Raw genomic sequence first — 57,671 nt, 5'->3', positions numbered from 1 at the left:
AAGGAGAGCCTGGACCAAACCTCGAAACAGATGATCAGGCCGGCGAGGAACAGCCAGGCGCGTCCCTCGGCGATGCGTGCGAGCCAGCTCCTGGCCGGGTCACCGTGATCCGCCTGAGGAGCGACATGCATTTCGGTTGGTGATGTTGAAGTCATGAATGGTTCCGATCCGCAGCGCGGTCTCCGTCAAACAGGGTCAAATGGACCCGGCGCAGGTCTCCTTCCGGCAGGCCGGAAGGAGACTGGCTGGACTTATTCGGAATAGAGGTACTTCGAGATGTTGGGGTCGGCGATGTTGGACTTGTCCATGATCGTAAAGCCGGTGCCGATCGCAACCGGAATCGACTGGCCGGTCAGATGGGCATAGGCCGACACGACACCGAAATAGCCGATTTCCGCGGGATGCTGGGCAATCGCTACGTCGACAAGGCCCGTGTTGATGTTGTCGACAATGCTGGTCGGCGCGTCGAACGCCACGACCTTGACGGTGCCGGTCTGCCCGGCCTGCTGGACGCCGTTAGCCGCGCCAAGCGCCGAGAAGAGGTTTGCGCCGAACACCCCAACGAGATCGGGATTGCGCGCGAACACAGCCTGCAGTTGCGAGGCGGCCTTGTTGGCGTCGTTGTCGTTGAACTGGGTCTCGAGAACGGTGATGCCGGGATGGTTGGCCGCCATCTCCTTCTTGAAGCCCTCTTCACGCTGGTCGGTGGTCGAAATGCCGGGCTTGACGTTCGAAACGTAAACCTTGCCCTTGTCGCCTATGGCCTTGGCCAATGCCCGCGCGGCGATCTCGCCGCCCAGAATGTTGTCCGAGGCAATATAGGACAGTGGGAAATCCGCCTCCCCGGCGCCGGTCTGGTAGACGCCGCTGCCGATGAAGGTGTCGACAGTGATCACCGGAATGCCGGCATCATTGGCCTTGCGCAGCGGTTCGACCAATTGAACCTTGTCGGTCGGCGCGATCAGGATGGCGTCCGGCTTCTTGGCGATGACCGCGTCAAGCACGGGGACTTGCGTTACCGGATTGAAATCCGGGGCACCCTGGAAAACCAGGGTCACACCAAGAGCATCGGCTGCCGCCTGGGCTCCCTTGCGCATGGTGATGTAAAAGCCGTCGGTGGTGAGACCCGGAATGAGCGCAACGGTGAACTTCTTGTCCTGCGCCAAAGCGGGCGTGATCAGCGCCGTTGCGCAGATGGCGAGAGCCGCCAGGGCGGCAACAATCTTCTTCATAACATCCTCCTCATGGTGTGGGCAGATTTGCCGTTGCGATCGACATTGAAATGGCTGTCAATTCGTTCCGGCTATGTGAAGTGCTGGCGGCGAGAGACGGGTTTCGCCTGCTTGCTGTTATGGGCAGCTTTCCTCCCGAGCGCCCCCCAGTCGTTAGATCAGCCAGTGGAAACCGACCGGCCTGATGCGCAGTCCCATTCCTAGCCTCCGCAAGATGCAGGGAACAGCGCCGCTCGACGCGCATGCGTGCCTAGCCGCAAGGTTGTAACACTTTGCTGAAAGAAATTGCAACTGGGTATTTCCGGGATCGAAACGCTTTCAAACCGGTCACCATCTGTCAGCCCCGCCGCCCCTCACGCAGACTATTGCCCCAACTCTTTGGCGACACAACTGATGATTTCGCGGCGGCGGGCTCGCGAGCCGCGTTGGTGTCAATCAGTTTGGATCGATCGGGGTGCCGAGGTCACGCATCGGCGTGCCCGCAACTATCGGGGCAAGAGGGCCTCGAGGATGGCCTGGGCCGTCTTCGTGTCCGTTACCAGAGCGTTGATCAGCCTGGCGCGGACGGCACCGATGACGGCCGTCGCCTTCTCCGGCGAGGCGGCAACGCCGATCACCAGAGGGACGGCTCGAAGCTGGGCAGGCGACATTGCGATCATCCGGCCCTCCCCCTCCCACGGGATGAGCGTGCCTTCGGCGTCGAAGTAATGGCGAATGACGTCTCCAGCCGCATGAAACAGGGCCTGTTCGCTCAGAGTGGCCGCGCTCGCCTCAGGCGGATTGATGGCATGGGGCAGGCCGATACCGACGATCGCAACATCGGTCCGGTCCCAAAGCGCGACGCTGTCGCGGATGGTCGCATCGCCGAGGAAGACCTCACGCAATTCGGAGGACGGCAGATAGGGCGCATGGATGAAATGCGGCGTCCCGCCGAATTCTTCGGCGGCGAGCCGCACAAACTCGTTGATCTGAAAATGCGGCGCCTGCTGCTGCATACCGCCGGTGGCAGCGACGGTCAGAACGCCGGGAATGCGCGGCAGGCCTGCCTGGATCACCTCGCGAATGGCTCGCCCCCAGCCAATGGCGACCACCGATCCGGCCGTCAGCTCCGCTTGCTTGATCAAGGCGCCGAGCGGCGCAGCGAGGGCCGTCAGCGCACCGGCTGCCGGCGTTTCGATGACCGCCGCGTCGCGAAGTCCGAGTCCCTCGATCAGTTGCGTGGTGATGCCTTCGGGGGTTGCAAGGTCGAGAACCTCGATCCTCACGATGCCCTCTGCTCTCGCCCGCTGCAGGAGGCGCGATACGGTCGCGGTTGAGACACCAAGCCGCCGCGCGATATCGACCTGCGACATCTCAGCCTCGTAGTGCAGTTTGGCGACCGTATGCAGCATCGTCCGCGATGTGGCTGCATCTTGTGCGGGAGGGACAGGCAGTTGCAATTCCTTTCAGCAATGTGTTACAGACCTGGCAACCGATGGGAGTTATCGCGCAAATTCGGCTGACTCGCAACGTGGGCTCGTTTCCACGACGAATAGCGGCTAAGGCCAATTTTTCTCGGTTCGATAGCGCACCAAAGCGGCAAACCTCCTGCCGACGGGCAGGTAAAGAACTAAGCCTTTCTTGTTCCACGGATCTGCGCCCTGCTGAACGGGCGCCAACATCGGACAAAAGACCATGACAAAGATGACGACCGCAGAGTTGCGCGGCTACCAGCAGATATGCGGCCAAGACCGGGCCATCATGGCCATCGCCTGTGACCAGCGCGGCGGCATGCGGACGTTGCTTGCGGCGGACCCTGCAGAACAGGCCAAGATCACCAACGACATGCTCGGCGACACCAAGTCGGACATCACGCGATACCTCGCCAGCCAGGCATCCTGCGTGCTGCTCGACCCGCTCTGCGCAGTGCCGCGAGTTGTCGATGAAGGGGTGCTGAGCCGCGATACGGCCCTGCTCATCGGCCTCGATGCCTCGGGCTTCGACGTGTCGCCCGCCGGCTACCGCCTGTCGCGTCTCGTTCCCGGCATCGGCGCGCGCCGCGTCCGAGAGCTCGGCGGCACCGGCGGCAAGATCATGGTCTATCTCAGGGCTGATAGGCCTGAGGCGAATGAGCACAATGTCGCCATTCTGCGCCAATGCATCGCCGACTTCGCGCAAGAGGACCTCCTGCTCGTCGTCGAGTTCCTGACCTATCAGGTCGAAGGGGAAAGCCTTGAAGATTATACAGCCAAGATCCCCTGGCTTGTCGAAGAGGGGACCCGGATTTCGCTGGAATGCGGGGCGAAGGTGCTCAAGCTTCCTTATCCCGGAACGCCGGAAGCCTGCGCCAGGATCAGCAGCATGGCTGGCGAGGTGCCATGGGCGGTCCTCTCTGCCGGCGTCAACCACGCAACCTTCCTGGGCCAGGTCGAAATCGCGATGAGGAACGGCGCGTCAGGCGTCATCGCCGGCCGGTCGCTGTGGAAGGACTGCATCTCGCTTGACCGTGACATTCAGCGGGAAAGGCTTAAGACCATTGCGGTGTCGAGATTGCGCGAGCTTCAGGCGGTGATCGGAAACTACAGGCAGAAAGCCGCTTAGCGCACGACCCCGAACCGAAGGTCAGCGAAAGCAAAAAACGTAATCGATTTTCGGAATGGATTATGCGCAAATCAAAATACTACAGCGTCCTTTGCGCACCAGGATGCGCCGCGCTGTAGCTATCCGACGTTCACACCAGGCACGCACGGGACGTCATGCCTCTAGCCATGATCCCGAAAAGTGGGGACCGGTTTTCGGAGAAGATCATGGTCAAACAGCAAGATAGAGCCCCATTTCGATCTAGTCGAAATGGAACAGGCTCTAGTTCGATGGCCATAGGAATCGATATCGGCGGCACCAATCTGCGCGCCGCCCGTATTTCCGGCACGGGCGAAATCCTCGACCGCATTTCCGAGAAGAGCGCGCCGGACCCGGAGCTCGTGCTCTCCCGGATTGGCGAAATGGTGCGCCGGCTCGATGCTCCCGAAGTTGCCGCCATCGGCATCGGCGTCCCCGGACGCGTCGATGCGCAGCTTGGCGCGGTCTTGTCCGGAGGCTATGTCAACCTCGCCTCGGTCTCCCTGGCGCAACGACTGGAAAGCCTGGCGGGCAAGCCCGTGGTGATCGACAATGACTGCAACATGGCACTGATCGCCGAAACGGCTCTCGGCGCCGCCAAAGGCCATGAAAGCATCGTCATGTTCACGATCGGGACCGGCATTGGCGGTGCCGTGGTCCAAGACCGGCGGATCGTCCGCGGCAAGGGGACGGCGGGGCAGCTCGGCCACATCACCGTCGACATGTCAGGCGAAGCGTGCGTCTGCGGCCGGCGCGGCTGCGTTGAAACCACCAGCTCAGGCACGGCGCTTGGCCGTCACATCGCGCGGGCAGGCCTCGGTCCGGATGTTTCGGTCGATCAGCTTTTTGCCCGCGATGCGGGCGGCGACACGCTGGCGCGCGGCATACTGGAAGCCTGGGCCGGGCCGCTGCGTGCGGCAATCGATACGACCGTCGCCATGTTCGATCCCGATCTGGTGCTGCTCGGCGGCGGACTTGGCCTGGCGGCTCACAGGGCGCTTGCCAGGGCTCCCGCCTTGGCTCCGTGGTACCAATGCCCGGTGGAACCGGCGCAACTGGGCGACGACGCAGGCGTCATCGGCGCCGGTCTGCAAGCGCTCGCGAAGAAGGCGGCAGTCGCGCCCGTGTCCTTGCCATCTGCCCGGCGCAACCCCGGCCGGCGTGCTGTGCCCGCCAGGCGCGCCGTGCCCAGCCGGCGCGCCGTGCTCGTCAACGGCATCCCCGCCAGCGGCAAAAGCACCGTCTCGCGCGGTATCGCCGAGCGCATGGGTTGGCCATTGCTCGCGCTCGATACGGTCAAGAACCCGTTCCTCGAAGTGCTCGGCGGCGGCGATCGCGAATTCAACCGCACGCTCGGCCGCGCCAGTTACCAAGCCATCTGGTCGGTCGTCGGCGAGGCTCCGGCGGGCACCATATTTGTCGTCGACGCCTGGTTCGGCTTCCAGTCGCGCCAGGTGCTCGAGGATCACCTGCGAAGGGCCGGCGTCGAGCAGACCGCCGAAATCTGGTGTCATGCTCCCGGCGAGGTTCTTGCCGAGCGCTATCGCGTACGGCTCGATCAACGTCCGGCCGGCCATCCCGGCGCTGCCTACATCCCCGAACTGATCGAACTGGCCAAGCGCGCCGAGCCGCTGCGGCGCGGACCGCTGTTTGACGTCGACACGACCAAACCGATCGCTTTCGATGCCATCACACAATGGTTGCAGGCGACGATAGCGGCTGACACATAGGCAGCGCGGCCGCCTACCTCCGGACCCACAATCCGAGTGCAGTCGTTGATTGGCTTTTTTTGCCATTATGTTACCCCGGTGCCTGCCCGCCGTGTCTCGACAATCGTTGCCGAAATACCTGTCAGGATGGCTTGCCGCCTTGAGCGGGCGCGCGTTTGTGTAAGCGGATTCGCGCACTGCCAGTGGAACAAGAATTACTCCACACCGTTCAAGCTAAGCAATCCGTCGCGGCAGCAATGAAGCGCCACAGCGGAGTTTGGTTGGAGGCTATTATGGGTAAGCAACTTTCCTCGGCGGCGGCAGGCATCCTTCTGCTCGGTGGCGTCAGCGCCGCCGCCGCTCAGGACGTCATCATTCAACCCGAGCAGGATACTGTGATACGGGAATACGTGAAAAAGAAACCGATGGCATCCGTCAGCCTTCTCGGCGTGGAGCTCAACATCGGCACAGCTCTGCCCGATACAGTCGAGCTTTACGAGGTGCCGGACGTTCAATACCGCTACGTAATCGTCGATGGCCGAACCGTCCTGGTCGATCCAGGTACGCGCAAGATTGTGAAGGTCTACGACTGACACGAACTCTTCGAACTAACGCCCGCCGTGCCGAAGTGCGCGGCGGCTTGTTGTTTGGAACGAAGCTAGCCCCCGACGCGCTAACCGCGCGTTTTGGCATTCGGGTCTAGCGCGCTTTCCGCCGGATTAGCGGCCCAGCGGCTTGGTTGCGTGGGGGGACTGGCAGCTAGAGGCCGCTGGGCCTGACCAGCGAGCACTGGGGAGTGGGCGCCTGGCTGGCGAATACATGCGCTCAAGCTAATGGAATCGAAACATGCAAACGAAGTACGTGGCGGTAATTCCGCTGTGTCGAAATGCCCTGCATGGGTCAGCCATTTTCCGACGATGCCGCCGTCGAGGCGTGGCGGCCCCTACCCCATCCGCCAGCAGGTTGTAGTGGTACCGTTGGCTGGGATCGAACCAGCGACCTCCGGATCCACAATCCGGCGCTCTAACCATCTGAGCTACAACGGCACGTTTGCCTGAGCGGGAGCGGGTGGAACGCTCATTCTCCGGGACCCGCTCTGTCGTTCGGCGATGCGTCAATACGGGCTATCGGAGTTTAATTCAAGGCTTTTGGCCGCGCATGGCCCCGAAAATCAGAATCGATTTTCGGAAAGGATCATGCGCAAATCCAAAATTCTGCAGCGTCCTTTGCGCGTCCAGGAGGACGCGCGGCGCCGTCGGCAAAGAGTGCTCCGGCATCGACATCATATTTCGCCAGGCAAAGAAAAAGGCCGGCGGGAGGAGGTGCCGGCCTTTTCCTGTTACGAGCCAGCGGGAGGAGGTGCTGGCTGGTCACCCCGGAGAGCAGAGGGAGGAGGTTCCACCCGCCGGGTATTCGCTTGACCACTATATCGCACATAATCCTGTTCGAAGAAATGCGACCTTTTGTTGCATCTTCGAAATATGCGCAAATATTAGGCGGCCTTGATTTCGCTCATCGCCTTCTCGAAGGCGGTCTTGATCGGCTTGGAGACGTCCTCGGCAGCCTTGGAGGCGACGGTCTGGAAATCCTTTGCCTGCTCGACGGTCATCTCGACGCGCTTACGCAGGAATGCGGTCTGCAGTTCGACGACCTCCGACAGCGACTTGGCGCCGATCAGCGCTTCGAAATGCGAAAGGCCGGCTTCGGTATTGGCGCGCAGAGCGGCGATGGTCTTGAGCGACAGGTCGTTGGAAACGGTCTTGGCGGTCTCAAAGGTCGACTCCAGAGCCTTCTGGGTCTCTTCGGCGCCGGTCTTCAGCTTGGCATAGGCCTCTTTCGACTGCTCGACGCCCTTTTCCGCGAAAGCGCGGATCTGGTCGGTGGCTTTGGAAGCGTCGAAGCTAGGGAATTCGACATTTTCAGCGGTCTTGGTCCTGGACATTTTCCATCCTTTGCAGCGGCAGCGGCTTCGACAGAAAGCCGTCTCGTTCATGTATGATGGCAATATAAAGGCAAATTTTGTGCATTGCAATATCTTTGTTGCGGCGCACCATAGAATTTCTCTCCCAACGTTAACCACGAGCCCAGAGATTCCGGCGGTTGCACGCTATGGCTTGTGGACCTTCGCGCCGTCGGCTTTTATTAACAAAGCGTTAACCGCAAACTGCCGCTCTGTGAGGGTTCCCAAAGCGCATGCCGTCCGAAAACTACTCCTTCCTCGACGTCGCCGTGCTCGACGCGGTCCGCCAGCGCTTTGCCGCCGGCGACGCGATCGCCCTTCTGTCGGCAGACCTCGAACAGGTGATCTGGGCCAACGGACCAGGGGCAACGGTATTCGGCTACCCCGACATCGAGGCCATCATCGGCGCCTCGACAGGCTTGCCGCTGATCGCCAGGCGCCAGATCATGGCGACAAGCGGCTTTCCACAGATCGGCCGCGACCGCGCCATCACGGTGCGGCTGGCAACCGGCCTGACCAGCCGCGCGGTTGGCTTTCTGGCCAGCGCGGTGACAATGCCTGACGGCGAAAAAGCTATCATGCTTGCGGTGCCGGCGGCACAGACCGGCTCGCGCAGTGCCGAGATCGCCGCTCAGGCCATCAGCGGATTTACCGAAGACGGTCATTTCATCGCCTTCCTCGATGCCAAGGGCAACATCGAGGCCGCTTCCGACGGTTTTTCGGCGCTCGGCATCTTGCCCGAAACGCTGGCAGCGCTTGTGACCGATGTGGCGAACGAGAACGATCGCATCGTCAAACGCCTCGTTCCAGGCGGCACCACTTCCTATCCGGCCGGCCTCGCCCGGCTGACGGACGAGCGGCACCTGCTGGTGGTGATCGACGAGAACCGGCTTGACTCCGAAGCAGGCTCTGCTGGCGAGCGCAGCGCGGGAGGAGAAACCGCTACCGGTGCGGCGGCGTCCGATGCCGCAGTCCCGCCAAAAGCAGAACAGGACAAAACGCCCGCAATAGTCGCGAAGTTGGATGTGGCAGCGCAGACCGTCCCGGCAGCCGGCGGAGACATGTCGGTGTCGGCGGAGCACGACGTTCCCGATTCGACCGGGCCAGATTCAACCAGACCTGATTCGACCAGACCTGATTCAACCGCGCCCGATTCGACCGAGCAAGGTCCGGAAGCGGCCGGCGGAATGCCTCCACAGCATGACCATTGGTATTTCAGCGCCAGCGAGGATGAGGCGCAAAAGCCGAGCCGACCGGATGCGTCCGGACATGTCGAGGCGGATGCTTCGGCCGAAAGTTCCGCACAGGATGCCATCGGGGCCGGCTACCCGACTGAGCGTGCCATCCCCTCGATCGACCGCGCGGCGGCGCCCCTGCGTTTCGTCTGGCGCACCGACGCCGAAGGCAGGTTCAGTGCGCTGTCGCCGGAATTCGCAGAACTCGTCGGCAAGCCTGCCGCCGATGTGATCGGCCGGCGTTTCAGGGACGTCGCGGCCACCTTCGACCTCGATGCGTCCGGCGAGATCGCCGGCCTGCTCGACCGACGCGACACCTGGTCCGGCCGCTCGGTGCTGTGGCCGGTTGCCGGCACCGATTTCAAGATTCCCGTCGACCTGGCGGCGCTGCCCGTCTACGGCCGAAGCCGTGCCTTCGAAGGTTTTCGCGGCTTCGGCGTTGCCCGCACCGGCGATACAGTAGTCGATCCGGAAGCGATCGGTATGGCGCTTGTCCCTAATGCCGGGGCTCCCGCAGCCTTCGAGCCGGAAGTCGCCGAAACGGCTGACGAAACCGACCCGTTCCAGGGCGAGGTGCCGGCGCTGACCATCGTGCCGAAGCCGGAGCGGCGCTTTGCCGACAAGGTGATCCGGTTGGCGGAGCACAGGCAGCCGGCCAACGACAAAGGCCTGTCGACGCTGGAACGCAGTGCATTCCGTGAAATCGGCGAGCGGCTCAAGAAGGACAATCCCCCAACCGACCAGCCCGATGCTGCAATGTCGGCAGAACCGGCTGCGGCGGAACCGTCCGAAACCGATGTCGAAGACGAGAAGGATGTCGCGAGGCTCGACGCCGAGCAGCGGGAAGCAACCGTGTCCGGCATCTCCGGCTCGCTGCTCGACTACGCCGACCGGGACTATGTCGCCGACAATAGCGACGGCGCCCCGGTTTCGGAGCCGGACAAGGCGACGCAAGAGGTAGTCGAACCCACCGACACGGGCAGTCGATCGACCGCCGCCGAAGACGACGACAGCATGACGGACGCCGATTTCCGTGATGCAGAAGACGGCGAGGATTGGGCGCCGTCCGGTGACGACGAAACCCGTTCGTCAACCGATCACATCGGCGATGTCGGCGACGTGGAGGCGGCGCCGATTGAGCGGCCGCGCCTGCAGGTGCCGCCGCTCAAGCTCGAAGGGTTCGTGCCATCGGCTTTTTCGACCGCAGATGGCAGCAAGGCTCCGGACACTTCGATCCTCGGCAAACTGCCGGTGCCGCTGCTCATCCATTCCGGCGACGATCTCCACTATGCGAATGAGGAATTCCTCAGCCTGACCGGCTATGACACGCTCGACGATCTGGAGGATGCCGGTGGCCTCGGCGCGCTGTTTGCCGATCCTTACGACGACAGCGCCTCCGACGGAACCGATCACGCGCTCCGGTTGAAGACGCATGACGGTCAGGAGTTCCCGATCGAGGCCATTCTGCGTTCGGTTCCGTGGCGTGGCGGCAAGGCGCTGATGCTGGTCGTGCGCCGTTCCGGCGACGACGAGGCAGCAGCCATTCTGCATAGTACCGCCGACGACCAGACGCAGCCGGACACTTCCGAGCTCAAGGCACGCATCGCCGAGATGCGCACCATCATCGACACCGCGACCGACGGCGTCGTGCTGATCAGCCGAGACGGAACGATCCGCTCGATCAGCCGCCCGGCCGAAGCGCTTTTCGGTTTCGACAGCGACGAGGTGAGCGGCAAGCCCTTCGTCTCGCTGTTCGCGATCGAAAGCCAGCGCGCCGCGCGAGACTATCTCGAAGGATTGTCCGAGCCCGGCGTGGCGAGCGTGCTCAACGACGGCCGCGAGGTGATTGGACGCGAGGCGCAGGGGCGCTTCATTCCGCTGTTCATGACCATCGGCAGTCTGCCCAACGATAGCGGCTTCTGCGCGGTGGTGCGCGACATCACCCAATGGAAGCGGGCCGAAGAGGATCTGACCCAGGCGCGCGCCGTGGCCGAGCGCGCCTCCTCGCAAAAGACCGACTTCCTCGCCCGCATCAGCCACGAGATCCGCACGCCGCTCAATGCCATCATCGGGTTTTCCGAGCTGATGGTCGACGAGAAATTCGGGCCGGTCGCCAATGACCGTTACCGCGACTATCTACGCGACATTAACCGGTCGGGTAATCATGTGCTCGACCTGGTCAACGATCTGCTCGACATTTCGAAAATCGAGGCCGGCCAGCAGGAGATGGCATATGAGGCGGTGTCGCTTAACGACACGCTGTCCGAGACGGTGGCGATGATGCAGCCGCAAGCCAACCGCGAACGTGTCATCATCCGCTCCAGCTTCGCCTCTCGGCTGCCGGAAGTGGTGGCCGATCTGCGCAGCGTGCGCCAGATCGCACTGAACATCCTGTCGAATGCCATTCGCTACACGCAGGCCGGCGGCCAGGTGATCGTATCGACAGCTTACGAGATCTCCGGCGACGTCGTCATGCGCGTGCGCGACACCGGTATCGGCATGAGCCAGTCCGAGATCGAGCAGGCGCTCAAGCCGTTCAAGCAGATCAACGCGCTGAAGCGCGGGCGCGGCGACGGTACCGGTCTCGGGCTGCCGCTGACCAAAGCCATGGTCGAGGCGAACCGGGCCCGGTTCACCATCAACTCGACCCCCGGCGAGGGCACCCTGGTCGAAGTCGCTTTCCCGTCGACCCGCGTGCTCGCGGATTAGAGCGGCGGACTTTCAGTCGTCCGTGTCGCCGCTCTATCTTTTTGTTTGAGCATCGGATTTTCCCAAAACCGGTCCCCACTTTTGGGTCCGATGCTCCAAAAGAAAAGGCGTCCACAGGACGCCTTAAATGATTGGATTGCTGTTACAACGGGGGCTTGAGCGAATTCAGATCCTCTGGTGACTTAGAGGAACGGGATTTCTCCCTCAAGTTACGCACGACTATCGATGCCGGCCCTTAACAAAACCTTACCGGCGCCGCGAAAAATTTACCAATGTGTACCACTCATGAATTCTAGGTAAATTCAAGCGAGATATTTCGTTAACCATGCTCGGCCGGGCCTATTAAGTCGCATGGCACCGCCGGCCTGTTTGCTCAGTCGGCCAGTTCCGGCAGGTCGCGGAACAGCTCGAGCGCTTCGGGATTGGCCAGCGCCTCCTTGTTCTTGACGGCGCGGCCATGCACCACGTCGCGCACCGCAAGCTCGGTGATCTTGCCCGATTTCGTGCGTGGAATGTCGGCAACCGCGACGATTTTAGCCGGCACGTGGCGGGGGCTCGCGCCGCTGCGGATTTTCGCGCGGATGCGTTTTTCCAGCTCCGCGTCGAGTTGCATCCCCTCAGCCAGCCGCACGAACAGCACAACCCGCACGTCGTTGTCGAAATCCTGGCCGATGCACAGTGCTTCCAAGATTTCCGGCATCTGCTCGACCTGGTTGTAGATCTCCGCCGTGCCGATCCGCACCCCGCCCGGGTTGAGCGTCGCGTCGGAGCGGCCATGGATGATCAGGCCGCCATGAGCGGTCCATTCGGCGAAGTCGCCGTGGCACCAGACATTGTCGAAGCGCTCGAAATAGGCTGCGTGGTATTTCTTGCCTTCGGGATCGTTCCAGAAGCCGATCGGCATCGCCGGAAACGCCTTGGTGCAGACGAGCTCACCCTTTTCCTGCCTGAGCGTGTGGCCGTCGTCGTCCCAGACATCGACGGCGAGGCCGAGGCCAGGCCCCTGTATCTCTCCGGTCCATACCGGTTCGGTCGGTACGCCGAGCACGAAGCAGGAGACGATATCGGTGCCGCCGGAAATCGAGGCGAGATGCACGTCCTTCTTGATGCCGTCATAGACGAAGCGGAAGTCCTCGGGCGACAGTGGCGAGCCGGTGGAGGAGATCGTGCGCACGCTCGAAAGATCATGCGTTTTGATCGGTCTGAGGCCGGCCTTGCGCACGGAATCGATGAATTTGGCCGAGGTGCCGAAATAGGTCATCTTCTCGGCGTCGGCGAAGTCGAACAGCACGTTGCCGTCGGGATAGAAGGGCGACCCGTCATAAAGCAGAAGGGTTGCGCCCGACGCCAGGCCGGACACCAGCCAGTTCCACATCATCCAGCCGCAAGTGGTGAAATAAAAGAAGCGGTCGCCGTCGAGCAGGCCGGCGTGGAGCCGTTCTTCCTTGACATGCTGGATCAGCGTTCCGCCGGCCGAATGGACGATGCATTTGGGAATGCCGGTCGTTCCGGAAGAAAACAGGATGTAGAGCGGATGCGCGAACGGTAACCGTTCGAAGGTGACGGGCTTGGTGGCAAAGGATGAGAGCGCCTCGTCCAGCGCAGTCGCCTTCTCGATGGTCGCCGCCACATCGGTCGACGTGCCGAGATAGTCGACGATCAGGATCTTGCGGACGGTGACGAGCTTTGCCGCAACGGCCGCGATCTTGTCGGCGACCTCGATCGCCTTGCCATTGTACCAGTAACCGTCGGGCACGATGAAGACGACAGGTTCGATCTGCCCGAACCGATCCAGCACGCCCTGTTCGCCGAAATCGGGAGAGCAGGACGACCAGACAGCGCCGATCGACGCTGTCGCCAGCATTGCCGCGACGGTCTCCGGCATGTTGGGCATCATGGCGGCTATACGGTCGCCCTTTTTCACCCCAAGCGACAGGAAAAGCTGCTGCAGCCGCGAGGTCAGCGCATGCAGCTCATTCCAGGAAAGCCGGCGCTCGACCTTGTCCTCGCCGCGAAAGACGATGGCGTCACCGAGCCCGGTTTTCTTCAACAGGTTCTCGGCGAAGTTCAGCTTCGCGTCGGGAAAAAACGCGGCGCCGGGCATTTTCTCGCCATCGACAAGCACGCGTTCGCCGCCACCGGCGCCCTTGTCGCCCACGATCCCGCAAAAGTCCCAGACCAGGCTCCAGAATGCCTCGCGATCGTCGATCGACCAACGGTGTAGTTCGGCATATGAGGAAAAAACCTTGCCGGTTGCGGCCGCGGCGGCCTGCATGAAGGCAGTCATCGGCGCGGCGTCGACCTGGTCTTTCGTCGGTGCCCAGAGCGGTGCGTCGCCAGCCATGATCGTTCCTCCTTAAAACACGTCACGTTTGAAGAGTTTACGCGACGCGCTTTAGACTTTTGTTTTTATGTATGTCGTTATCCCAAAAGGTTGCGCATTTTGGCGACAGGCATTGGGATCGCTTATGCATATCGCGTCGCAGCAGAGCAAGATTTTGTTCGGCCGCGCGACGCGGATGTGCGCAAATGCCATCGCCGGGCCATAAAGACTTGAAATGCGTCAGCCCTAGGTCGTAGTGACGACTCGGGTTACACCCGTCGGGCGATTTTTGGTCGGAACGGAAGCATACGGGCGACATGTCATCACCTTTGATCCGGCGCGGAATATGGGCGATCGGCGTTGCCGTGCTCGTCATCGCGCTGGCCGTTGCCGCCCTGCCGCTCGTCGCCTCGACCCGCATCGTGCGCGACCGCATCGCCTGGGAAATGAGTGCGTGGAGCGGTTTCAGGGTCACCATCGACGGCGCCCCGCGGATCGAGGTCTGGCCGAATTTCCGGGCCATCCTGACCGACGTGACGCTTTCGCAATGGACAGAAAACGACGCCCCGCCGGTGATCGAGGCCGAACGGGTCGAGGTCAATCTCTCCGCCATGGCGGCGTTGCGCGGCGATGTGGTGTTCTCGACGGCGCGGCTGATCCGGCCGACGATCAGGGTTCAACGCGCAGCACATGGGCTTTTCCTGCCCGCCCTGCCTTCAGGCGGGCGCATCACGCGTTCCATCGACATCGCCCGCGCCGTGGTCAGCGCCAATCCAGCCAAGCCGGACCTGAGCAAGCTGCCGGCTGATCCGTTCGGCACCGTAGAGTTCAGGAACGGCCGCGTGGTGACCTCCGTCGATGGTAAGGACGCTGAGATACTGAGCAGCCTGAGCGGACAGGCGAACTGGGCCGCCATGAACAGCAATGCGACGCTGTCGGCGACCGGGATCTGGCGTGGCGAAAGCGTCGCCGTGGATGCCGCATCGTCGAACCCGCTGGTGCTGTTTGGGGGCGGTGCGGCGCCGATGACGCTTTCCTTCAAGGCGCCCCCCGCCAGTTTTTCCTTCGAAGGCGTGGCCAGCATGTCCGAGAATGCCTATTTCGACGGCCAGGCGAAATTTGCCGCACCCTCGCTCAGGCGCGTGCTCGAATGGTCGCGGGCCGGCATCGCGCCGGGCGCGGCAATCGGCTCGGTTTCCGTTTCCAGCAAGGTCACGGCGACCTCCGGCCGCATTAAATTCGAAAACACCGAGATCGCTCTGGACGACAATCCGGGAATGGGTGCGCTGGACTTCTCCTTTGGCGAGGCGCGGCCGGTGATCGCCGGTACGCTCGCCTTCGAGACGCTCGACTTGCGGTCGTTTCTCTCCGCCTTCACCCCCCTGGCGCCTGCGGACGGCGCTGGCCCAGGCGAAATCGACATAAGCGTCGCCGACCGGATCGATCTCGATCTCAGATTGTCGGCAGCGCAGGCCACCGCAGGCGCCATCCAGCTTGCCGACGTCGCCGCCGCCGCCCAGGTCAAGAACGGTCTTGCCGTCTTCGATATTTCCGATGCATCGGCCTTTGGCGGCAACATCCAGAGCAGTCTTCGTTTCGACCGCAAGCCGGGAGGCACGCAGGTCGAGATCAGGCTGCTCGCCTCCGACATCGATGGTGGGGCTTTTGGCACCGCAGCCGGAATGACGCGACTGGTGCCAATCGGCACGGGAACCGTTTCGGTCATCCTCAAGGGGCCGGGCAGAACCTGGGATTCCATTTTCGAGAACGCCGACGGCTCGGTTTCGGCGAAATTCGGCCAGGGCGCGTTGAGCCGGTTCAATTTGCCGGCGTTTCTCAAACACAACGAACAGGGCGGGTTCTTCGCGCTCGACGATGTCTCCGACGGAACGCTGCCGATCGACGGGGCCGAACTCAAGGCGAGCATTTCGAACGGTGTGGCGAAGATCGACAAGGCCGAAGCGAATTCGGCGAAGTACAAGATCTGGCTTTCCGGCATCGCCTCCTATGCCGGGCGCGGGCTGGCGCTGTCCGGCGGCATCATTCAGGCGGACCAGCCAGCCACACAGAAAAATAACCAGGGTCCCAACCAGTCTTCGTTCTTCGTCGGCGGAACGTGGAGCACGCCGTTCATTTCGCCGATAAGCCGCGGGGTTTCCGGAGAGTAGGCAACGAGGGTATTGCCGCCCCCCTTTCGTCACCCACGCTGCGCGGCCTGCTCATCGCGCTGGCGCTGCACCTCGCGACGCTTGTTGGCGAGCGAAGCGATGATGACGCCGACCGCCACGACCGCGATCAGGATGGTGCAGGCGGCATTGATCTCCGGCGTCACACCGAGACGAACCTGGCTGTAGATCTTCATCGGCAGCGTGGTGGCGCCGGGCCCTGAGGTGAAGCTGGCGATGACCAGATCGTCGAGCGACAATGTGAACGCCAGCATCCAGCCAGACACGATCGCCGGCATGATGACCGGCAGCGTGATCTGGAAGAAGGTCTTCACCGGCGGCGCGCCAAGATCCATCGCGGCCTCTTCCAGCGAGCGGTCGAACGTGATCAGGCGCGACTGCACGACGACCGCGACGAAGCACATGGTCAGGGTGATGTGGGCAAGCGTGACGGTGAGAAAGCCGCGGTCGAGACCGACGGCGACGAAGAGCAGCAGCAGTGACAGGCCGGTGATGACTTCCGGCATGACCAACGGCGCAAAGACCATGCCGGAAAACAGCATCCGGCCCTTGAAGCGCGTGTAGCGCGTCAGGGTGAGAGCCGCCAGCGTGCCGAGCACGGTCGCCACCGTGGCCGAGATGACGGCGACGCGAGCCGTTACCCAGGTGGCGTCCATGAGGCCCTGGTTCTGGAACAGCGAGACGTACCATTTGGTCGAGAAGCCGCCCCAGACGGTGACCAATTTCGACTCGTTGAAGGAGAAGACGACGAGCAGGACAATCGGCAGGTAAAGAAAGGCAAAGCCCAGCACGATCGAAGTGATGTTGAAGCGGCTCCAGGTCGGGTTCATTTGTCCTGCTCCTGGGCGCGGGCCTGGGCCCGCTGGAAGAGCATGATCGGCACGATTAGCAGCAACAGCAGGATGACGGCGACGGCCGACGACACCGGCCAGTCGCGATTGGCGAAGAACTCGTTCCACAGCGTCTTGCCGATCATCAGGGTCTGCGATCCGCCGAGCAAGTCGGGGATGACGAACTCGCCAACGGCGGGAATAAACACCAGAAGGCAACCGGCGATGACGCCGGGCAGCGACAGCGGAAAGGTGATCTTCCAGAAGGCGCTGGTCGGCGGGCAACCGAGATCCTTGGCCGCCTCGATCAGTGAATAGTCCATTTTCTCGAGGGCGGAATAAAGCGGCAGCACCATGAACGGCAGATAGGAATAGACGATGCCGATGAAGATTGCCGTGTAGGTGTTGAGGATGATCAGCGGCTGGCTGATGACGCCGGTGGCGAGCAGCAGCTGGTTGAGCAGCCCCTCGGGCTTGAGGATGCCGATCCAGGCGTAGACGCGGATCAGGAACGAGGTCCAGAACGGCAGGATCACCAGCATCAGCAAAGTCGGGCGCAGCATCGCCGGCGCACGGGCCATGCCATAGGCGATCGGGTAGCCGACAAGCAATGTCAGCACCGTTGAAATGGCGGCGACGATGACGCTCGTCACATAGGCGTTGATGTAGAGCGCGTCCTGCGTCAGCCATGTGTAGTTATCGATGCTGAGCTGTTTCAGCTGAGCGAAAAAACCGGAAAGCCCATCGCCGAAGCCAAGTACCGGCGTGTAGGGCGGTATGGCGATCGCCGTTTGCGACAGCGAAATCTTGAAGACGATGACGAACGGAATCAGGAAGAAGAAGACCAGCCACAGATAAGGGATGATGATGACAAGGCGGCCAACGACGGCCTCTCCCAGTCTGACCAGGGCGGATTTGCCTGCATCGGCGGCCCGAGAGCTCGTTGCAGCGGTGACAGCGGCATTCGACATGACCGCCCCTATCGCGTCAGCACGACGCCGGCGTCCGGCCTGAACGACACCCAGGCACGGTCGTTCCAGCTCAGCGGATCCTCGGCGAGGCGGGCCGCGTTCATCGTGCTCGCCCGTACCACGTGGCCGTCGTCAAGCCTGACGTGATAGACGGTCATGTCGCCGAGGTAGGCGATATCGTAAACCTCGCCCTCGATGGCGTTAACGGCACCGGCCGGTCTCGTCGACGATATCTTGATCTTCTCCGGCCTGATCGCGAAGGCGACGGCCGCGCCGGTGGCCGCATCGCCGGCATTCTCCGTCCGAATGGTGATGCCGTTGCCCGCATCGATGCTTGCCGCGCCGGCCTCGCCATGCGCAATCTTGCCTTCGAACATGTTGACGTTGCCAACAAAGCCGGCGACGAAGCGGGAACCCGGCGCCTCGTAGACTTCGGCCGGCGTCGCCACCTGCATCACCTCGCCCTTGTCGATGATGGCGATACGGTCGGCCATGGTCATCGCCTCTTCCTGGTCATGGGTGACGACGACGAAGGTGAGGCCGAGTGACTGCTGCAGATCCATCAGCTCGAATTGCGTTTCCTCGCGCAGCTTCTTGTCCAGCGCGCCCAACGGCTCGTCGAGCAGCAGGACCTTCGGCCGCTTGGCGACCGAGCGGGCAAGCGCCACGCGCTGGCGCTGGCCGCCGGACAGTTGGTGCGGCTTGCGCTTGGCGAACTGCTCGAGCTTGACCAGCTTCAGCATCTCTCCAACGCGCGCCGCGATCTCGGGCTTCGGCATGCCGTCCTGCTTAAGGCCGAAAGCGATGTTGTTCTCGACCGTCATATGCGGGAACAGCGCATAGGACTGGAACATCATGTTGACCGGCCGCCGGTATGGCGGGATGCCGCGCAAATCCTGGCCATCGAGCAGGATGCGGCCGGCGGTCGGCTCCTCGAAGCCCGCGAGCATCCGCAAAAGCGTCGATTTTCCACATCCCGACGCCCCGAGCAGGGCAAAAAACTCGCGCTCGAATATGGTCAGCGACAGATTGTTGACGGCGGTGAAGTCACCGAATTTCTTGGTGACCTTGTCGAACTGGATGTATGGCTTGGCGTTCGGATCGTTCCACGGCGCGAAATCCCTGCGGATGCTGCCAAGCGATTTCATATCCCACTCCGTCCTGCGTTCTGTCCCCAGAAGACTTGACCCCGGCAGCACCTGCCGGGGTCGTTGATTGTCGCCTACTGCCCGGTGACGATCTTGGTCCAGGTGCGGGTGACGACGCGCTGGGTCTTGGAATCGTAGGGGGCGATGGTGAACAGCTTCGCCAGCGTCGCCTCGTCCGGATAGATCGCCGGATCCTCGAGTATCTCCTTGTCGATGAACTGCTGCGATGCCTTGTTGCCGTTGGCGTAGAAGACGTAGTTGCTCGACTTGGCGATCACTTCCGGCTTCATCATGTAATTCAGGAATTCATGCGCCTCGGCGACATGCGGCGCGTCGGCCGGGATCGCCATCTGGTCGAACCACATTTCGGCACCTTCCTTCGGCACGGAATAGCTGATCTCGACGCCACGGTTGGCCTCCGTCGCACGGTCGCGCGCCTGGAACACGTCGCCCGACCAGCCGACGGCCAGGCAGATGTCGCCATTGGCCAGTGCGTTGATATATTCCGACGAGTGGAACTTGCGGATGTAAGGCCTGATCTTCAGCATCAGTTCTTCCGCCTTGGCGAAATCGTCCGGCGACGTGGTCTCGGGATCGAGGCCCAGATATTTGAAGGCGTTCGGGAGGATGTCGCTCGGGGAATCGAGGACATAGACGCCGCAATCCTTCAGCTTGGCCAGCTTTTCCGGGTTGAAGAATACGTCCCAGCTATCGATCTTGTCGGTGCCGAGCGCTTCCTGCACTTTCTTGACGTTATAGCCGAGGCCGACCGTGCCCCACATGTAGTTGATCGAATATTCGTTGCCGGGATCGTACTTGGCTGTGCGCTCCGAAACGATGTCCCACATGTTGGAAATGTTGGGCAGCTTCGACTTGTCGAGCTTCTGGAACACACCTGCCTGGATCTGGCGTGCGAGGAAATTGGCGGTCGGCACGACGACATCGTAGCCGCTGCCGCCGGCAAGCAGTTTCGTCTCCAGGAGTTCGTTGGAATCGAAGGTGTCATAGGTGACCTTGATGCCCGTTTCCTTGGTGAAATCCTCGATGATCGAGCTGTCGATGTAATCCGACCAATTATAGACATTGACGACGCGGTCCTGGGCATGAGCGCCGAGGGTGAAAAGCGTCAGAAATGCCGAGGTCGCCGAAAGCCAGAATGCTTTGCGGGTCATGCGTCTCTCCTTTGATGAGTGTTCCATCGCCAACTCGTCGCGGGGCTGCGCGGCTGGGCGTTTGCTTCAGATTATTGGGCTTTCCGACAAGCGACAAGCGCGAACCGCCAACCCCCTCGTGGTTCGATGCGCAGCGGCCAAGCCCCCCGTTCCTATGTCGTGATCCAGGTGGCATTCCGGCGACGTCAAAGGCTCTCGCCACGGCGCGGGCAGGGATACGACGATGTTGTCCGGTCTCGGTCGGGCCGGAGGGGAGACTTGGCAAGATGAGCCTGTCTTGTTGTTGCCGTATTGGCAGCCTGCCCGCGCGGCTGCGCCATTGTCAATGGCTCATCTCGCTTTGGCGCGTGCGCTGCATCAATTAGGCGACGGCATGCCGGTGATACCCGGCCGCACGGGCCGCGCCTGACGCTTGAATTCGAGCCCGATATGGACGAGCAGCGCCGTGACCACGACCGTGCCGCCAAGGATGGTGCGTCCCGACGGCACCTCGGAATGGATGAGCCAGACCCAGATCGGGCCGAGGATCGGCTCGAAAGTGCCGAGCAGTGCTGCGACCGCCGCCGGAACAAGCCGGGCGCCGGTGGCGAAGAAGGCAAGGCCGAGACCTAGATTGACCACACCGAATGCAAAGAGGAAGCCCATGTCGCTGCTGGATACGCCGAATTGCGATGCCTGGGACGCCGCGAATGCGGCGGCAAGCATCGTGCCGAGGCAGGTCGCCGGCGTCATGCGCACATGGGCAAAGCGCCGCGTGATGACGGTGGCGATCGAAAACATCACAGCGATGAGCAGCGCCAAGCCGTCGCCGATGGGCGAAACAGCGCCATCGAGCGATTCCGATACCATGATGGCAACGCCGGCAATAACGGCTGCAATCGCCACCCAGGTTGCCAAGGCCACCCGTTCGCGAAACAGCACCCAGGCAAACAGCGCCGCCAAGAGCGGCACGCCGGCCTGCATCAAAAGGATGTTGGCGACAGTGGTATACGCAAGCGCCACTACGAAAGAGGTCGATGCGGTGGCGAAGCAGAACGCCACGGCAAGGCCGGGCAGGCCCATGCCGCGGAACAACCTCACCGTGCCGTGCCAGCCGTCGCGCCAGATCATGAAGCAGATCAGGAAGGCGGCGGCCCAGACCGAGCGCCAGAACACCACCGTCCAGCTGTCCCCGGCGTCGATGAAACGGGCGATGGCGCCGCCGAAACTCCACATCAACGCCGACAGGAATATCAACAGGAAGCCGATACGCTCCTCACGCGGCGAGACGGCAGGCGAAACGGCGATCGGTGATGATGCGGTGTCGGTCATGGCGCGACTGTCGACGATTTCGGGGCGGCACGATGCGCAACGGACGACAAAAACGTGCCTCATTGGCGTAACGCAAAGACGATTGCCAGGCGTGATCCAGCGGACGGCGACGGTTGTGGCAAGGACGGCAGGTCGCCTGCCACGGCCTCACTGAAAATCGAAGGCGCTTAGTCCGGTCACCATCTCGTCGAGACCGAGCGGGCGCGTCACCGGCGGCTCGGCGCGGGCCAGGCAGCCGATGCGTTCGCACAGCCGGCAGGCGGGGCCTATCGGCGTGGCCGGATTGGTGCCCTGTCCGGCTTTTCCGGTCGCTGCGGCAGCCGGCCCCGGCAGTGCCGCGCCATAGACGATCTCGTCACGAAAGCCGATGTCGCAGCCCAGCAGAAGTGCGGTACGGCGCGGGCGCTCCGAAAACGAGCCTTGCGGTCCTTCGAGCGTGCGGGCGACGCAGAGGAATTCGGCGCCGTCGGGCATTTCCACCGCCTCGACGAAGATCTGGCCGGGCTGGGTAAAGGCGGCATGCACGGGAAGCTTCGGACAGCCGCCGCCGAAACGGCTTTGCGGAAAACCCTGGCTGCCCGCCTTGCGGAAGCGGTTTCCGGCATTGTCGACCTCGAGCATGAAGAACGGCACGCCCGGCGTGCCCGGCCGCTGCAGCATGGTCAGGCGGTTCGCCGCCTGCTCGAAGGAGACGCCGAAACGCGAGCGCAGCACGTCGACGTCGTACCGTGCGCGGTGTGCTGCTGCGTGAAAGGATTGATAGGGCATCATCAGCGCATGGGCGGCGTAGCGGCCAAGCTCGAAGCGGGCGAGCCGGCGAGCTTCATCCGTGCTCAGCTTCAGCGCCTGGATCTCGCCTGCCACCGCGACCGTCATGCGGATCAGACAGGCCTCCATCGCCACCTCGCGCAACTGGTCGAATGGCGACAGGCGCTCGGACAGAAACAGACGCTGCGAGTGGCGGTCGTAGCGGCGGCGCCAGTTCGGCATGGTGGCGACCGGCAGCACCTTGACGACGATGCCGTATTCGCGCTTCAGCCAAGCCTTCAGCGCACTGAACAGATCGTCGCCGGGATCGAGCACCGACGTGAATGCCTCGGCTTCCGCTTCGAGCGCGGCAAAATGGTTCGGTCGGCGCTCAAAAATCTCGTGCACCTCGTCGATCGGCAAGCGGGCGCCGGAGAGTGCCGTCGCTTTGCCCTCGCGCGCGAGAAGCTCGTTGAGGTCGGAAAGGCGCTCGGCCTGCTCGCGATAGGCGCGGAACAGTTTTATCACCGCGGCGGAAGCGTTGGGCGCCGCCTCGGCAAGCTCGATCAGCTCCTGGTCACCTGGCAATTCGCCGACCAGCAGCGGATCTGAAAACACCTCCTTCAAGGCGGCGACCGACCCTCTCGCCTCGCCCTGTAATTCATGCGGGTCGACCTTGTAGACAGACGCAAGCCTCAGGATCAGCTGGACCGTCAGCGGCCTCTGGTTGCGCTCGATGAGATTGAGATAGGACGGCGAGATGCCGAGCCCTTCGGCCATCGCCGTCTGGGTCAGGCCCTTGGCGCTGCGGATACGGCGGATGCGCGGCCCGGCGAAGATCTTCTGGTCAGCCACGAATTCGGCCTCTCAAAGCCCGGCTCCGATTCGGCCAAACCAGTAGGCGGTAAGGCACACAGCAGCAGCCAATCCATAGATTATCCCGGCCATCGCCAATCTGGATCGCGATTTCCAGTACCCGAAGAGAGAAGCAACCAGCAAACCCATTGAAGTCAGCGTAACGAGAGCTTCCATTGTCTGTTGCATTTCGGGCCTTCGGACAGCGAACACCGCCAAGAACGCTATGGTCGCTGACTGAACGAGAATATACGAAATCACGACATCAAGCCCTGGCGGACCCGAAACCCTTGAGGCGTCGGCGTCGAGGGATACGAACATCGCTTGCGGCCTTCGAAAGGCGCTGATTGCCCACACGAATGAGGCACCAGCAGCGAAAACAAGCCAAACCATCAAAGCATCCCCTCCGTCAATAATTTTACTGAATTGTCGGCCATGCCATCTATCCCGGTATTGACAATATTTACACTTTTACAGCGCCTTGATGTCAAACACAACACAGGTTTTCCCTTATTTTGAGCCAGTTTTCCTAATTTTTCTGGGCTCTTTTCGCATGCAATGTAAATTCAGTCATAGCTCGACATCCAGACGATTGGCTTCGGGACAGGCTGCAGCAACCTTCGGAGTGACCAATGACCGATTTTTACAACCTCGTCCCCTCGGCGCCGGAAGGCCGCTTCGACGGCATCGAGCGGCCCTACTCGCCAGAGGACGTGAAGCGGCTGCGCGGTTCGGTCCAGATCCGGCAGAGCCTCGCCGAAATGGGCGCCAACCGGCTCTGGCAGCTCATCCACGAGGAGGACTTCGTCAACGCGCTCGGCGCCATGTCTGGCAATCAGGCGATGCAGCAGGTCCGGGCCGGGCTGAAGGCGATCTACCTGTCTGGATGGCAGGTCGCCGCCGACGCCAACACCGCATCCGCCATGTATCCGGACCAGTCGCTTTACCCCGCCAATGCGGCGCCCGAACTGGTCAAGCGCATCAACCGGACCCTGCAGCGCGCCGACCAGATCGAGACCTCCGAAGGCAAGGGGCTTTCCATCGACACCTGGTTCGCGCCTGTTGTCGCCGATGCGGAAGCCGGCTTCGGCGGACCGCTCAATGCCTTCGAGATCATGAAGGCCTTCATCGAGGCGGGTGCCGCCGGCGTCCACTACGAGGACCAGCTGGCGTCGGAGAAGAAATGCGGCCATCTCGGCGGCAAGGTGCTGATCCCGACCGCCGCACACATCCGCAACCTCAACGCCGCCCGGCTTGCTGCCGACGTCATGGGCACGCCGACGCTGGTCGTCGCGCGCACCGACGCGGAAGCGGCAAAGCTGCTCACCTCCGACATCGACGAGCGCGACCAGCCGTTCGTCGACTATGGCGCCGGCCGCACGGTGGAAGGCTTCTACCACGTCAGGAACGGCATCGAGCCTTGCATCGCGCGGGCTGTCGCCTACGCGCCCTACGCCGACCTGATCTGGTGCGAAACCTCCAAGCCCGATCTGGCGCAGGCGAAAAAATTCGCCGAGGGCGTGCACAGGCACCATCCCGGCAAGCTTCTCGCCTATAATTGCTCGCCGTCGTTTAACTGGAAGAAGAACCTCGACGATGCCACGATCGCCAGGTTCCAGAAGGAACTCGGCGCCATGGGCTACAAGTTCCAGTTCATCACGTTAGCCGGTTTTCACCAGCTCAATTTCGGCATGTTCGAACTCGCCCGCGGCTACAAGGCGCGGCAGATGGCGGCCTATTCCGAGTTGCAGGAAGCGGAGTTCGCGGCGGAAGCCCACGGCTACACCGCGACCAAGCACCAGCGCGAAGTCGGCACCGGCTATTTCGACGCCGTGTCGATGGCGATCACCGGGGGCCGGTCTTCGACTACGGCCATGCATGAATCGACCGAGCACGCCCAGTTCAAACCGGCCGCAGAATAGCAGGAACGCAACAGACAGAGGAAACGCCCCCTAAGGGCTAAGGGAGAAGACCAATGGCATCGATCAGTCGCGTCAAGGAACGGGCCGAAGAACAGGCCACCACCATGAGTGTCGACCAGCAGGCGACCATCCGCATGCTGGCCAACGACCTGCACAGGCTCAACCAATCGGTGATGAAGGCCGTCGAGGCCGGTGTGTCGGTGGAGCTCGTGCGCTCGGCACGGCACCATGGCGGCGACGGCAACTGGGGCGATCTGCTGATCCCGGTTATCGTCACGCAGCGGAGCCTCGACTGACCGAAATCCGACCAAAGCCTGTCGGTCGATCCGGCATCACCTGCGCGGTCTCTGCGCAGGTGATCTGCGTTTGCACGATCAGTTGCCATAATGAGCAAGAACAGAACTTGCTTTAAATTTTAACGTTTCTTGCGATATTCTGGATATCGGTCGTTTCAGCTTGACATAGGGAGAGATCTCACGGCAATTGTCTCTAAGTTTCAACCCTGCATTGAAACCGACGAGTGCCCGCCACGCTCATGCGCCCCGTGAATCGCGATACCAAGACTGTAAACCACCTGACTTTCGTGAGCCGCAACGTGGACCCGGAGATGCTCACAGATTTCACCCGTGTGCTCGTCGTCGGAAAGTCGCCGGTCAACCGGGTGGTGGTTTCGAAAATTGTCGAACGATCCGGGCTCAAACCGATCTCGGAATCAACCGAAACGGCAGCAACGACTTTGCGATCGCTCATTCCCGGAGCTGTCGTCCTCGATGGCGGAGCGGACAACAAGGACTGCGACGCGCTGATGCCCGGTATCGGCGCGCTGCGACGCACCTCGGGCAGGTCGCTTCCCTCGGTGATCCTGCTTTCGACCAAGAACGGCACACCGGAGAGCCTCGGCCTGTCGAGCGTCGTCGATGCGGTTGTCGTCAAACCGATCACGACCGAACGGCTGCAGCCAGTGATCGACCATTTGATCGGGCTCGCACGCAGCTAGCCGACGTCCGATCCGGCTTACACGCCTTTCCTCGATTCTTGCGATCGAATCTGGATATGTATGTCAGTATGCGAGCGCTCGGTACCGCCTGACACAATGAGCCCGCTACGTCTCCTTTTGCAATTGCGACGCATCTGGGATAGCACCTTCGAACAAATCCGCAGGCATGTTCCGACTTCGCGACATGGCTGTCGATATCGGCGGATCACGACATGTCCTCAGAACAGACCATCGCCGCGCTTTGCAGAAAACTCGGACTGCGCATCACCGGTCCGCGCCGCGTCATCATGCGCGTTCTATCCGAATCCAGCGACCATCCGGATGTGGTGGAACTCCATCGCCGTGTTGTCGCCATCGAGCCGACGATCGCGCTCGCCACTGTCTATCGCACCGTCAGCCTTCTGCGCGAGAAGGGCATTCTGGAGCGGCACACCTTTGGCGATCGGCGCGCCAGATACGAAACCGTCCCCCGTGAGCATCACGATCATCTCATCAATATCGAGACGGGAGACGTCGTCGAATTCCAGTCGTCGGAGATCGAGCGGCTCCAAGAGGAAATCGCTCGACAGCACGGATTCACGATCATCAGCCACAGACTGGAGATCTACGTGAAGCCGATCCAGAAAACGCGACGCTCTCGTCAATCCGGAGAATGACCGCCCGTTTCTAGCGTTCCTCGCCAATCTCCATTCGGCCCACTCTAACTGTGGTGACGGCGAAGGCCGCGATGAAGGCGGCGGACAGCATGAGAACGATGGTCGGCGCCGGGGCGCTGTCGATGAAGAAGGACAGATAGACGCCGAGAAACGACGCGGCGACCGCGATCGCGACCGACAGGATCAGCATGGCGCTAAACTTCCTTGTCAGCAAGAACGCGATGGCGCCAGGCGCGATCAGCATGGCGATGGCCATGATGATGCCGACCGCCTTCAGCGCGCCGACAATGGTGAGCGAGATCAGGCAAAGCAGGCCGTAGTGGAGCAGATTGACCCGAAGACCAACCGCGCGAGCCTGAGCCGGGTCGAAGGCGTGCAGCAGGAAGTCGCGCCACTTGATCCCGATGATGCCGGCCGTGATCGCAGCAATGAGCCCCGTTTCGACGATGTCGCGCAAGCCGATGCCCAGCACGTCGCCGAACAATATGTGGTCGAGATGCACGTCGGACTGGATCTTTACATAGAGCACCAGGCCGAGACCGAACATGCCGGAGAAGACGATGCCCATTATCGTGTCCTGTTTGATGCGGCTGTTGTCCTTGAGGAAGCCGGTGGCGAGAGCGCAGATCATTCCGGCGGCGAAGGCGCCGATCGAATAGGGGAATCCGACAATGTAGGCGATGACCACGCCGGGAAAGACGGCGTGGCTGATGGCGTCGCCCATCAGCGACCAGCCCTTGAGAACGAGAAAGCAGGAGAGCAGCGCCGTCGGCATAGCGACCAGAACCGAAACAATCAGGGCATTGACCATGAAGTCGAACTGGAAGGGGCTAAGCAGCGTATCGAGGATGCTCATAGGCTGGCCTCCAAGGCCCGCGCCGAGCGGCGGCGGGCTGCCAGCATTCCATGCTTGGGAGCGAAGAAGAAGGCGGCGAGAAAGATCAGCGTCTGCAACACGACTATGATGCCGCCAGTGGCGCCGTCGAGGAAATAACTGGCATAAGCGCCGCTGAAACTCGTGGCCGCGCCGATGACGACCGCGATGACGAGCAGGCGCGGAAAGCGGTCCGTCAGAAGATAGGCGGTCGCGCCGGGAGTCACCACCATGCAGATGACGAGGAAGGCGCCGACGGTCTGAAGCGCGGCGACCGTGGAGGCCGATAGCAGCATGAAGAACATGATCTTGAGCGCGCTCGGATTAAGGCCGATCGAGCGGGCATGGCTCTCGTCGAAGAAAACCACCATCAGATCCTTCCATTTCACCAGCAGGATGGCGAGCGAGGCGAAGCCTATGATGGCGAGCTGAAGCGTGTCTTCCGGGGTGATGGCCAAGATGTTGCCGAGCACGATCGTCTGAATATTCACGGAGGTCGGTGACAGCGACACCATGAACAAGCCGAGGCCGAAGAAGGAGGAGAAGATCAGGCCGATGATGGCGTCTTCCTTCAGCTTGGTGCGCTGGTTGAGGAAGAGCATCGCGGCAGCGGCTAGCCCGCCGGAGAAGAAGGCGCCGATCGAGAAGGGAAGGCCCAGCATATAGGCGCCAGCGACGCCCGGCACGATCGAATGCGAGAGCGCGTCACCGATCAGCGACCAGCCTTTTAGCATCAGATAGCAGGACAGGAAGGCGCAGACACCGCCGACCAAGGCGGACACCCACATGGCATTGAGCATATATTCGTAGCCGAACGGCTCGAGCAGGACACTCATTCGTCCGGTTCCCGCATCTTGTGCTGCATGGCTCCGTTCTCTCCGTAGAAGACCAGTGGCCGTTCGTCGTCGGTGATGACGGCAAGGCGGCGCCTGTCGTCGTCCTCATGCAGCCCGGCGCCGCCCAGCACGAAATGACGCAAGACGCCGCCGAAAGCCTTTTCCAGGTTCGCCTGCGTGAAGGTCTGGCCTGTCGGCCCGTAGGCAAGGACCGTATTCCGAAGCAGCACGGCACGGTCGCAGAACTCCGGCACGCTACCCAGATTATGCGTCGAGACCAGCATCACTCGGCCTTCGTTCCGGAGCGCGCGCAGCAGTTCGATGATAGCGTCCTCGGTCCTGACGTCGACGCCGGTGAAGGGCTCGTCGAGCAGGATGACGCGCCCGTCCTGCGCCAGCGCCCGAGCGAGAAAGACGCGCTTTTTCTGCCCGCCCGAAAGCTCGCCGATCTGGCGTTTGCGGAAATCGCTCATGCCGACACGCGCAAGCGCGGCCGAAACCGCCTCGCGATCAGCCGCCTTCGGAAGGCGCATCATGCCCATATGGCCGTAGCGACCCATCATGACGACGTCCTCGACCAGTACTGGAAAGTTCCAGTCGACCTCCTCGGCCTGCGGCACATAGGCGACGACGTTCTTCCTCAGCGCGGCTGCGGCCGGCTGTCCGAGAACAATAATCTCTCCCTTTGCCACCCGCACGAAGCCCATGATGGCTTTGAACAGCGTCGACTTGCCCGAGCCGTTGACACCGACAAGTGCCGTGATCGTGCCTGTCGGAATTTCAAAGCTCGCATCCCGCAGCGCCGTGTGGCCGTTGCGGTAGGTGACAGTCGCGCCGTGGACGGCGAGACCGCCTCCCGCATCCTCGGACGCGGGGGCAAGAGGCGGAACGGCTTCGTTCATTGCGACAGCCCTGCGGCGAGGCCTTTCTGAACCGTATCCGATGTCACACGCAGCAGGTCGATATAGGTCGGCACCGGGCCGTCCGCCTCGCTGAGAGAATCGACGTAGAGCACGCCGCCGTAATGCACTCCTGTCTCACGCGCGACCTGCCGGGCCGGCTTGTCCGACACGGTGCTTTCGCTGAAGACGGCGACGATCTTGTTTTCCCTGACGGCGTCGATCACCTTGCGAACCTGCTGGGGGGTGCCTTGCTGGTCAGCGTTGATCGGCCACAAATAAAGCTCCTTCAGCCCGAAATCGCGTGCGAGGTAGGAGAAAGCGCCTTCGCTCGACACCAGCCAGCGCCTGTCCTGCGGGATCGAGGCAAGCTTATCGCGGATCGGCGCGACGGCCGCCTCTATCTTTGCCTTGTAGGCTTCTGCATTGGCCTTGTAGGTCTCGGCATGCGCCGGATCGTGCGCGACGAAGGCGTCGCGGATGTTGTCGACGTAGATCAGCGCGTTTGCCGGCGACATCCAGGCATGCGGGTTCGGTTTGCCCGTATAGGGTCCCTCGGCGATGCTCATCGGCTGGACGCCCTCGGAGACAATAGCGCCGGGCACGTCGCTGAGGTTCTGGAAGAATTTCTCGAACCAGAGTTCGAGGTTGAGCCCGTTCCACAGAATGAGCTGTGCACCTTGCGCCCGCTGAATATCGCCCGGCGTCGGCGCGTAATTGTGGATCTCCGCTCCAGGCTTGGTGATCGATTCCACGATTGCTGCATCGCCCGCCACGTTCTTCGCCATGTCGGCGATGACCGTGAAGGTCGTCACCGCCTTGAATTTTTCCTGGGCTTTCGCTGGGCTTGAAGCCACCGCCGCAACGAAAACCGCAGCCATCAAGCCAACGACAACCCGTCGTCCGTATCTCTCGAACATCAATTTCTCCTGTCGCGATTCTTAATGTCTCGCCGCTGGCCGCCATTGTGCGACTGCGGCGCGCGCTTTTCGCATATTCTGCAATTGCGACTGATTTGCAAGTAGAAAACGGCTTAACGTCGTGGATTGTATGCGGCCGCGCGATTTGGCGTCGGCTACAGCGCGGCGCTATGACGGAGCGGACAACAAGGACTGCGACACGCCGATGTCCGGCGTCGATGCGCTGCAGCGCACGTCCGGCTCGACAGCGAGACACGCGATCAGCCGGCTTTCCCGATGCTTTCGATCAGCCGGGGCAATTCCGAGAGATCGGCTATCTGGCGGAAACGAGGCGCGGTGATCGGCGGCTCGACATGTTCCAGCGCCCAGGTCAGCTCATGCGGCACGTGGATACCCCAACTGCCGGCCTCGATGGCCGGCACCACGTCCGACTTGAGCGAATTGCCGACCATCATGCTTCTTTCGGCGCCATCACCGTGGCGGCTGAAGATATTGATATAAGTGGCGGGGCTCTTGTCGCTGACGATCTCGACGGCATCGAAAAGGTCACCCAGGCCCGATTGCGCCAGCTTGCGTTCCTGATCGAAGAGGTCGCCCTTGGTGATCAACACCAGGCGATACGCATCTGCCAGCTTTTCCACGGTTTCGCGCGCATGAGGCAGCACCTCGATCGGATGGCCAAGCATCTCGCGACCCGCGGCAAGAATCTCGGCGATGACCGAGGCCGGCGCGCGGCCCTCGGTAATCTCGATTGCCGTTTCGATCATCGACAGGGTAAACCCCTTGATGCCGAAGCCGTAGACGGCGAGGTTGCGCTTCTCGGCCTCCAGCAATCTTGCCGAGATGTGCTCCTGCTCGGCATGATCGGCGAGCAGCGCGGCAAAGCGCTTTTCGGTCATGCGGAAGAACTGCTCGTTCTGCCAGAGCGTGTCGTCGGCATCGAAGCCGATCGTGGTCAATTCATGATTGTTCTGCATTCGACGTCTTCAACTGAGGTCATTGAACTTGCGTCGAACCTAAGCCGCCCAGAGCAGTTTTCAACTGCGCAGGCGAACGCAACCGCGCTCCCCTTCCCTTCCCTCGCCGGCCCCGGCTATAATCCCAAATCCGCAACCCAATCTGGTGAATGATGCCGCCTGCAAAAAAGGAAGTCCGTCCGTCGAGCCGCGGAGGACGTATCCGCACGCCTGCCTTCGTGAAAAATCAACGTGGTGTGAAGAACTGGAAGGAAGTCGGCGCCTGGCTGGCGTGGCGCGGCATCGAGGATATCGAATGCATCACGCCCGACCAGGCGGGTGTTGCGCGCGGCAAGATGATGCCGTCCAAGAAGTTTACCTCCAACACCTCGCTGGCGCTGCCTTCGGCGGTGTTCATGACGACGATCTCCGGCGGCTACCCGGAAGACGGCAACGGCTTTCACTATCCGGAGGACGACGGCGACCTCAAGCTGATGCCGGACCTGTCGACACTGACCGTGGTGCCGTGGGAAGAGGACCCGACGGCGGCGGTCATCTGCGACCTCGTCCACCAGGACGGTCGCTCGGTTGAGTTCACGCCGCGCAACGTGCTGAAGCGTGTGCTTGACGCTTACGGCAAGCGCGGGCTGAAGCCGGTGGTGGCGCCCGAGATCGAGTTCTACCTCGTGCGCAAGAATCCCGATCCGGACTACCCGCTGACGCCGCCGGTCGGGCGTTCGGGACGGGCGATCGGCGGTGGCGCCGGCTATTCGATCGCCGGCGTCAACGAGTTCGACGAGCTGATCGACGACATCTACCATTTCTCCGAAAGCCAGGGCCTGGAGATCGATACGCTGATCCACGAGGAAGGCGCCGGCCAGCTCGAGATCAATCTGCGCCATGGCGATCCGATCGAACTCGCCGACCAAGTGTTCATGTTCAAGCGCACCATCCGCGAGGCGGCGCTGAAGCATGAGATCTACGCCACCTTCATGGCCAAGCCGATCCAGGGGCAGCCCGGGTCGGCCATGCATATCCACCAGTCGATCATCGACAAGAAGACCGGCAGGAACGTCTTTTCGGCCGAGGACGGCTCGGAAACCGAAGCCTTCTTCCATTTCCTCGGCGGCATGCAGAAACATGTGCCGAACGCGCTGGTGATGTTCGCGCCCTACGTCAATTCCTACCGCCGGCTGACGCAGTCGGCTTCGGCACCGGTCAACAACAAATGGGGCTACGACAACCGCACCACCGCCTTCCGCGTCCCGCGATCCGACCCGGCAGCCAGGCGCGTCGAGAACCGCATCCCTTCCTCCGACGCCAATCCCTATCTGGCGCTGGCCGCATCGCTCGCCTGCGGGCTGATCGGCATGACCAACAAGATCAAGGCCGAACCGCCGGTTCTCACCACCGCCAACGAGGCGGAGATCGACCTGCCGCGGAGCCTGCTCGAGGCTGTCGACCTGTTCGAAGCCGACGAGGAACTCTGCGCGCTGCTCGGCAAGTCGTTTGCCGCGACCTATGCGGCGATCAAGCGGGCGGAATTCGAGACCTTCATGGAAGTGATCAGCCCGTGGGAGCGGGAGTATCTGTTGTTGAATGTCTAGTGTAGGGGAATAGGGCAGTAAGGCAGTAGGGGAATAGGGGATGACGGCGAGGATTGATTCATACAGAGATCTGGTCGTCTGGCAGCAGGGGATGGACCTGGCAGTTTCAATCTACGAGGCAACAAGATCTTGGCCGAAGGATGAGCTCTATGGGTTGACGACTCAGGTGCGTCGGGCGGCAACCTCCGTGCCGGCCACCATCGCCGAGGGCTACGGCCGGGAGAGCCGAGCTTTCCTATCAGCAATTTCTTAGAATCGCACAAGGGTCACTCAAAGAGCTGGAAACGCACCCTCTCATTGCACAAAGGGTTGGAATGGCCCCTCGCGAGACAGTCGACTCGTTGATGACTCGCAGCGAGAGCATCGGGAAACTGCTACGGCTTCTGATCCGCAAACTATCGCCTGAATAGACACACCCTGCTGCCCTGCTGCCCTGCTGCCCTGCTGCCCTGCTGCCCTGCTGCCCACTCGGTCATCATGCCCTACCAATCCCCAATCTCCCCCGGCCGCTCCTGGTATGAGGACACGGCCGGCCCACGGCCCGAATACCCGGCGCTCGACGGCGACCGGACCTGCGACGTCGTCATCGTCGGCGGCGGCTTCACCGGCCTGTCGGCGGCGGCGCACCTCGCCAAGGCCGGCAGCAACGTCGTGCTGATCGAAGCGCATCGTTTCGGCGACGGCGCATCGGGCCGCAATGGCGGCCAGCTCGGCACCGGTCAGCGCGCCTGGGCCGAGGAGCTCGAAGCGGAATACGGCTTTTCCCGCGCCAAGGCGCTGTTCGACCTCGCCGAAGAGGCCAAGTCGCATCTCCTCGAATTCGCCGCCGTCAACAAGATCGAGATCGACTACATGCCCGGCCAGATGTCGGTGGCGCATAAGAAGCGCTATGTCGACGATTACAAGGCGCATGCCGAGATCATGGCGAACCGCTTCGGCTATCCGCACATCGCCTTCATGGACGCGAAGGAGACGGCGGAGCGGTTGGGCTCGACGAGCTATTTCGGCGGCACCCGCGACACCGGCACCGGGCACATCCATCCGCTGAAGCTGGTGATCGGCGCGGCAAAGGTGGCAGCGCAGGCGGGCGCGCAGCTGTTCGAGCAGACGCCGGCGACCGGCATCGCTTCGCTTGGCGGCAAGGTCAGGGTCACGACGCCGAAAGGCACGATATCAGCCGAGAAATGTCTGATCGGCGTCAACGCCCATGGCGGCGCGCTCGAGCCGATCAGTGCCGCGCACATCATGCCGATCGGCTCCTTCCTCGGCGCGACAGTGCCGCTGGGGGCTGACACGAACGTGCTGCCGGGCGGTGAGGCGGTCGATGATTCCCGCTTCGTCGTGCGCTACTTCCGCAAATCGACGGATGGGAGGCTGCTGTTTGGCGGACGCGAGATCTATGCCGTCAACGATCCGAAAGACATCCATGTCCACATCCGCCGGCAGATCGCCGAGCTTTACCCAGCGCTGAAGGCCGTCGAGATCACTCACGGCTGGGGCGGCTATGTCGGCATCACGATGCCGCGAAAACCCTTCGTGCGCGAGGTGATGCCCAATGTGATTTCTGTCGGCGGCTATTCCGGGCACGGCGTCATGCTGTCGAACTTTTTCGGCAAGCTCTATGCCGAAACCGTTACCGGCAACCGGGACCGGCTGAGACTGATCGAGGACCTGAAAATCCCGGCCTTTCCCGGTGGTCGACGCTTCCGCGCGCCTCTGCTCTTTCTTGCGCTCAACTGGTATGCCCTGAGGGACAGGATATAACCATAGATTGCAAAATCCCTTCCAAGTTGCAGAATCTAGTGCAAAGGTGCAGAATCCGCCCGGCAAGGGCGCAGTGATGCCACAATCGCCGGCAAAGGATGCCCGCTCAGGGCAGTTGAACGGGGATTTTGCGGGCCTGCCCGCGTTGGTTTGGGACCGATGCCGACCGAATGCCGGTTTTCCCGGCACGGGTCGTAAGAACGTCGGCCCGCAAATGGAGGTTGCAAGAGTGAGAGAGCCCTTCAGTTTCGGCGCGCCGGAACGACGGCGCTTTGCGATGCAGTTTGGCTACGACGTGCGGCCCAGGTTCTGGCAGCAAATCCGGTCGAACTTGCATCTGCTCATCGCCGCGTTTGGCACAGCAGCGCTGCTTGGCGTGGCCGCGGTGGCGCTATGGCTGGCATTGCCGGCCAACGAGAGACAAGCGGTCGCGAGTCCCGAGCAGATCGTTTCAAGCATTCCAGTAAAAACAACAAGGATCGTGCCGGCCGCGGCCTCGAAAGTCGCCGCGGTGCAGCAGGCTGCGGGCAAGACCGATGCGGTTTCGCCGGTGGTGGTTGCGGCGAAGGCCGAGATACCGGCGCTGGCTCCCAATGATCCTCGCTGGACAGGATCGGGATCCACATCCCGCCAGATGGCAGGCCAGGCTGAACAAACGGCAAAGCCGTCCACTGCGGCGGCATTCGCCGATCCGGCAGCGAAAACCAAAGTGGCAGCATTGCTTGCCAAAGTTGCTGCTCCCAACAAGACGGCGACGGACGGCGCGCCAACCGCCGCCATTCCCAACTCGAAGCCGGGAGAGCCGGCGGCGCCACAGAACGATGGCACCCAGGCCAAAGTCGAGCCCAAGAAAGCGAGCGCGGCAGACACCGGACGCATCCTCAGGGCCGTCACCATGCGCACCGGCCCGAAGAACAATGCGGCCGCTATAGTCACCGTTCCCGCCAAGACCTCTGTTCAGGTGATGGGCTGCAACAAATGGTGCCAGATCGTCTACAACGGCAAACGCGGCTGGATCTACAAGAGCTTTGTCAAGACCGGGGCCTAGGGCTGGTCAGGCGATCCGTCGACGTCGCAGCACGGCTCGGCTGGCTTCTGTAATACAGTCGGCCGCCGCGTCCAGCGAGGGCGATGAACCGTCAAGTCAAACTTGAAACCGACAGGGCCGGACGGCTCAGATGCAACGTCCGCCGTCGACTTCCAGCGCCACGCCAGTGATGAAAGCCGCCTCGTCCGAAGCGAGCCAGAGCGCCGCGTTGGCTATGTCGAGCGGCGTCGAAAGCCGGCCAAGCGGGATCGACGCGCGGAATTTCTCGCGGATTTCGGGTGTGTCGGCGCCCATGAATTTTTCCAGCATGCCGGTCTCGCCGGCGACGGGGCAGAGGCAGTTGACTCGGATGTTCTTCGGCGCGAGTTCCACCGCCATGGACTTGGTCGCGGTGATCGCCCAGCCCTTCGATGCATTGTACCAGGTGAGGCCGGGCCGCGGACTGATGCCGGCCGTCGAGGCCGTGGTCAGGAAAACGCCGCCGCCTTGCCTATCCATGACCGGCACAACCGCCAGAGCGGCGTGGTAAATCGCCTTCATATTGACGGCCGTGATCAGGTCGAAGGTCGTCTCGTCGACCTCGAGCATATCGCCGTTGCGATGGGTGTATCCGGCATTGTTGACCATGATGTCGATGCGGCCGAAGGCGCTCTTTGCGGCATCGACCATCTCGTCGAACTCGGAACGCAACGAGACGTCCGTCTGGGTCCAGATCGCCGCCCGGCCGATCTCGTTGGCGACGCGTTCGGCGCCCTTGGCGTTGAGGTCGGCGACAACGACCTTGGCGCCCTCCTCGGCAAAGCGCTTGGCGATACCCTCGCCGAAACCTGACGCGGCACCGGTAATGATGGCAACTTTGTTTTCCAGGCGCATGACTTTCTCACTCATGATTGAAGACGATCGCTCGGGCAGCCGCCGCGATGGCCGCGGAAAGATCAGTATACACGCTCGATTTCTCCTTTGGCTTTCGCTTCGATCCCGCTCTATGCTGCATCTGCGAAGGCCACCCGGAACACCTCGCCGACAAGCCGCCGGGTTGCGCCAGTGTCAAGGGCAGACCTCAAGGCCAAACCCATTGACCTTGGGATGTGACGTCGTGGCACTGGAAAATCTAAATCGATTAGATTATATCGACCGCGTCACAGCGATCGGCGTTAAAGCGGACAGACCATGACCAGCCAGATCATTCCCGTCGAGCCTTTCGACTTCATCATTTTCGGCGGCACCGGCGATCTGTCGGAACGCAAGCTTTTGCCGTCGCTCTATCATCGCCAGCGCGGCCACCAATTTTCCGAACCGACGCGCATCATCGGCACGTCGCGCTCGAAAATGACCGATGAGGAATTCCAGGCGTTCGCCAGGCAGGCGATTTCCGACCATGTGAAACCGGCCGATATCGATGCCACGGAGCTGAAGACGTTTCTTGCCCGGCTTTCCTATGTCTCGGCCGACGCGACCAATGGCGCGGGCTTCGACAAATTGAAGTCGGCGATCGGCGACAGCGAATGCATCCGCGCTTTCTATCTGGCGGTGGCGCCGGCGCTGTTCGGCGACATCTCGCACAAGCTGAAAGAGAACGGTTTAATCACGCCGAACTCGCGCATCGTGCTGGAGAAGCCGATCGGGCGCGATCTCGCCTCGGCGCGCGAGCTCAACGATCTGGTCGGCGATGATTTCCGTGAAAGCCAGATTTTCCGCATCGACCACTATCTCGGCAAGGAGACGGTGCAGAACCTGATGGCGTTGCGGTTTGCCAACGCGCTCTACGAGCCGCTGTGGAATTCCGCCAATGTCGATCATGTGCAGATCACCGTGGCCGAGACCGTCGGCCTCGAAGATCGCGTCACCTACTACGACAAGGCCGGCGCGCTGCGCGACATGGTGCAGAACCACATGCTGCAGCTCCTCTGCCTCGTCGCCATGGAGGCGCCGTCGTCGATGGATGCCGATGCCGTGCGCGACGAGAAGCTGAAGGTGCTGCGGGCGCTGAAACGCATCAGCGGCAACGAAGCCCCCAAGCACACGGTGCGCGGCCAATATCGTGCCGGGGCCTCGGCCGGCGGGCCGGTGAAAGGCTATGTCGAGGAGCTCGGCAGGAACAGCAACACCGAGACATTCGTTGCGCTAAAGGCCGAAATCGGCAACTGGCGCTGGGCGGGCGTGCCGTTCTACCTCAGGACGGGCAAGCGGCTGGCGACCCGCGTCTCGGAGATCGTCATCGAATTCAGGCCAATTCCGCATTCGATCTTCGGCGAAAGCGCCGGGCCGATCTCCGCCAACCAGCTGGTCATCCGGCTGCAGCCCGACGAAGGCGTTAAGCAGTTCATCATGATCAAGGATCCGGGGCCTGGCGGCATGCGGCTGCGCCAGATTCCGCTCGACATGAGTTTTGCGCAATCCTTCGACGGCCGCGCCCCCGATGCCTATGAACGGCTGATCATGGACGTCATCCGTGGCAACCAGACGCTGTTCATGCGCCGCGACGAGGTCGAGGCGGCGTGGAAGTGGATCGACCCGATCCAGGACGCATGGGAAAGCGCAAGGCAAGAGGCGCAGGGCTATACGGCCGGCACATGGGGCCCCTCGGCCTCGATTGCGCTGATCGAACGCGACGGGCGGACATGGCACGAGAGCAATTGAACGGCGCCGCCTACAGCTGGCACGCGTTTGCCGAACGCCAGGACCTGGCGGCAGCACTTGCCGGCCATGTCGCAGGCCGCCTGACCAATGCAATCGCAGAGCGCGGCACGGCACTGCTCGCCGTTTCCGGCGGCACGACGCCGGCGAAATTTTTCGCATCGCTTTCGAATATCCCGATCGCCTGGAACAAGATCACTGTGACGCTGGTCGACGAGCGTTGTGTGCCGGCCTCGTCTCCGCGCTCCAACGCCGGGCTGGTCGCCGCCAATCTTTTGCAAAACGCGGCCGCAGCCGCACGTTTCGTGCCGCTCTACCACGAGGCAGCAAGCATCGAGGATACGTGGGAGGCCGACAGCAGGATGTTGCGGTCGCTGCCCTGGCCGCTCGATGTGGTCGTGCTTGGCATGGGAACCGATGGCCATACCGCATCGTTCTTTCCGGACGCCGACAATCTGGAAAAATTGCTCGACCCGTCCTCGGAAAGGGTCGTGTTCCCGGTCCACGCGGCAAGCGCCGGCGAACCGCGCCTGACGCTATCGCTGGCGCGGATCGTCAGGGCCGGCTTCGTCGCACTGCACATCGAAGGCGAAGACAAGCGCAACGCATTCGAGAGCGCGATGGGATCGGAAACGCGAAAACCCATTCGTGCCGTGCTCGACGCAGCCGAGAGGCCCGTAGAGGTTTTCTGGGCACCCTGATTTCAACTTACCGAGGGGTCCCGGCAGACAGCCGGACGGTGTCTGCGGGACCTCGCCTGAAAGGACCGACACCATGACCGCGAGACGCGACATCGAAGCCATCACCGAGCGCATCCGCCAACGCTCCAGACCAGGGCGCGAGGCCTATCTCGGCCGTATCGCCGAAGCATCGCACCGCACCGCCAACCGGGCCGTGCTGTCCTGCGGCAACCTCGCCCATGGCTTTGCCGTCTGCAGCCCTTCGGAAAAGGTGGCCCTTGGCGGCGACCGGGTGCCGAACCTCGGCATCATCACCTCCTATAACGACATGCTGTCGGCGCATCAGCCTTTCGAGACATATCCGGCGCTGATCAAGGACGCGGCGCGCGAGGCCGGCGGCATTGCCCAGGTCGCCGGCGGCGTGCCGGCGATGTGCGACGGCGTCACGCAGGGTCAGCCCGGCATGGAGCTGTCGCTGTTCTCGCGCGACGTGATCGCCATGGCCGCGGCGATCGGCCTGTCGCACAACATGTTCGACGCGGCCGTCTATCTCGGCGTTTGCGACAAGATCGTGCCGGGGCTGGTGATCGCGGCGCTGACCTTTGGCCATCTGCCGGCGATGTTCATCCCGGCCGGGCCGATGACGACGGGCCTGCCGAATGACGAGAAGGCCAAGGTCCGCCAGCTCTATGCCGAAGGCAAGGCAGGAAGGGCCGAATTGCTCGAGGCCGAGTCCAAATCCTATCACGGGCCGGGAACCTGCACCTTCTACGGCACGGCGAACTCCAACCAGATGCTGATGGAGATCATGGGCCTGCATACGCCGGGCGCCTCCTTCGTCAACCCCGGCACGCCGTTGCGCGACGCGCTGACCCGCGAGGCGACGAAGCGAGCGCTGGCGATCACCGCGCTAGGCAACGCCTACACGCCGGTCGGCCGGATGATCGACGAGCGCTCGATCGTCAACGGCATCGTCGGCCTGCACGCCACCGGCGGATCGACCAATCACACCATCCATCTGATCGCCATGGCGGCCGCGGCCGGCATCGCCATTACCTGGCAGGATATTTCGGACCTTTCGGAAGCCGTACCGCTGCTGGCGCGGGTCTATCCGAACGGCCTTGCCGACGTGAACCATTTCCATGCGGCCGGCGGGCTCGGCTTCCTGATCCGCGAACTGCTCGACGAAGGCATCCTGCACGAGGACGTCCAGACGGTCTGGGGCGAAGGGCTGCGACCCTATGCGGTCGAAGCCAAGCTCGGCGCCGACGGCGGCGTGGTGCGCGAGGCCTCGCCGCGCGAAAGCGGCGACGCGAAGGTGCTGGCGCCGTTCAGGAAGGCGTTCCAGCCGACGGGCGGATTGAAAATGCTCTCAGGCAATCTCGGCCACGCCGTCATCAAGACATCGGCGGTGAAACCGGAGCGGCGCATCATCGAGGCGCCGGCCAAGGTGTTCGACAGCCAGCAAGGGCTCAACGAAGCGTTCAAGGCCGGCTCACTGACCGGCGATTTCATTGCCGTCATCCGCTTCCAGGGGCCGAAAGCCAACGGCATGCCGGAGCTGCACAAACTGACCACCGTGCTCGGCGTCCTGCAGGATCGTGGTCAGCATGTGGCGCTGGTCACAGACGGACGCATGTCGGGCGCGTCCGGCAAGGTGCCGGCGGCGATCCACGTGACGCCGGAAGCGGTCGAGGACGGGCCGATCGCCAGGATCCATGACGGCGACATCATCAGGCTCGACGCCGACGCCGGGACGCTGGAAGTGCTGGTGCCGGCCGGCGATTTCGCCCTGCGACGGGCGGCGGACAGCGATCTTATCGTCAATGAATTCGGCTTCGGCCGCGAGCTTTTCGCCGGGTTCCGGCAAATGGTCGGCCGCGCCGATCATGGCGCCAGCGCCTTCGGGAACGACGTCGCGGAATTCGCGCTGCAGTGAAAAAAGGGCGGCTCGCGGCCGTCTGACACCGGCTGCCACGCAATTTTGCCTTTTTGGCCACTACCTTTGAGTCATTGTTGACCTGTCTCTCGTGACCGGTCATTCGGAGCGATGCAGCGGGATCGAGCGCTTCTGCGTCTTCCAGAAACGGAAAAGTCCGACGCCAAGCGGAAGCTCGTTCGCCCCGGCCGAATTCACACCCATGACCCACCACGAATGGCCGCTTAGCGCCTTGATCTCGGTCATTAAAGGTAGCGGTGCCACTGCCTTAAAGCGGACACTACCGGCGACCGCGCTGGAGGTCGCAGGTGCGCACGGAGCGAGCGACCGAACTATGCGCAAGACAGGCATATCTTTCGCAGCTAATGTTCCTGCGCTGCAGGGAGACAACGGCCGATGAAGAGCCAAGAAATTCTGGCCAACACCACCCGTCTCGGCCCAGTTCATCTGCGCGTCGTTGACATTCCAGCCGCCTCTTCGATCCCAGGGGACCCGCGCCTGTGGGTGGTGCTCGCAAGCGACTGATGTGACGGCTGTGGGCCTGAACCAGGAGGGACAATGGCAATAAAAGTAATCGGAACGGGCTTTGGCCGGACAGGAACGGATTCGATGCGCGAGGCGCTGACGATCCTTGGCTTCGGTCCCTGTCACCACATGTTCGAAGTCATGGCCAATGACGACCAGAAGCGGCTTTGGCGTTCGCTGGCGAAGGGCGCTGCCCCTGACTGGAACCAGTTGTTTGCGGGCTACGCGTCCTGCATTGACTGGCCCTCGGCACACTATTGGCGCGACCTGATTGAGTTCTATCCCGACGCCCGGGTCATCCTGACATACCGATCCCCGGAAAGCTGGTGGACAAGCTTCGAGAAAACTATCCTAGCAGGCATCAGCCAGAGCACGGATCAGGAATCGCTGGGTCTTGCCCTGATCTCCAGTCAGGTCTTCGGCGGCCGGCCGCACGATCGCGCCAATGCCATCGCCGCCTACGAAGCCAATGTAAGGGCGGTCATTGCGACAGTGCCGTCGGGTCGGCTGCTGGTCCACAATCTGGGCGACGGATGGGAGCCGCTCTGCCTGCATCTTGGCGTATCAGTACCGGACCAGTCCTATCCCAATCGTAACAATACCAAGGACTTTCAGTCCGCTCTTGCACAGAACTAGTCTGACCGTCTGCAACGGGTCACGTCGCGATAAAGTTCGCTACGACGGTCAGAACCGGACTTGGGGGTAGCGTCAACTTTTGACCCGCAGGCGACCGTCGTCCCATCAACTTTCAACGACGGCTTTGCGCCGCATGTCGGTCATTTCGTACTTGAAATTCTCCTCCCAAAAGCAGACATCCTCAATGCGCCAGCCCCAGTGAGCCCCCGTTGCATCCCCGCGTGCGGCGCTTGATCCGGCATCGCGCCGAAACGCACCGTCGAAATCCTACGTGGTTTGATCGCCCACAGCTGGGCTTCGCGCCCCTCCCGTGCCGCCCCCCCCACGACCAGCGTGTGCCGCTGGACCGTATCAGAGCGTCCGCCGCGAACCGCGCCATGCTTTCACATGGATACGACCAAAGGGCGTTCCTGCCCTTGGAACCCTGACGACAGCTCTCGCAATCTTGCACAGGTTAGGGTCAAGTCGAATCGTCGTCATCTTCCTTTGCACCAGAAAAGCCGCCGACCAAGAGCCACTTCCCATCGCCCTCGTTTCTGTAGAGCTGCCCGACGCTCCATCCGATACCCGCACCGTAGTAGATGGTGCAGTCAGCGCACATGTTTGCAGCCGCATCGTGTTCCTTCAGTCGTGTATCAGACATAAACGTTTCACCAGAAAGCGGAATCGAGCAGATGTCACACTCGTTGGGCGGATCGATGTAGTATTTTCCCTGTTTGACAGTGAGGGGATCGACATGATCTTCAAGCTGGCGATCCGCTCGGCTTCCGTCGCAGATACCTGGTCCGATACGGGGGCCGAGCTTGTGAGCTATGATGCGCACTAGCCTTTCATTGCGTTCCAAATAACTTTTGAGTTCGCCGAAAGGCTGTATCGCCGGTACTTGGCGCCATCGGCTATTTTTCATCCGGTAGAATTGACGTTCGCTGCCCTGAGCATCGCACCTAAATGATCCGTAGCCGAGGTTCAAATCCTCCAGTATGTCGATGTCTCTGGCCTCATATCCACCCCAGGTCATCGTCATAACCAGCGTGCCAATGTCGCCTTCGTAGTACTTAGACAAAACGTTTGTGAAGGCGTCGGCGCTTATCGGATTATCATCCAGCGACGATAGCTCTCCGATGTAAATACGACGAAGCTCCCCTTCATTTTGGATCTCCAGAGTATAGGTTGGGACATAAAGCACCCCTGTCTCTTGCGTGACAGTGAAAAACAGCGTCAGCATGCCAGTGGATGGGGAATAGATAGAAACATCCACAGTAGCTTTTGGAAATTCTGCGCGCGCTTCTTCAAGCTGATCCCTGATCATTCCAGTCCAAACCGGATTGTTTGGAAGGCATTCCGAAACATCCTTCAGCAACTGAGTGACTTCGGCTCTATCGGAGAGAATAATTGAACGTTTGAGCCTTTGACCGGATGTGCCTGCCTCACCCGCAATTTCACCGAGAATTGTTTCACCGGTCAAAACGCTGTTCCGCTCGAACGCTCCTCGGCGATGTATCGCCTTAATTGTCCAGCCTTCGCCATCGAGAAGTTTGGTCCGAAATTTTGCCGGATATCCTATTTCAAAATAATCACGATCAATTTTTGGCTTTGCAAAAAGCGCATACTCCAGAAGAGAGCTAAGAAGCTCTTCTCCCTCAAGATCATCCATAAATTCCTCTACTTCCTTGAAGAGTTTCTGGTCAGTTCGGATTATCTCTAGGTACTCTTCGGGCGACTGTAGTTGAGGAACAAAATATATAAGATGGTCCATCCGCTTCATCTTGATGGCTACATCGGCGATCTCCTCCTCGGTCGGCTCCTCTGCTCCTCCGCGTATACCGTTTATTGATCGGGCGGTGGCAAGCACCGATGCCTCGTAGAAGCCTTCGGGGGCTTGCATCTCCACCATTATGTAGTCGTTAATACCTTTGGTTCGGCAACTCGCGTCATAGCTGGCGATCCCTTTCTGGAGCCGCTTTTCACTACGGTAGAGGCTTATCTCGTGCCAGGGTGAGAGAACTCTGCCAGAGCTCAATGCCAAGGGTTCCACTGCCTGCGCCGTGATCGTATTATCCGGCTCAGCCAAAATTATCTTTACGCCATTCGCCGAAATCGACGTGTCCTGGACAAATCGGGAAAATGGAACAAGCAGTTCTTTCCACTCTGTGGAAACTATAATGGCGCGTATTTCGTCGTCGCGCGCGCCAAGGTGTCCTTTGACCGCTTCGACATATTTATAAATTTCATGAATGGCCTCACGAGAAGCGGCATCGCTTCTCTTAAGCTCGATGAGAACCCATCTCCCTCGCTTGTCTCGTGCCAGAATGTCTATGAAGCTTCGCGTTCCAATCGTGCTTGGCACGAACTGTTCGATTTTGAGGAGGGTCAAACCATCCTCTAGGACTTCTAACTGGCTGGCGAGTAGATCGCGGAGGGGGGCTTCAAACACGTGTTGGTCTCATTGAGTCAGATAGCTGGGACAGGAGGTAATTCCACGATAGCCCAACCCTTGATCTCCTGAAGGGCTTGGCGCTGCACATCGGAGATGCGGTCTTTGTGCACAGCCAAGCAAACCAAGTGTCGTGCGCGGCTGGTCGCGACATAAAGCTTTTTCATGAAACTGGCGCGGATGGACGGGTTGGTTTTCGGATGCTCAGGATCAAACACTGGCCTTTCGAGGTCGCTATCAATCAGAAAGGAAAGCATCTCTTGCACATCATAAAGCGTTCCGAACTTCGTCTCTAAAACTAGTGTTGCGTCATGCGTCTCCCCTTTGACGCCATGTATGGTCGAAACCTCCATCAAGATTCCGTTTGGGCTGGAGAAGACATTGCCGGGGAGTACAGCTTCGCCATCAAGGTCAGCTGGGAGTTCTGAGAACACCATAAACGGCACAACATCGCCCGTTCCGATGTTTACGTCGCAAACCTCCCCCAACTGATTGGCGATATTCGCCCAGTGTTCCGCGGCAAGGTCTTCCATCATTACCATTTCGGCCATTAGCCGGTTGAAGCGAACGGTCGTGCCCTTTTCGGATAGGTATCGTCCAAGATTGGAGAGTGTTACCGGCCCGTCTTTTCCATTGCGGCCAACGTACGTCTTTCCCGCAAGCCGAAGCAATTCGACGACGCATTGTCTAAGCAGGTGAGTGTGCGCCTGGACGGAGCCACTCGCCAGCTCTGTGCATCGTCTTGCTGCGGCACAAAATGTCGAGGGCAACACAGTTCGCTGAGATTGCGCGCGATCAAATGCCGGCCAATAGGTCTGAATGTTAAGCGGGTTGGCGGCGCCCTCATTGTCCGCCCGCCCGCCTACCACTTTGATCGTCTGCCGATTTGAAGCCGGGAGTGCCTCGACAATCTCCGCAAACTTCGGCAGCACTTCGCCGATTGTTTCGTCGTCGAATACGATAATCGAGCAGGCCGGCGCATTTTCCAAATCCGCCCTCGAGCCAATCAGGTTTATGCGCCTGGTACTTAAGCCGCGAACCTTCGCGGCGATTGAGTTGGTGAATCTGCTACTGTCGGGGATAGGCTGCAGCTGGACGGCAGCGCCATTGAAACTTTCACTTGGTTTGTCACCCATACCATCGAAAATTGCCTGATCGGGATCGCCAACCTTTTGAAACTTGATGCCGGCATCATTGGGAAAAATACGGCTTAGAAACTCGTCTTGATATCTTGACGTGTCCTGCATTTCGTCGACGAGTACGATAGGAAAGCGGTGCCGTATCGCCTCCGCTACAGCCGGATTCGACACCAACAATTGGTCAGCAATCGCGTACATTTCGGAATAGAATAGAAAGCCATTCTTGATTGCTGCGTTTTTCGCAGCCTTCATGCTCTTATAGGAATCCGTTTGTTCTCCCGGATTGCCCGGAATGTCGAGCTTGAGGGCACCATTTTCGAATCTATACCGAAGATCTGAAATCTTCCGTTGCTGACTCATGGCGAGGAATGTACGGGCCGGCGGAGATAGGCGACGCTCTAGAAAATTCGCAGTTGCCGCATCGTCAATCCGCCTCACAGCAATTCCTGTGGAGCGGCATGCAGGCAGCGCCAGGAAGGTGTTCGTAAAATCCTGAATAGTCCCAATGAAGTGAGGATAAGAAAGGAGGGCTCGGCCGGCCGGGTCAGTGCCAATTCGCTCCAAAATCTCATTCTTGGCGATGTTCGTGTGGGTAAGCACGCAGATGCCTTGATGTAGCGCGGACCACTTCTCTGCGAGCAGAATCAGCTTAAGCCCTATGACTGTTGTCTTTCCCGCCCCAGGGCACGCGTGGACGTTTTGGTACTCCTTAATCGCGCTGCGCCGCGCTTCGTCTAGGACAAGCGCATCCTGCCCAACACCATGGTTGAGTCCCGCAAGCAAGGCTTCAATCGCCGCATCATCAAGCTGCGGCAGCATCTGGCCCAGCCTCCTGCGAGGGTGGCTTGAGAGCAACGCCCGTCACATGCTCCAAAGCGTTTATGATATAGCCGGGCAACTTGGATCGTAGCTCGTCTCGTCGAGCGAGAGTCGCGGCAGCGTCTGCGTTTCGGCGTGCCTCGGCTTGTGCCTCGTCTTCGCCTTCGGGAGATGGCGTGACGACTGAGCCGAAGCGGTTTGTCAGCAATGCGGAGAGTTTGTAGGCTACTTCGGTTTTGCCGCCACTGGACTCCGCAATGTCTTTGAAAATCGCGATTGCTCGCAACTCATCGTCGTTGTTTGGCAGGCCATCGTAGCCTTCGATATCTCCCTTCAGGGCTTCGTACACTTCTGCAGAAAGACCCGCGCGAATAAGCGAATATTCAAAAGTCCAGTGGTCGGAAAGTTCGACCCTTACATTCTGGCCCGCCGAACTCTTTCGAGTTGCGATCCATTGGGTTCTGCCACCCGGATTATCTGCGTAATGAGACTCCCAATAGGCCTGATTGCGAGGTACTGCTTTCTTGAAACCGTAGATATTTCCCTCAGCAATCTTCGCGCGTTCCGGTCTTAGGTCGAGATCGCGTACGCAGGCGACGCGTGTGCTAAGCCACTCTGCCTGCAGCGCATCCTTCCCCCTGCGTTGAAAAATTCTTGCAAAGTGCCCAAAGGCCAGACTTCCGACGTTGACAACCGACACGCCGTAATCCTCAAAGGCGACACCCAAAAGCTCGGCTATGCTGGGAAGCAGAATGTTCTCGCCGTCGCCTTCAACCAATAGGACGCCTTTCGCGAAAAACAGATTGGACTTTGTTACGTCTAGGAATTTTTCGAGAAAAACGTAGTTGCCCGACTCCAGATTTGTCTCGCTTGGCCGCAGCGAAAACGCTTTCGCGCCCGACATGATTATGACGTTGTCCAACGGAGCTTTAGACGCCAGATTAGGGCTATGTGTCGTGAGAATGCTTTGAAGCGATGAGTTGCGACCGCTGAAACCTTCGCGCAGAGCCTTTAGAAATTTCATTTGAAGCTGGGGATGGAGATGCGCTTCAGGCTCCTCAATTAGCAGGAGCGGGAAGTCATGCTGCTCCTGTTCGAGGAGTAGCAACTCGGTCGCCATAAAAAGCAGATTGCTGTACCCTAAACCTTGATAGCGCTCTTGAGCGTCGATCAAGAGCTGCAGCCGCTCTAATGTCGCGCGGAACATTTGCCTGCGCTCAATCCCGGTAAGCTCTGCGAGGTCGGTCCCTCCCATTATGCTGATAAGCGGGTTCAAAGCGTTCGATTTGAAGTCCAGGTCCCGCAGTTGCGCCTGGACGCGTCCTTTCGCAGACTGAACGCCGTCATTTCCCATGATTGATTGGTTGGCTGTAACAATGGCGGCGAGAAGCTGCGTGATCGTTGGCTCGTTGAATTGTTCAGAAGATTCCAGAATTTGGGCGAGGCGCGAGCCCCTTCCTCCCATAAGTTCGGCCTCTGCATCCCGAAGCGGCCTTAGATAAGTACTCGCGAGAAACTCTCGTGCCTCCCGTTCAATCGCAGGCCCATCGGCGTTTGCACCTGAGCGTATCTCTGTTCGGATTTGACGCGTTCCCCGAACCGTATGCGAGGTCTGCTCAGCTAGTAGGTTTAGATAAAGGACGGACGTTCGACCTTGGCCCTCGGCGTTTTTTTCGTGCGTCAGATGCTCTACAAACGCGCCCGCTTGTCTGGTGTTGATATCTTCGAATTTGAGCTGGATAGAGAAGGCGGTCGTTCCTTTGCGGAAGTCGCGATCTTGAATCCGTATCCATTCTCCGGAGTTGACCGACAGCGCGTAACGCAGTGCATCGACCAAGGCGGTCTTGCCACTGTTGTTCTCACCAACGATGACGTTAATTCCGCTGTTCAGACGAACTGTGAACTCCTGAAACAGCCTGAAGTTCTTTATCGTTACATTGGATAAAAACATAGCTCCCCCTTTTGGGGGGAGACTACTCGTCACATTTGCATCGCGCCACGAAATTTCGCGTTGATCGGCCGCTTTCGCGAATTCTAGAAACTTATACAACGGCTTCGCCCCTGCTCAGACAATGGCGCGGCTCCCGAGGCTTCGCGCTTCGCTTGTGCGCCCGCAGCGCTGATCCTTGCCCGCGCCCCTGTTCTCGTCGAAGGGCAACGATTCGGCGGGAGCTGAACTCTGACTACAACAAGATCACTGGCGCGATTCCGAGCACCTGAGGGCGCGGTAAATGGCGCTACGTTGGGTGCGGCGGCGGGCATTTACGTTACGGGGTTGAACGGCAGCTATCCCTTTTTCCAATCCCCGAAAGCCGACTGTCTGGAGTCGGCCGTTGATCGGTAGTGTCTTGCGACGTTTCTCTATCGGCCAATCAAGGCCGAGGAGAACTCACATGGGCCATTCTCAATTCGATTGTGCTAGTAGCGAGCGCGCAGCTTGGAATGCCGGAAAGAAGGTCGGCACCAAGCGTCCGTTCACCCAGAAGCAGATCTGGGCGATTCGCTTCTTCCTCGATCGCGAAAGACGCGTACGGGACCGAGCATTGTTCGATCTTGCAATCGACAGCAAGCTTCGCGGCTGCGACCTGGTCAAGATCAGGATCCGCGACGTGGTCGACGGACCAGAGATCAGGAATCGGGCGATCGTCGTTCAGCAGAAGACCGGTCGTCCCGTCCAATTCGAGATCACGAGCGATGTGAGAGCAAGCCTTCTCACTTGGCTCGAACGGCGTGGCGGGACGGTCGAGGACTATGCCTTCCCGAGCCGGATCGATCAGAGGAACCACATGAGCACGAGGCAGTATGCCCGCCTCGTTGACGAGTGGGTGACCGCCATTGGTCTACGTTCGGAGGAATATGGAACACACTCGCTCCGACGCACGAAGGCGTCGATGATTTACAAGGCTACAGGAAACATCCGCGCCATCCAGATCTTGTTGGTCACTCCAAGATCGACAACACGGTGCGCTATCTCGGCATCGACATGGAGGACGCGCTCCTCCTGGCTGAGCGAACCGAGATCTGAGGTTGAGCGGCCATCCGATGCAGCGTGGATGGCCGCTTTTGGCACGCGGAATGCCAGGTTGCTCCAGCCATCGTGGGGTGGAAAGCGGAGGGGGAGCAGACAAGTTCAGCTTGGTCTGCGTGACGTTTAAAATAGCCGAAAGGAACAGAGAGAAACAGAACGATTTATGACTTATATCTCCCCCGAGCATATCGATGGGAGGCGGGATGGGATTACGTGCGGGTATTCGGCAGTTTGCCATGCGGCGCGTGCTTCGTATGGCGTTGGTGAAACGAAGCGGACCGACAATACCGACCTCTGGTGACGAGGCTCGGAAGAACGACATCTATCTGGTCTATTTGCTCGACAGCGCGGGCGTGGCAAGGTTCCTCGTCTACGACCTCGTGGATGATCAGGTGCAGGGGAAGTGGTCGCTCGACGGCCAGAATTTCACTGAAGAACGATCCCTCGACATTAGCGAACTGGCCGACTTCCAGCCATGGATCCAGCACTACTATCGAGGCTGGACCTTCTACACGATCGGGCTCCCGAAGTTCCTCCGCTACCGATGGAGCCGCTGGCCTTGGATCCAGGTGACATACGACCGATACCTGCAGTCGCGCTTCAATAAGCGGGAGCTGCCTCGTCAGGATCGGATGAAGGTGCTGCGCTACATCCTATCAGAGACCGTCAAAGATCGGGCCTTCCAGACGCATCCGACCAGCTTGCTGACCCACTTCTATACGGTCCGCTGGGTTCATCGGCCTGATAAAGAAGAGCTGATGACCTACTATACGCTCCTCCTAGACTCGATGAAGGAGGTGCAAGATCTCGAAGAGACGCAGCATCATGGTTACAAGCTCAAGCCGCAGGCGCTGAACACGATCACCAGCTTCGACCTCGAAGAACAGCGTCACACCGACAACAAAAATACGCAGAACCGTATCTTCTGGCTGACGGCAGTTCTGATCGTCGTGGGGATCGTGCAATCCGGGGCGGCGGCTTACGATGCGTGGTGGAAGTCGCCGGAGACATTCACAGGGACCATCGGCGACCAAGCAATCGATATGATCCAGAAGTGAGCGGGGAGAACATACAGGTGCGTGATGCGGCGGAACCAGAATGGCGGCTTGCCGCCGGGTGCTCCCAAAACCGGACGTTCTGCTGTCGGCCCACTCCGGTCATTCGACAGACATAACGGGGATGCCCGTTCCTGTGAATACCTGCTCGTTCCGATCGACGGGACGAATGGCCACCCATTTCGGACGTTCAGCCGACTGGTTCGCGTCGACGCTGCCTGCGAGGTAGAAATGCGAATGCCGGTCCGATCTGTACGACCACAGCGCCGGCCGCAATCCAAGGCCAAGCTCGGCATTGTGGGGCGTATGCTTATCTAACGATCAGTCGATCGCCTCGATACCTTGCGCCTTCAAGGCCGTTTCCGTCGCGAGCAATCGACACTGGCATCGAACTGCCTCCTACTGCACCGTCAGTTCGGTCCGCCCGCCGGCCGTGACCGTCACTGCGCCCTCCTTCGAACTGTTGTCCGACTTCTCCGAGACGACCACGTAGTCGCCGGCCGGCAGCGCCGCCTGATACTGCTCGTCGTAGGCGTAGCCGAGCGATTTGCGGTTGCCGTTAATGTCCTTCTTCGCCTCGAAAATCTCGATCTTCGAGGCCCCTGGCGCGGTGATCGCCAGCACGCCGGCATTGATGGCGATCTTCAGATCCTGATGCTCACCGGCCTTTACGCTGAACGGCTGCTCGACGACGGCAAGGTCGACCGTCGCCGTCAGCACATAGTCGTCGGGCGGCAGATCGAACTTGCTGTCGGGACCATAGGCATGAGCCACCTCTTGCCTCGTCCCGTCGATCTTCTTTCTTGCCTTGAACACCTTGAAGCCGATGCCCGAAGCGTCGGCCTTGTCGCCGCCAGCAATGTAGTAGGCGTTGGCAACGACATGGCCGACGCCGACGATGATATCCTTGTCGACGATGCTGCCGGCAGTGAGCGGGATGGTTTCGGTGATTTCGCCCTGCCCGATCCTGACCGTCACTTTCTGGTCGCCGGCCGGCAACACGACCTTCGTGTCGCCATAATAGGTCGCGGGCGTATCGACGCCCGGATAGGCGATCACGACAGCCGCACCATCGGCGACGTCCGCCCCCTCACTTGGCCGTGGATGAATGATGAGCGTGCCGGCATTCAGCGTGACAAGGGGCTTGTAGACCTGGCCCGCCTCGAGCGTGATCTTCTGTTCGGTCCTGGCCTCGCCATAGCGTGCGACGACTAGGTAGCCGCCCGGCTCCAGATTGCCTTTGTAGGCTCCGTATTCGGTGGTGACGTAATCGCCGCGGGTGCCGTCGGAGCTCGCCTTGTAGATCTCCCAGGAATTGCCGTCGGTGACGGGATCGCCGCCCTCGGCGAGCACCACGGCCGGCATGAAGTTGAACTCCGGCTTTTCCGGCTCGGGGGCCGGCTGCGGCGCAGGCGCTGGTTCGGGCGCCGGTGCAGGTGCGGCGGCGATGGCTTCGACCAGCGCGTCCTGTAGGGCTTGCTCGTCGGACGCCTGGATGTATTTGCCGCCGGTGTTGTCGGCGAGGCAAGCGACGTGCTTGCCCTCGTCCGCGGTCAGGCCGAAGCCGACGACGTTTACGGTGAAATCGACACCGGCAGCCCTCAGTTCCTTGCCGAGCGCGCAAGGGTCACCTTTGCAGGTCTCGAGCCCATCGGTGATCAGGATGACGGTGGCCTTGTCCTCGGTGTATTTCAGCGCCTCGGCGGCCTGCTTGACGGCTGATGTCAGCGGCGTCCTGCCGATGAATTTCAGGCTGTCGGCGGCAGCGGAAACAGCAGCTGCCGAGCCGGCCTGCGGCGGCACGATGAGCTCGATGTCCTCGCAACTGCCCTTCTCGCGATGGCCATAGGCCATGAAGCCGATTTCCCTATCGGCGAGGACAGATTGCAGCACCGTTCGCAGCGATTCCCGGGCGATTTCGAGCTTGGGCTTGCCGTCGATCTGCGCCCACATCGAGCCGGAAGCGTCGAGAACGATGACGACACGGTCGGCGGCAAGGCCGAGCGTCGTCATCCCCAACAGGAGGGCGGCCGCAGCGACGCCCCGCGCAAGTCCCGCCATGAAATTCTCCCCCAGTCAGTGGCCGCCAGTCCGGGGAAGCTATTTGACGCCGCGTCGGGACACAAGCCCGGGCGCCGGGCGTGGGAGGGTCGGCCACGAACCTGAGCTAGACCAAGTCAATATGTCGTGCGCCGCTCCTCGGAAGGCGGCCGGCCGAATTGCAGCCGATAGCTCTGGGCAAAATAGGAGTGTGAGGTGAAGCCGGTGGCGATCGCCACGTCGAGGATCGGCATGTTGGTCTGGCGCAGCAATTCGCGCGCCCGCTCGAGCCTGAGCCGCATGTAATAGCGGCCGGGCGTCACCGTGAGGTGTCGCAGGAACAGCCGCTCGACCTGACGCACCGACAGGCCGGCCGATTTGGCGAGCTGCACCGCCGACAGCGGCTCGTCGAGATGGTCGGCCATCAGCTCGACGATGCGCCGCAGCTTTTCTGATTTGCCGGTCAGGTCGCGCTCAGGGCCGACGCGCTGGCGGTCTCCGGCGGAGCGGATGCGCTCGTGCTGGAACTGGTTGGCGACGCCGTTGGCGAGGCTCGAGCCGAAATCGCCGCGCACGATCTCCAGCATCAGGTCGATGGAGGTGGTACCGCCGGCGCAGGTGTAGCGCTTGCGGTCGATCTCGAAGACATTGCCGGTGCAGTTGATGTCGGGAAATCGCTCGACGAAGCCGGCGCGGTTTTCCCAGTGGATGGTGCAGCGATAGCCTTCGAGCTGGCCTGCCTCGGCGAGCAGATAGGAGCCGACCGACAGTGCGCCGAGCGCGTTGCCGCGCCGGCCCCAGCTGCGCAGCGCCGCCAGCACCTTGCTCTTGCCGGGAAACTCGGTCGTCAGCCCGACCGAGACGAAAAGGATATCGACCGGCGGCAGATCGGCGACGGCATAGTCGATCTTGAGCGGCAGGCCGTTGGACGCCATGACGGCATCGCCGTCGGCCGACACCGTCGTCCAGCCATAGAAGTCGTGGCCGAGCAGCCGGTTCGCCGACCGGAACGTGTCGATTGCGGCGGCCAGCGAGAACATGGAAAACTTGTCGACCAGCAGGAACCCGAACTGCCGGCCGCCTTGAACAAGATCGTTCGCGACCGGCCGCTCTAGAGCGGGATGCATTTGGGTCGAGTGGGGCATCCCGCTCTATCTCTTTATTTCAGCCGCATTTATGCAACGCCAAGTGATCCCACTTGGCTGCAAAATGCTCGGGGAACAGTGAGGTTCGGCAAAGCTGCGGCTTTCCAGGTTCAGAAAGACGGCCGTTTCAATCCGGCCGCGAGATAGGCAGAAGCTAGCGTGTTGGCCATCAGCATGGCAATGGTCATCGGTCCGACGCCGCCAGGCACCGGCGTGATGGCGCCGGCCATCGTCGCCGCTTCCGCATAGGCGACGTCCCCGACGAGGCGGGTCTTGCCTTCGCCCTTTTCGGGCGCCGCGATGCGGTTGATGCCGACGTCGATGACAGTGGCACCTGATTTGACCCAGTCGCCCCTGATCATTTCAGGTCTGCCGACAGCGGCAACGAGAATGTCGGCGGTGCGCGCCAGTGCAGCCAAGTCCTTGGTGCGGCTGTGCGCAATGGTGACGGTGCAGTTGGCGGCAAGCAGAAGATTGGCCATCGGTTTGCCGACAATATTGGAGCGGCCGACGACCACCGCATTGAGCCCGGAAAGATCCTTGCCGCGCACACGCTCGATCAGCAGCATCGAGCCGGCCGGGGTACAAGGCACGAACGCCGTCTCCAGTTCGCCGGTGCCGAGCTTGCCGACATTGATGAAGTGGAAGCCGTCGACATCCTTTTGCGGCGCGATGGTCTGGATCACCTTGCCCGCGTCGATATGGCCAGGCAGCGGAAGCTGCACCAGGATGCCGTTGATGCCGGGATCGGCGTTGAGTTCGCCAATGATATCAAGCAGTTCCTGTTCGGAGATCTCGGCCGGCAGCGTGTGCTGGACCGAATGAAAGCCGCATTCCTTGGCGATGCGGGATTTGGAGGCGACGTAAACCTGGCTCGCCGGATCCTCGCCGACGATGACCACTGCGAGACCGGGCTTCTGCGCGCCCTTTTCCATCAGTTCGATCGCCAAGGCCTTGACGCGCCGCACCACGTCTTCGGCGACATTCTTTCCGTCAATCAACTCGGCCATGAACACCCTCAACATCGTTCTACTTCGGGCGGCATTTTCACGAAAATCCGACCCGGCAATCCCGTCAAAGCGCCGTCTTATGCCGCTAACTCGAAACCGACGGCTTTTATTCTATCCGGCGCTCAGAAATAGCGCCGCGATCGGCTTTCGGTGAGTTCGCGAACCGCTTCGCGGAATTCGCGCAGGCTGGCTCGGATTTCTTCGATGGAGGCTTGCTGTTCGGCGGCTTTCGAAGCCTGATTTGCGTCGTCCGACGAGGCTCGGGGATAGGCGGACTGCTGCTGCGGATAAGGCCCGGCATGGGGCGTCATCATGGCCGGCGGATAGGGATAGCCGGCCGGCGGCGGCTGCATCTGCCAGGGATAGCCCATCGGCGGTTGCGCATACGCCTGCATAGGCAGGGCCGGGTACATCGCTTGCTGCTTGACCGGATCCCGCTTTGCGCCTCCGGCGACTGCGGATGCGCCATTGGCCGGTGAGTCACTGGAACGCGAGGCTTCGCTGCGCGCCTTGCGCGGCACGATCCTGCTCACCGCCGACAGCAGCGCATTAATCGGACCTGAATGCCTGGTGGCCTCGACTGGCGGAACGGGCGGCGGCGACGCCTGGTATGCCTTGTCTTCAAAACGGTGCTCGTCCGTCCGGCGGCGCGGCCGCGAATTGGCGGTATCGCGCAGGCTCGCATAGGCGCCGCGCATGGCGCCAAGGCCGACACCAGAGGCGAGGCCCGCCAGCAGGCCGGCAAGCACCGTCACGGCGCGCGACGGTCCGTTCGGCTCGAGCGGGGCGAAGGCCCTGGAGATCACGTTGATGTTGGCGGTGTTGATGTCCTTCTGCTCGCCGGTTTCCTTGGCGCGCAGAAGGTATTGTTCATAGACGGAGCGTTTGGCGGCGGCCTCGCGCTCCAGTTCGCGCAACGTGACCAGATCGCTGTTGACGTCGCCGCTGCGGACCTTCAACTGCGCCAGCCGGGAGGCCAGATCCTGTTCGAGCTGCACGGCGCGCCTGAGGTCGACCTGCAGCGACGAGCCGATGCGACGCAGTTCCCCGGCGATACGCTCGCGCGAACCGGCAAGCTGGGCATTGAGCGCCTGGAGCTCGGGATGGCGCGGCCCAAACCGGATCGCGGCGCGGTCGGCCTCCTGCTTGAGCGTCGCATATTGCGAGCGCAATTCGCTCATGGTGTTGGAGTTGATCTCCTCCGGCAAGGTGCCGCTCAGAACCGAATTCACGTCGATCGAGCGCGCCGACGCCGCGCGGGCGTTGAGTTCCAGCGTGCGCGCGCGGGCGATGGCAAGCTGCTGGTTGAGCTTGAGCATCTCGTCGTCGCTGATCAGATGGCCTTGCGCGTCGACGAGGTCGTGCGCGGCCCTGAAATCCTCGACCTTGCGCTCGGCCACTTCCACGCCCTTGCGCAGTTCGTCGAGCCTGCCCGTCAGTTCGTTGGTCGCGCGGCCAGCGGTGTCCGACTGGATCTGACCGAAGGTCTGCAGGAAGACGTCCGTCATCGTATTGGCGATGAGAGCCGACTTCTCGCCATTTTGCGTGGTGGCGCTGACGGAGATGACGAAGGTCTTGCCGCCGCGCTCGACCGAAAGGCTCTCCGCCAGATTGGCGACGGCCAGCGCGCGGCGGCGGCTCTCATCGGCACCCGGCCCGTCATTGCGCGACAGGATCGATCGGATGAGCGTCATCACGCCCAGGCCCTCGGAACCTTGCCCGTTGAACTCCGGATCGCTGACGAGGTTGAGCTTGTCCACGACCTTGTTGAGAACGGTACCGGAGGTGAGCACGCGAACCTGGTTTTCGACGATGGCCAGCGTGGCGTCGGACGCTACCACCGATTGGGTGAGGTCGCGGTCAGTGAGTTTCAGGTCGCGCGGGTCGACGATCAGCTCTGCGGTGGCTTCGTATTTCTTCGGCGTCGACAGCGCGATCGCGACGCCAAGCGTGGCGCCCAGTATCGTCATGGCGACGATCAGCAGCTTCGACCTGGCGATGCCGCGGACGACCTGCATCGGATCGATCAACGGCTTCCATCCGTCGTCGTCCTCACGGAAAGACCGCTGCTCGTCACCGGCGTATCTCGGCTCAAATGCGGCGTATCGAGGCTCGACCGCGGCGTATCGCGGATCGAACGCGGCGGACCGAGAATCGAACGCGGCATATCGAGGATCGAACGCGGCATATCGAGGATCGGCATCGGAACGGCGGTCCTCGGAAATACCGGGAGAAACCGGCTCCTCCCGCGGCCTGGCTTCCGCACGGTCCGCTTCAACGGCCTCGTCCGCCTCTGGCGATATCCGGGCGGCCGAAGCGGATGCATCCTCGGCTTGAAACTGGCTTGTTTCATCGTTTGCCGAGAATTCCGGAATTACCGGGCGTTCCGGAATCGCCGAGGGCTCCGGGGTTGCCGAGAGTTCCGGATGCGCTCGCCCCTCGCGGCGCAGGCGCGCGAGACGATGGCGCGTCGCGGCATCTTCGCGCCATGACGGGTCTGCCCGATCCCCGATCGAAACCAGCGATGGCTCAGCTTCTTCTTCGCCGCGCATCGCCCGGCCGAGCGCCAGCAAGGACCGCTCGCGCCTCCAATCTTCACGGTTTTGCCTGTCGACCATTATCGTGGAGCTTGCCCTTGGCGGCTTGGACGCGCGCGGTCAGCCATTCGTTAAGCCACGCTAAACAAGCATAGGAAACAAAAGGTTAATTTCCCTGCCTTGAAGACGAGGTTTCCCTCTTCGGTTGTGTCTTTCTTGAACGCGACGAAAGCGTTCCGAACCGCGCGTTAAACTTTCCAGCCTATGCTGTCTCCGACACATGACTCAGGCTGGTGACATCCCGCAAAGGCGGCCCCTCGCCCGGATCGGCGCTTTCGTGGCCGAGCGACGGGGGCTGGTTCGCGACTATCTTTCGGCGATCAGCGGCGCGGGCGGGCGGCTGGTGTTTTCGCTGGCCTATTTCATCTCGCTGGCCAACACGCTGTCCATCGCCGAGTTCGGCATGTTCGCCACCGCTTCGGCGGCCGGCGTGATGCTGTCACGCATCCTGGCCTTCGGTTTCATCTCGGCGCTTTACCGAACTGCCACCATCCGCCCCAATCTGATCGGCACCTTCACGGC

At 61.3% G+C, this 57,671-nt stretch carries 44 protein-coding genes, 1 tRNA gene and 2 pseudogenes (2 of these 47 running past the window's edge); 21 read left to right on the top strand and 26 right to left on the bottom strand.

Annotated features, from left to right (window positions below):
- The 3 genes from ACWTU8_RS22525 to ACWTU8_RS22515 all read right to left on the bottom strand — a co-directional run.
- Positions 1–155 carry the 5' end (the start) of an ABC transporter permease subunit gene (locus tag ACWTU8_RS22525; protein WP_029348405.1) on the bottom strand. It extends 898 nt beyond the left edge of the window, so only the first 155 of its 1,053 coding nucleotides appear in the window; it begins with the start codon at positions 153–155; the stop codon falls past the left edge of the window.
- Positions 156–251: 96 nt separating this feature from the next.
- Positions 252–1,232 (bottom strand): ABC transporter substrate-binding protein, encoded by a 981-nt coding sequence (locus ACWTU8_RS22520; RefSeq protein WP_287331111.1) that lies wholly within the window; start codon positions 1,230–1,232, stop codon positions 252–254.
- 485 nt (positions 1,233–1,717) lie between these two features.
- Positions 1,718–2,623: a sugar-binding transcriptional regulator gene (locus tag ACWTU8_RS22515; protein ID WP_455849892.1), complete on the bottom strand. Its 906-nt coding sequence runs from the start codon at positions 2,621–2,623 to the stop codon at positions 1,718–1,720.
- A 283-nt stretch (positions 2,624–2,906) separates the two neighbouring features.
- On the opposite strand from ACWTU8_RS22515, the gene ACWTU8_RS22510 reads away from it, so the two are divergent.
- The 3 genes from ACWTU8_RS22510 to ACWTU8_RS22500 all read left to right on the top strand — a co-directional run bounded on the left by ACWTU8_RS22510 (position 2,907) and on the right by ACWTU8_RS22500 (position 6,132).
- Entirely contained in the window at positions 2,907–3,812 is a 906-nt protein-coding gene (locus ACWTU8_RS22510) for a tagatose-bisphosphate aldolase (protein WP_455849891.1), read from the top strand.
- Positions 3,813–4,081: 269 nt separating this feature from the next.
- Positions 4,082–5,560 (top strand): ROK family protein, encoded by a 1,479-nt coding sequence (locus tag ACWTU8_RS22505; RefSeq protein ID WP_455849890.1) that lies wholly within the window; start codon positions 4,082–4,084, stop codon positions 5,558–5,560.
- A 272-nt stretch (positions 5,561–5,832) separates the two neighbouring features.
- Positions 5,833–6,132, top strand: a complete 300-nt coding sequence (locus tag ACWTU8_RS22500; protein ID WP_455849889.1) for a DUF1236 domain-containing protein — start codon at positions 5,833–5,835, stop codon at positions 6,130–6,132.
- Between the two features lie 376 nt (positions 6,133–6,508).
- On the opposite strand, the gene ACWTU8_RS22495 is transcribed toward ACWTU8_RS22500, so the two are convergent.
- A tRNA-His gene (locus ACWTU8_RS22495) sits at positions 6,509–6,585 on the bottom strand.
- A gap of 446 nt (positions 6,586–7,031) precedes the next feature.
- Positions 7,032–7,481: a phasin gene (locus tag ACWTU8_RS22490; protein ID WP_029348412.1), complete on the bottom strand. Its 450-nt coding sequence runs from the start codon at positions 7,479–7,481 to the stop codon at positions 7,032–7,034.
- Positions 7,482–7,732: 251 nt separating this feature from the next.
- Here ACWTU8_RS22490 and ACWTU8_RS22485 point away from each other — a divergent pair, with 251 nt between their 5' ends.
- The gene (locus ACWTU8_RS22485) at positions 7,733–11,443 is read left to right on the top strand and encodes a PAS domain S-box protein (protein ID WP_455849888.1); all 3,711 of its coding nucleotides are present in this window, start codon (positions 7,733–7,735) and stop codon (positions 11,441–11,443) included.
- 373 nt (positions 11,444–11,816) lie between these two features.
- On the opposite strand, the gene ACWTU8_RS22480 is transcribed toward ACWTU8_RS22485, so the two are convergent.
- Complete coding sequence (locus tag ACWTU8_RS22480) at positions 11,817–13,787, bottom strand: acetoacetate--CoA ligase (protein WP_455849887.1); 1,971 nt, start codon at positions 13,785–13,787, stop codon at positions 11,817–11,819.
- Between the two features lie 296 nt (positions 13,788–14,083).
- On the opposite strand from ACWTU8_RS22480, the gene ACWTU8_RS22475 reads away from it, so the two are divergent.
- Positions 14,084–15,934, top strand: coding sequence for an AsmA family protein (locus tag ACWTU8_RS22475; RefSeq protein ID WP_455849886.1), 1,851 nt, complete (start codon positions 14,084–14,086; stop codon positions 15,932–15,934).
- 29 nt (positions 15,935–15,963) lie between these two features.
- Here the strand turns inward: ACWTU8_RS22475 and ACWTU8_RS22470 are convergent, their stop codons facing one another.
- From ACWTU8_RS22470 to ACWTU8_RS22445, 6 genes are all read right to left on the bottom strand, one after another.
- Positions 15,964–16,782: an ABC transporter permease gene (locus ACWTU8_RS22470; RefSeq protein WP_455849885.1), complete on the bottom strand. Its 819-nt coding sequence runs from the start codon at positions 16,780–16,782 to the stop codon at positions 15,964–15,966.
- Positions 16,779–17,753 (bottom strand): ABC transporter permease subunit, encoded by a 975-nt coding sequence (locus ACWTU8_RS22465; RefSeq protein ID WP_455849884.1) that lies wholly within the window; start codon positions 17,751–17,753, stop codon positions 16,779–16,781. The genes ACWTU8_RS22470 and ACWTU8_RS22465 overlap by 4 nt, the downstream gene beginning before the upstream one ends.
- A gap of 8 nt (positions 17,754–17,761) precedes the next feature.
- Positions 17,762–18,901 carry an ABC transporter ATP-binding protein gene (locus ACWTU8_RS22460; RefSeq protein WP_455849883.1) on the bottom strand — a complete coding sequence of 380 codons (1,140 nt, stop codon included), beginning with the start codon at positions 18,899–18,901 and terminating at the stop codon, positions 17,762–17,764.
- A 74-nt stretch (positions 18,902–18,975) separates the two neighbouring features.
- Positions 18,976–20,073 (bottom strand): polyamine ABC transporter substrate-binding protein, encoded by a 1,098-nt coding sequence (locus tag ACWTU8_RS22455; protein WP_455849882.1) that lies wholly within the window; start codon positions 20,071–20,073, stop codon positions 18,976–18,978.
- Positions 20,074–20,430: 357 nt separating this feature from the next.
- Positions 20,431–21,384 carry a DMT family transporter gene (locus ACWTU8_RS22450; RefSeq protein WP_455849881.1) on the bottom strand — a complete coding sequence of 318 codons (954 nt, stop codon included), beginning with the start codon at positions 21,382–21,384 and terminating at the stop codon, positions 20,431–20,433.
- Positions 21,385–21,531: 147 nt separating this feature from the next.
- A complete protein-coding gene (locus ACWTU8_RS22445) occupies positions 21,532–22,986 on the bottom strand; it encodes a helix-turn-helix domain-containing protein (RefSeq protein ID WP_455849880.1) in 1,455 nt (484 codons plus the stop codon).
- Between the two features lie 632 nt (positions 22,987–23,618).
- Here ACWTU8_RS22445 and aceA point away from each other — a divergent pair.
- The 4 genes from aceA (at position 23,619) to ACWTU8_RS22425 (ending at position 26,561) form a co-directional block, all read left to right on the top strand.
- On the top strand, positions 23,619–24,908 hold the full coding sequence (gene aceA, locus ACWTU8_RS22440; RefSeq protein WP_455849879.1) for an isocitrate lyase: 1,290 nt from the start codon (positions 23,619–23,621) through the stop codon (positions 24,906–24,908).
- Between the two features lie 53 nt (positions 24,909–24,961).
- The gene (locus ACWTU8_RS22435; RefSeq protein ID WP_029348426.1) at positions 24,962–25,204 is read left to right on the top strand and encodes an SMc00767 family acetate metabolism repressor; all 243 of its coding nucleotides are present in this window, start codon (positions 24,962–24,964) and stop codon (positions 25,202–25,204) included.
- A gap of 311 nt (positions 25,205–25,515) precedes the next feature.
- Positions 25,516–25,905, top strand: a complete 390-nt coding sequence (locus tag ACWTU8_RS22430; protein WP_455850027.1) for a response regulator — start codon at positions 25,516–25,518, stop codon at positions 25,903–25,905.
- A 212-nt stretch (positions 25,906–26,117) separates the two neighbouring features.
- A complete protein-coding gene (locus ACWTU8_RS22425) occupies positions 26,118–26,561 on the top strand; it encodes a Fur family transcriptional regulator (RefSeq protein ID WP_029348428.1) in 444 nt (147 codons plus the stop codon).
- 10 nt (positions 26,562–26,571) lie between these two features.
- On the opposite strand, the gene ACWTU8_RS22420 is transcribed toward ACWTU8_RS22425, so the two are convergent.
- The 5 genes from ACWTU8_RS22420 to ACWTU8_RS22400 all read right to left on the bottom strand — a co-directional run bounded on the left by ACWTU8_RS22420 (position 26,572) and on the right by ACWTU8_RS22400 (position 31,067).
- A complete protein-coding gene (locus tag ACWTU8_RS22420) occupies positions 26,572–27,417 on the bottom strand; it encodes a metal ABC transporter permease (RefSeq protein WP_455849878.1) in 846 nt (281 codons plus the stop codon).
- Positions 27,414–28,271, bottom strand: coding sequence for an iron/manganese ABC transporter permease subunit SitC (gene sitC / locus ACWTU8_RS22415; protein WP_455849877.1), 858 nt, complete (start codon positions 28,269–28,271; stop codon positions 27,414–27,416). Before sitC ends, ACWTU8_RS22420 begins: the two co-directional genes overlap by 4 nt.
- Positions 28,268–29,173, bottom strand: coding sequence for a manganese/iron ABC transporter ATP-binding protein (locus tag ACWTU8_RS22410; RefSeq protein WP_455849876.1), 906 nt, complete (start codon positions 29,171–29,173; stop codon positions 28,268–28,270). The genes sitC and ACWTU8_RS22410 overlap by 4 nt, the downstream gene beginning before the upstream one ends.
- The gene (locus ACWTU8_RS22405; protein ID WP_455850026.1) at positions 29,170–30,051 is read right to left on the bottom strand and encodes a metal ABC transporter substrate-binding protein; all 882 of its coding nucleotides are present in this window, start codon (positions 30,049–30,051) and stop codon (positions 29,170–29,172) included. Before ACWTU8_RS22405 ends, ACWTU8_RS22410 begins: the two co-directional genes overlap by 4 nt.
- Before the next feature lie 299 nt (positions 30,052–30,350).
- On the bottom strand, positions 30,351–31,067 hold the full coding sequence (locus tag ACWTU8_RS22400; RefSeq protein WP_455849875.1) for an HAD family hydrolase: 717 nt from the start codon (positions 31,065–31,067) through the stop codon (positions 30,351–30,353).
- A 149-nt stretch (positions 31,068–31,216) separates the two neighbouring features.
- On the opposite strand from ACWTU8_RS22400, the gene ACWTU8_RS22395 reads away from it, so the two are divergent.
- The 4 genes and pseudogenes from ACWTU8_RS22395 to ACWTU8_RS22380 all read left to right on the top strand — a co-directional run bounded on the left by ACWTU8_RS22395 (position 31,217) and on the right by ACWTU8_RS22380 (position 35,465).
- The gene (locus ACWTU8_RS22395) at positions 31,217–32,653 is read left to right on the top strand and encodes a glutamine synthetase family protein (RefSeq protein WP_287331115.1); all 1,437 of its coding nucleotides are present in this window, start codon (positions 31,217–31,219) and stop codon (positions 32,651–32,653) included.
- 40 nt (positions 32,654–32,693) lie between these two features.
- Positions 32,694–33,063 (top strand): annotated as a pseudogene (locus ACWTU8_RS22390) (four helix bundle protein).
- Positions 33,064–33,130: 67 nt separating this feature from the next.
- Positions 33,131–34,417, top strand: a complete 1,287-nt coding sequence (locus ACWTU8_RS22385; RefSeq protein WP_455849874.1) for an NAD(P)/FAD-dependent oxidoreductase — start codon at positions 33,131–33,133, stop codon at positions 34,415–34,417.
- 229 nt (positions 34,418–34,646) lie between these two features.
- Positions 34,647–35,465: an SH3 domain-containing protein gene (locus tag ACWTU8_RS22380; protein WP_455849873.1), complete on the top strand. Its 819-nt coding sequence runs from the start codon at positions 34,647–34,649 to the stop codon at positions 35,463–35,465.
- A gap of 126 nt (positions 35,466–35,591) precedes the next feature.
- Here ACWTU8_RS22380 and ACWTU8_RS22375 read toward each other — a convergent pair whose 3' ends face one another.
- Positions 35,592–36,338, bottom strand: coding sequence for an SDR family oxidoreductase (locus ACWTU8_RS22375; RefSeq protein WP_455850025.1), 747 nt, complete (start codon positions 36,336–36,338; stop codon positions 35,592–35,594).
- A 297-nt stretch (positions 36,339–36,635) separates the two neighbouring features.
- Here ACWTU8_RS22375 and zwf point away from each other — a divergent pair, with 297 nt between their 5' ends.
- The 3 genes from zwf (at position 36,636) to edd (ending at position 40,721) form a co-directional block, all read left to right on the top strand.
- Entirely contained in the window at positions 36,636–38,105 is a 1,470-nt protein-coding gene (zwf, locus tag ACWTU8_RS22370) for a glucose-6-phosphate dehydrogenase (RefSeq protein WP_455849872.1), read from the top strand.
- A complete protein-coding gene (gene pgl / locus ACWTU8_RS22365) occupies positions 38,087–38,803 on the top strand; it encodes a 6-phosphogluconolactonase (protein ID WP_455849871.1) in 717 nt (238 codons plus the stop codon). The genes zwf and pgl overlap by 19 nt, the downstream gene beginning before the upstream one ends.
- Positions 38,804–38,876: 73 nt before the next feature.
- Positions 38,877–40,721: a phosphogluconate dehydratase gene (edd, locus tag ACWTU8_RS22360; RefSeq protein WP_455849870.1), complete on the top strand. Its 1,845-nt coding sequence runs from the start codon at positions 38,877–38,879 to the stop codon at positions 40,719–40,721.
- A 99-nt stretch (positions 40,722–40,820) separates the two neighbouring features.
- On the opposite strand, the gene ACWTU8_RS22355 is transcribed toward edd, so the two are convergent.
- Entirely contained in the window at positions 40,821–40,967 is a 147-nt protein-coding gene (locus tag ACWTU8_RS22355; protein WP_455849869.1) for a hypothetical protein, read from the bottom strand.
- Between the two features lie 150 nt (positions 40,968–41,117).
- On the opposite strand from ACWTU8_RS22355, the gene ACWTU8_RS22350 reads away from it, so the two are divergent.
- The gene (locus ACWTU8_RS22350) at positions 41,118–41,246 is read left to right on the top strand and encodes a hypothetical protein (protein ID WP_455849868.1); all 129 of its coding nucleotides are present in this window, start codon (positions 41,118–41,120) and stop codon (positions 41,244–41,246) included.
- Between the two features lie 33 nt (positions 41,247–41,279).
- Entirely contained in the window at positions 41,280–41,882 is a 603-nt protein-coding gene (locus ACWTU8_RS22345; protein WP_455849867.1) for a sulfotransferase family protein, read from the top strand.
- Positions 41,883–42,342: 460 nt separating this feature from the next.
- On the opposite strand, the gene ACWTU8_RS22340 is transcribed toward ACWTU8_RS22345, so the two are convergent.
- Genes ACWTU8_RS22340 through ACWTU8_RS22330 form a run of 3 tightly spaced genes read right to left on the bottom strand, consistent with a single transcriptional unit; the run spans position 42,343 to position 48,324 of the window.
- Positions 42,343–44,316, bottom strand: coding sequence for an endonuclease NucS domain-containing protein (locus ACWTU8_RS22340; RefSeq protein ID WP_455849866.1), 1,974 nt, complete (start codon positions 44,314–44,316; stop codon positions 42,343–42,345).
- 17 nt (positions 44,317–44,333) lie between these two features.
- Entirely contained in the window at positions 44,334–46,274 is a 1,941-nt protein-coding gene (locus ACWTU8_RS22335) for a UvrD-helicase domain-containing protein (protein ID WP_455849865.1), read from the bottom strand.
- Positions 46,258–48,324 (bottom strand): ATP-dependent nuclease, encoded by a 2,067-nt coding sequence (locus ACWTU8_RS22330; RefSeq protein ID WP_455849864.1) that lies wholly within the window; start codon positions 48,322–48,324, stop codon positions 46,258–46,260. Before ACWTU8_RS22330 ends, ACWTU8_RS22335 begins: the two co-directional genes overlap by 17 nt.
- Before the next feature lie 343 nt (positions 48,325–48,667).
- On the opposite strand from ACWTU8_RS22330, the pseudogene ACWTU8_RS22325 reads away from it, so the two are divergent.
- Positions 48,668–49,299 (top strand): annotated as a pseudogene (locus tag ACWTU8_RS22325) (tyrosine-type recombinase/integrase).
- Positions 49,300–49,505: 206 nt separating this feature from the next.
- Complete coding sequence (locus ACWTU8_RS22320; protein WP_455849863.1) at positions 49,506–50,360, top strand: hypothetical protein; 855 nt, start codon at positions 49,506–49,508, stop codon at positions 50,358–50,360.
- 396 nt (positions 50,361–50,756) lie between these two features.
- Here the strand turns inward: ACWTU8_RS22320 and ACWTU8_RS22315 are convergent, their stop codons facing one another.
- The 4 genes from ACWTU8_RS22315 to ACWTU8_RS22300 form a co-directional block, all read right to left on the bottom strand.
- Positions 50,757–52,418: a vWA domain-containing protein gene (locus ACWTU8_RS22315; RefSeq protein WP_455849862.1), complete on the bottom strand. Its 1,662-nt coding sequence runs from the start codon at positions 52,416–52,418 to the stop codon at positions 50,757–50,759.
- Between the two features lie 116 nt (positions 52,419–52,534).
- On the bottom strand, positions 52,535–53,542 hold the full coding sequence (locus tag ACWTU8_RS22310; protein ID WP_029348464.1) for a GlxA family transcriptional regulator: 1,008 nt from the start codon (positions 53,540–53,542) through the stop codon (positions 52,535–52,537).
- Positions 53,543–53,652: 110 nt separating this feature from the next.
- The gene (gene folD, locus ACWTU8_RS22305) at positions 53,653–54,552 is read right to left on the bottom strand and encodes a bifunctional methylenetetrahydrofolate dehydrogenase/methenyltetrahydrofolate cyclohydrolase FolD (RefSeq protein ID WP_455849861.1); all 900 of its coding nucleotides are present in this window, start codon (positions 54,550–54,552) and stop codon (positions 53,653–53,655) included.
- 122 nt (positions 54,553–54,674) lie between these two features.
- A complete protein-coding gene (locus ACWTU8_RS22300; RefSeq protein WP_455849860.1) occupies positions 54,675–57,170 on the bottom strand; it encodes a GumC family protein in 2,496 nt (831 codons plus the stop codon).
- A gap of 199 nt (positions 57,171–57,369) precedes the next feature.
- Between ACWTU8_RS22300 and ACWTU8_RS22295 the strand changes: the two genes are divergently transcribed.
- Positions 57,370–57,671, top strand: partial view of a lipopolysaccharide biosynthesis protein gene (locus ACWTU8_RS22295; RefSeq protein WP_455849859.1) — the 5' portion only. It continues 994 nt past the right edge of the window; only the first 302 of its 1,296 coding nucleotides appear in the window; it begins with the start codon at positions 57,370–57,372; the stop codon falls past the right edge of the window.

The sequence above is a fragment of the Mesorhizobium sp. BHbdii genome (genome assembly GCF_053848045.1).
This window is presented reverse-complemented; position numbering and strand designations above follow the sequence as displayed.

Excerpts from the sequence above, each read along its gene's own strand:
- ACWTU8_RS22335 (WP_455849865.1), bottom strand. The coding sequence starts at position 46,274 with ATGCTGCCGCAGCTTGATGATGCGGCGATTGAAGCCTTGCTTGCGGGA.
- folD (WP_455849861.1), bottom strand. The coding sequence starts at position 54,552 with ATGGCCGAGTTGATTGACGGAAAGAATGTCGCCGAAGACGTGGTGCGG.
- ACWTU8_RS22300 (WP_455849860.1), bottom strand. The coding sequence starts at position 57,170 with ATGGTCGACAGGCAAAACCGTGAAGATTGGAGGCGCGAGCGGTCCTTG.
- ACWTU8_RS22470 (WP_455849885.1), bottom strand. The coding sequence starts at position 16,782 with ATGAACCCGACCTGGAGCCGCTTCAACATCACTTCGATCGTGCTGGGC.
- ACWTU8_RS22405 (WP_455850026.1), bottom strand. The coding sequence starts at position 30,051 with ATGGCTGCGGTTTTCGTTGCGGCGGTGGCTTCAAGCCCAGCGAAAGCC.
- ACWTU8_RS22350 (WP_455849868.1), top strand. The coding sequence starts at position 41,118 with ATGAAGAGCCAAGAAATTCTGGCCAACACCACCCGTCTCGGCCCAGTT.
- ACWTU8_RS22435 (WP_029348426.1), top strand. The coding sequence starts at position 24,962 with ATGGCATCGATCAGTCGCGTCAAGGAACGGGCCGAAGAACAGGCCACC.
- ACWTU8_RS22315 (WP_455849862.1), bottom strand. The coding sequence starts at position 52,418 with ATGGCGGGACTTGCGCGGGGCGTCGCTGCGGCCGCCCTCCTGTTGGGG.
- ACWTU8_RS22480 (WP_455849887.1), bottom strand. The coding sequence starts at position 13,787 with ATGGCTGGCGACGCACCGCTCTGGGCACCGACGAAAGACCAGGTCGAC.
- ACWTU8_RS22475 (WP_455849886.1), top strand. The coding sequence starts at position 14,084 with ATGTCATCACCTTTGATCCGGCGCGGAATATGGGCGATCGGCGTTGCC.
- ACWTU8_RS22455 (WP_455849882.1), bottom strand. The coding sequence starts at position 20,073 with ATGACCCGCAAAGCATTCTGGCTTTCGGCGACCTCGGCATTTCTGACG.
- ACWTU8_RS22320 (WP_455849863.1), top strand. The coding sequence starts at position 49,506 with ATGGGATTACGTGCGGGTATTCGGCAGTTTGCCATGCGGCGCGTGCTT.
- ACWTU8_RS22355 (WP_455849869.1), bottom strand. The coding sequence starts at position 40,967 with ATGACCGAGATCAAGGCGCTAAGCGGCCATTCGTGGTGGGTCATGGGT.
- ACWTU8_RS22375 (WP_455850025.1), bottom strand. The coding sequence starts at position 36,338 with ATGCGCCTGGAAAACAAAGTTGCCATCATTACCGGTGCCGCGTCAGGT.
- ACWTU8_RS22400 (WP_455849875.1), bottom strand. The coding sequence starts at position 31,067 with ATGCAGAACAATCATGAATTGACCACGATCGGCTTCGATGCCGACGAC.
- ACWTU8_RS22520 (WP_287331111.1), bottom strand. The coding sequence starts at position 1,232 with ATGAAGAAGATTGTTGCCGCCCTGGCGGCTCTCGCCATCTGCGCAACG.
- ACWTU8_RS22465 (WP_455849884.1), bottom strand. The coding sequence starts at position 17,753 with ATGTCGAATGCCGCTGTCACCGCTGCAACGAGCTCTCGGGCCGCCGAT.
- ACWTU8_RS22430 (WP_455850027.1), top strand. The coding sequence starts at position 25,516 with ATGCTCACAGATTTCACCCGTGTGCTCGTCGTCGGAAAGTCGCCGGTC.
- ACWTU8_RS22485 (WP_455849888.1), top strand. The coding sequence starts at position 7,733 with ATGCCGTCCGAAAACTACTCCTTCCTCGACGTCGCCGTGCTCGACGCG.
- ACWTU8_RS22425 (WP_029348428.1), top strand. The coding sequence starts at position 26,118 with ATGTCCTCAGAACAGACCATCGCCGCGCTTTGCAGAAAACTCGGACTG.
- ACWTU8_RS22410 (WP_455849876.1), bottom strand. The coding sequence starts at position 29,173 with ATGAACGAAGCCGTTCCGCCTCTTGCCCCCGCGTCCGAGGATGCGGGA.
- zwf (WP_455849872.1), top strand. The coding sequence starts at position 36,636 with ATGACCAGCCAGATCATTCCCGTCGAGCCTTTCGACTTCATCATTTTC.
- ACWTU8_RS22505 (WP_455849890.1), top strand. The coding sequence starts at position 4,082 with ATGGCCATAGGAATCGATATCGGCGGCACCAATCTGCGCGCCGCCCGT.
- ACWTU8_RS22515 (WP_455849892.1), bottom strand. The coding sequence starts at position 2,623 with ATGCTGCATACGGTCGCCAAACTGCACTACGAGGCTGAGATGTCGCAG.
- ACWTU8_RS22345 (WP_455849867.1), top strand. The coding sequence starts at position 41,280 with ATGGCAATAAAAGTAATCGGAACGGGCTTTGGCCGGACAGGAACGGAT.
- sitC (WP_455849877.1), bottom strand. The coding sequence starts at position 28,271 with ATGAGTGTCCTGCTCGAGCCGTTCGGCTACGAATATATGCTCAATGCC.
- pgl (WP_455849871.1), top strand. The coding sequence starts at position 38,087 with ATGGCACGAGAGCAATTGAACGGCGCCGCCTACAGCTGGCACGCGTTT.
- aceA (WP_455849879.1), top strand. The coding sequence starts at position 23,619 with ATGACCGATTTTTACAACCTCGTCCCCTCGGCGCCGGAAGGCCGCTTC.
- ACWTU8_RS22385 (WP_455849874.1), top strand. The coding sequence starts at position 33,131 with ATGCCCTACCAATCCCCAATCTCCCCCGGCCGCTCCTGGTATGAGGAC.
- ACWTU8_RS22310 (WP_029348464.1), bottom strand. The coding sequence starts at position 53,542 with ATGCCCCACTCGACCCAAATGCATCCCGCTCTAGAGCGGCCGGTCGCG.
- edd (WP_455849870.1), top strand. The coding sequence starts at position 38,877 with ATGACCGCGAGACGCGACATCGAAGCCATCACCGAGCGCATCCGCCAA.
- ACWTU8_RS22490 (WP_029348412.1), bottom strand. The coding sequence starts at position 7,481 with ATGTCCAGGACCAAGACCGCTGAAAATGTCGAATTCCCTAGCTTCGAC.
- ACWTU8_RS22450 (WP_455849881.1), bottom strand. The coding sequence starts at position 21,384 with ATGACCGACACCGCATCATCACCGATCGCCGTTTCGCCTGCCGTCTCG.
- ACWTU8_RS22500 (WP_455849889.1), top strand. The coding sequence starts at position 5,833 with ATGGGTAAGCAACTTTCCTCGGCGGCGGCAGGCATCCTTCTGCTCGGT.
- ACWTU8_RS22460 (WP_455849883.1), bottom strand. The coding sequence starts at position 18,901 with ATGAAATCGCTTGGCAGCATCCGCAGGGATTTCGCGCCGTGGAACGAT.
- ACWTU8_RS22420 (WP_455849878.1), bottom strand. The coding sequence starts at position 27,417 with ATGAGCATCCTCGATACGCTGCTTAGCCCCTTCCAGTTCGACTTCATG.
- ACWTU8_RS22395 (WP_287331115.1), top strand. The coding sequence starts at position 31,217 with ATGATGCCGCCTGCAAAAAAGGAAGTCCGTCCGTCGAGCCGCGGAGGA.
- ACWTU8_RS22510 (WP_455849891.1), top strand. The coding sequence starts at position 2,907 with ATGACAAAGATGACGACCGCAGAGTTGCGCGGCTACCAGCAGATATGC.